The 57,049-nt window shown below is 71.5% G+C and carries 52 protein-coding genes (2 of these 52 cut by a window edge); 32 read left to right on the top strand and 20 right to left on the bottom strand.

The window, feature by feature from the left end; genetic code table 11:
- Together ACU6WY_RS05550 and lpdA are read left to right on the top strand one after the other, a co-directional pair.
- Positions 1-547, top strand: partial view of a copper resistance CopC family protein gene (locus ACU6WY_RS05550; protein ID WP_483821457.1) — the 3' portion only. Its footprint begins 107 nt before the window's first position; only the last 547 of its 654 coding nucleotides appear in the window; its start codon lies beyond the left edge, outside the window; its stop codon occupies positions 545-547.
- Positions 548-556: 9 nt separating this feature from the next.
- Entirely contained in the window at positions 557-1,954 is a 1,398-nt protein-coding gene (gene lpdA / locus ACU6WY_RS05545) for a dihydrolipoyl dehydrogenase (protein WP_483821456.1), read from the top strand.
- Positions 1,955-2,025: 71 nt separating this feature from the next.
- Here lpdA and ACU6WY_RS05540 read toward each other — a convergent pair whose 3' ends face one another.
- Together ACU6WY_RS05540 and ACU6WY_RS05535 are read right to left on the bottom strand one after the other, a co-directional pair.
- Positions 2,026-2,667 carry a CYTH domain-containing protein gene (locus ACU6WY_RS05540; RefSeq protein ID WP_483821455.1) on the bottom strand — a complete coding sequence of 214 codons (642 nt, stop codon included), beginning with the start codon at positions 2,665-2,667 and terminating at the stop codon, positions 2,026-2,028.
- Positions 2,664-2,891, bottom strand: coding sequence for a response regulator (locus tag ACU6WY_RS05535; RefSeq protein WP_483821454.1), 228 nt, complete (start codon positions 2,889-2,891; stop codon positions 2,664-2,666). Before ACU6WY_RS05535 ends, ACU6WY_RS05540 begins: the two co-directional genes overlap by 4 nt.
- Before the next feature lie 68 nt (positions 2,892-2,959).
- Between ACU6WY_RS05535 and ACU6WY_RS05530 the strand changes: the two genes are divergently transcribed.
- A complete protein-coding gene (locus ACU6WY_RS05530) occupies positions 2,960-3,715 on the top strand; it encodes a glutamine amidotransferase (protein ID WP_483821453.1) in 756 nt (251 codons plus the stop codon).
- Here the strand turns inward: ACU6WY_RS05530 and ACU6WY_RS05525 are convergent.
- From ACU6WY_RS05525 to ACU6WY_RS05510, 4 genes are all read right to left on the bottom strand, one after another.
- Entirely contained in the window at positions 3,703-4,410 is a 708-nt protein-coding gene (locus ACU6WY_RS05525; protein WP_483821452.1) for an NAD(P)H-hydrate epimerase, read from the bottom strand. The genes ACU6WY_RS05530 and ACU6WY_RS05525 overlap by 13 nt on opposite strands.
- 29 nt (positions 4,411-4,439) lie before the next feature.
- Entirely contained in the window at positions 4,440-5,462 is a 1,023-nt protein-coding gene (locus ACU6WY_RS05520; RefSeq protein WP_483821451.1) for a YihY/virulence factor BrkB family protein, read from the bottom strand.
- A 94-nt stretch (positions 5,463-5,556) separates the two neighbouring features.
- Positions 5,557-6,009: a prepilin peptidase gene (locus tag ACU6WY_RS05515; RefSeq protein WP_483821450.1), complete on the bottom strand. Its 453-nt coding sequence runs from the start codon at positions 6,007-6,009 to the stop codon at positions 5,557-5,559.
- Positions 6,010-6,016: 7 nt separating this feature from the next.
- The gene (locus tag ACU6WY_RS05510) at positions 6,017-6,313 is read right to left on the bottom strand and encodes a DUF1905 domain-containing protein (protein ID WP_483821449.1); all 297 of its coding nucleotides are present in this window, start codon (positions 6,311-6,313) and stop codon (positions 6,017-6,019) included.
- A 138-nt stretch (positions 6,314-6,451) separates the two neighbouring features.
- Here ACU6WY_RS05510 and ACU6WY_RS05505 point away from each other — a divergent pair, with 138 nt between their 5' ends.
- Positions 6,452-7,249, top strand: coding sequence for an alpha/beta fold hydrolase (locus ACU6WY_RS05505; RefSeq protein ID WP_483821448.1), 798 nt, complete (start codon positions 6,452-6,454; stop codon positions 7,247-7,249).
- Between the two features lie 24 nt (positions 7,250-7,273).
- Here the strand turns inward: ACU6WY_RS05505 and ACU6WY_RS05500 are convergent, their stop codons facing one another.
- Both ACU6WY_RS05500 and ACU6WY_RS05495 read right to left on the bottom strand, forming a co-directional pair.
- Positions 7,274-8,902 (bottom strand): cellulase family glycosylhydrolase, encoded by a 1,629-nt coding sequence (locus ACU6WY_RS05500; protein ID WP_483821447.1) that lies wholly within the window; start codon positions 8,900-8,902, stop codon positions 7,274-7,276.
- 21 nt (positions 8,903-8,923) lie between these two features.
- Positions 8,924-10,561 carry a PucR family transcriptional regulator gene (locus ACU6WY_RS05495; protein WP_483821446.1) on the bottom strand — a complete coding sequence of 546 codons (1,638 nt, stop codon included), beginning with the start codon at positions 10,559-10,561 and terminating at the stop codon, positions 8,924-8,926.
- 151 nt (positions 10,562-10,712) lie between these two features.
- On the opposite strand from ACU6WY_RS05495, the gene ACU6WY_RS05490 reads away from it, so the two are divergent.
- Genes ACU6WY_RS05490 through ACU6WY_RS05480 form a run of 3 tightly spaced genes read left to right on the top strand, consistent with a single transcriptional unit; the run spans position 10,713 to position 15,002 of the window.
- Entirely contained in the window at positions 10,713-12,200 is a 1,488-nt protein-coding gene (locus ACU6WY_RS05490; protein WP_483821445.1) for a CoA-acylating methylmalonate-semialdehyde dehydrogenase, read from the top strand.
- Positions 12,201-12,225: 25 nt separating this feature from the next.
- Entirely contained in the window at positions 12,226-13,581 is a 1,356-nt protein-coding gene (locus ACU6WY_RS05485) for an aminotransferase class III-fold pyridoxal phosphate-dependent enzyme (RefSeq protein WP_483821444.1), read from the top strand.
- Positions 13,578-15,002, top strand: coding sequence for a gamma-aminobutyraldehyde dehydrogenase (locus ACU6WY_RS05480; protein WP_483821443.1), 1,425 nt, complete (start codon positions 13,578-13,580; stop codon positions 15,000-15,002). Before ACU6WY_RS05485 ends, ACU6WY_RS05480 begins: the two co-directional genes overlap by 4 nt.
- A 6-nt stretch (positions 15,003-15,008) precedes the next feature.
- Here ACU6WY_RS05480 and ACU6WY_RS05475 read toward each other — a convergent pair whose 3' ends face one another.
- The gene (locus ACU6WY_RS05475; RefSeq protein ID WP_483821442.1) at positions 15,009-15,710 is read right to left on the bottom strand and encodes a HEAT repeat domain-containing protein; all 702 of its coding nucleotides are present in this window, start codon (positions 15,708-15,710) and stop codon (positions 15,009-15,011) included.
- Positions 15,711-15,902: 192 nt separating this feature from the next.
- On the opposite strand from ACU6WY_RS05475, the gene ACU6WY_RS05470 reads away from it, so the two are divergent.
- From ACU6WY_RS05470 to ACU6WY_RS05435, 8 genes are all read left to right on the top strand, one after another.
- Positions 15,903-16,373 carry an Lrp/AsnC family transcriptional regulator gene (locus ACU6WY_RS05470; RefSeq protein ID WP_483821441.1) on the top strand — a complete coding sequence of 157 codons (471 nt, stop codon included), beginning with the start codon at positions 15,903-15,905 and terminating at the stop codon, positions 16,371-16,373.
- The gene (locus ACU6WY_RS05465) at positions 16,370-17,764 is read left to right on the top strand and encodes an aspartate aminotransferase family protein (RefSeq protein WP_483821440.1); all 1,395 of its coding nucleotides are present in this window, start codon (positions 16,370-16,372) and stop codon (positions 17,762-17,764) included. Before ACU6WY_RS05470 ends, ACU6WY_RS05465 begins: the two co-directional genes overlap by 4 nt.
- Before the next feature lie 253 nt (positions 17,765-18,017).
- Entirely contained in the window at positions 18,018-19,340 is a 1,323-nt protein-coding gene (locus ACU6WY_RS05460) for an APC family permease (protein ID WP_483821439.1), read from the top strand.
- A gap of 243 nt (positions 19,341-19,583) precedes the next feature.
- Positions 19,584-21,059 (top strand): DUF3375 domain-containing protein, encoded by a 1,476-nt coding sequence (locus ACU6WY_RS05455; protein WP_483821438.1) that lies wholly within the window; start codon positions 19,584-19,586, stop codon positions 21,057-21,059.
- Positions 21,052-21,747 carry a DUF4194 domain-containing protein gene (locus ACU6WY_RS05450; RefSeq protein WP_483821437.1) on the top strand — a complete coding sequence of 232 codons (696 nt, stop codon included), beginning with the start codon at positions 21,052-21,054 and terminating at the stop codon, positions 21,745-21,747. The genes ACU6WY_RS05455 and ACU6WY_RS05450 overlap by 8 nt, the downstream gene beginning before the upstream one ends.
- Positions 21,744-25,091: an ATP-binding protein gene (locus ACU6WY_RS05445; RefSeq protein WP_483821436.1), complete on the top strand. Its 3,348-nt coding sequence runs from the start codon at positions 21,744-21,746 to the stop codon at positions 25,089-25,091. The genes ACU6WY_RS05450 and ACU6WY_RS05445 overlap by 4 nt, the downstream gene beginning before the upstream one ends.
- Positions 25,092-25,307: 216 nt before the next feature.
- Positions 25,308-25,550 (top strand): hypothetical protein, encoded by a 243-nt coding sequence (locus tag ACU6WY_RS05440; protein WP_483821435.1) that lies wholly within the window; start codon positions 25,308-25,310, stop codon positions 25,548-25,550.
- Between the two features lie 209 nt (positions 25,551-25,759).
- Entirely contained in the window at positions 25,760-27,508 is a 1,749-nt protein-coding gene (locus ACU6WY_RS05435; RefSeq protein ID WP_483821434.1) for a Na+/H+ antiporter, read from the top strand.
- Positions 27,509-27,526: 18 nt separating this feature from the next.
- Here the strand turns inward: ACU6WY_RS05435 and ACU6WY_RS05430 are convergent, their stop codons facing one another.
- Both ACU6WY_RS05430 and ACU6WY_RS05425 read right to left on the bottom strand, forming a co-directional pair.
- Entirely contained in the window at positions 27,527-28,192 is a 666-nt protein-coding gene (locus ACU6WY_RS05430) for a response regulator (protein ID WP_483821433.1), read from the bottom strand.
- The gene (locus ACU6WY_RS05425) at positions 28,189-29,394 is read right to left on the bottom strand and encodes a sensor histidine kinase (protein WP_483821432.1); all 1,206 of its coding nucleotides are present in this window, start codon (positions 29,392-29,394) and stop codon (positions 28,189-28,191) included. Before ACU6WY_RS05425 ends, ACU6WY_RS05430 begins: the two co-directional genes overlap by 4 nt.
- A 131-nt stretch (positions 29,395-29,525) precedes the next feature.
- Between ACU6WY_RS05425 and ACU6WY_RS05420 the strand changes: the two genes are divergently transcribed.
- The 3 genes from ACU6WY_RS05420 to ACU6WY_RS05410 are packed head-to-tail and all read left to right on the top strand — an operon-like array spanning position 29,526 to position 32,045.
- On the top strand, positions 29,526-30,233 hold the full coding sequence (locus ACU6WY_RS05420) for an ABC transporter ATP-binding protein (RefSeq protein WP_483821431.1): 708 nt from the start codon (positions 29,526-29,528) through the stop codon (positions 30,231-30,233).
- Entirely contained in the window at positions 30,230-31,534 is a 1,305-nt protein-coding gene (locus tag ACU6WY_RS05415) for an ABC transporter permease (protein ID WP_483821430.1), read from the top strand. Before ACU6WY_RS05420 ends, ACU6WY_RS05415 begins: the two co-directional genes overlap by 4 nt.
- Positions 31,535-31,586: 52 nt before the next feature.
- Positions 31,587-32,045: an acyl-CoA thioesterase gene (locus tag ACU6WY_RS05410; protein WP_138175688.1), complete on the top strand. Its 459-nt coding sequence runs from the start codon at positions 31,587-31,589 to the stop codon at positions 32,043-32,045.
- A 26-nt stretch (positions 32,046-32,071) separates the two neighbouring features.
- Here ACU6WY_RS05410 and ACU6WY_RS05405 read toward each other — a convergent pair whose 3' ends face one another.
- A complete protein-coding gene (locus tag ACU6WY_RS05405) occupies positions 32,072-32,884 on the bottom strand; it encodes a shikimate 5-dehydrogenase (protein ID WP_483821429.1) in 813 nt (270 codons plus the stop codon).
- 135 nt (positions 32,885-33,019) lie between these two features.
- Between ACU6WY_RS05405 and ACU6WY_RS05400 the strand changes: the two genes are divergently transcribed.
- Both ACU6WY_RS05400 and ACU6WY_RS05395 read left to right on the top strand, forming a co-directional pair.
- Positions 33,020-33,325: a hypothetical protein gene (locus ACU6WY_RS05400; RefSeq protein WP_483821428.1), complete on the top strand. Its 306-nt coding sequence runs from the start codon at positions 33,020-33,022 to the stop codon at positions 33,323-33,325.
- 175 nt (positions 33,326-33,500) lie between these two features.
- Complete coding sequence (locus ACU6WY_RS05395; protein ID WP_483821427.1) at positions 33,501-33,824, top strand: hypothetical protein; 324 nt, start codon at positions 33,501-33,503, stop codon at positions 33,822-33,824.
- 35 nt (positions 33,825-33,859) lie between these two features.
- On the opposite strand, the gene ACU6WY_RS05390 is transcribed toward ACU6WY_RS05395, so the two are convergent.
- From ACU6WY_RS05390 to ACU6WY_RS05365, 6 genes are all read right to left on the bottom strand, one after another.
- Positions 33,860-34,057, bottom strand: coding sequence for a helix-turn-helix domain-containing protein (locus tag ACU6WY_RS05390; protein ID WP_483821426.1), 198 nt, complete (start codon positions 34,055-34,057; stop codon positions 33,860-33,862).
- A 563-nt stretch (positions 34,058-34,620) separates the two neighbouring features.
- Positions 34,621-35,601 carry a branched-chain amino acid ABC transporter permease gene (locus ACU6WY_RS05385; RefSeq protein WP_483821425.1) on the bottom strand — a complete coding sequence of 327 codons (981 nt, stop codon included), beginning with the start codon at positions 35,599-35,601 and terminating at the stop codon, positions 34,621-34,623.
- Positions 35,598-36,452, bottom strand: a complete 855-nt coding sequence (locus ACU6WY_RS05380) for a branched-chain amino acid ABC transporter permease (RefSeq protein WP_483821424.1) — start codon at positions 36,450-36,452, stop codon at positions 35,598-35,600. The genes ACU6WY_RS05385 and ACU6WY_RS05380 overlap by 4 nt, the downstream gene beginning before the upstream one ends.
- Positions 36,449-37,126: an ABC transporter ATP-binding protein gene (locus ACU6WY_RS05375; RefSeq protein ID WP_483821423.1), complete on the bottom strand. Its 678-nt coding sequence runs from the start codon at positions 37,124-37,126 to the stop codon at positions 36,449-36,451. The genes ACU6WY_RS05380 and ACU6WY_RS05375 overlap by 4 nt, the downstream gene beginning before the upstream one ends.
- On the bottom strand, positions 37,123-37,908 hold the full coding sequence (locus ACU6WY_RS05370) for an ABC transporter ATP-binding protein (RefSeq protein WP_483821422.1): 786 nt from the start codon (positions 37,906-37,908) through the stop codon (positions 37,123-37,125). Before ACU6WY_RS05370 ends, ACU6WY_RS05375 begins: the two co-directional genes overlap by 4 nt.
- Positions 37,905-39,101: an ABC transporter substrate-binding protein gene (locus tag ACU6WY_RS05365; protein WP_483821421.1), complete on the bottom strand. Its 1,197-nt coding sequence runs from the start codon at positions 39,099-39,101 to the stop codon at positions 37,905-37,907. The genes ACU6WY_RS05370 and ACU6WY_RS05365 overlap by 4 nt, the downstream gene beginning before the upstream one ends.
- Positions 39,102-39,273: 172 nt before the next feature.
- Between ACU6WY_RS05365 and ACU6WY_RS05360 the strand changes: the two genes are divergently transcribed.
- The 4 genes from ACU6WY_RS05360 (at position 39,274) to ACU6WY_RS05345 (ending at position 44,873) form a co-directional block, all read left to right on the top strand.
- Positions 39,274-41,508: an ATP-binding protein gene (locus tag ACU6WY_RS05360; RefSeq protein WP_483821420.1), complete on the top strand. Its 2,235-nt coding sequence runs from the start codon at positions 39,274-39,276 to the stop codon at positions 41,506-41,508.
- A gap of 82 nt (positions 41,509-41,590) precedes the next feature.
- Positions 41,591-42,307, top strand: coding sequence for an alpha/beta hydrolase (locus tag ACU6WY_RS05355; RefSeq protein WP_483821419.1), 717 nt, complete (start codon positions 41,591-41,593; stop codon positions 42,305-42,307).
- Positions 42,304-43,776: an aldehyde dehydrogenase family protein gene (locus tag ACU6WY_RS05350; RefSeq protein WP_483821418.1), complete on the top strand. Its 1,473-nt coding sequence runs from the start codon at positions 42,304-42,306 to the stop codon at positions 43,774-43,776. Before ACU6WY_RS05355 ends, ACU6WY_RS05350 begins: the two co-directional genes overlap by 4 nt.
- Entirely contained in the window at positions 43,773-44,873 is a 1,101-nt protein-coding gene (locus tag ACU6WY_RS05345; protein ID WP_483821417.1) for an NAD(P)-dependent alcohol dehydrogenase, read from the top strand. The genes ACU6WY_RS05350 and ACU6WY_RS05345 overlap by 4 nt, the downstream gene beginning before the upstream one ends.
- Positions 44,874-45,216: 343 nt before the next feature.
- Here the strand turns inward: ACU6WY_RS05345 and ACU6WY_RS05340 are convergent, their stop codons facing one another.
- Positions 45,217-46,668 (bottom strand): HNH endonuclease, encoded by a 1,452-nt coding sequence (locus ACU6WY_RS05340; RefSeq protein WP_483821416.1) that lies wholly within the window; start codon positions 46,666-46,668, stop codon positions 45,217-45,219.
- A gap of 306 nt (positions 46,669-46,974) precedes the next feature.
- Between ACU6WY_RS05340 and ACU6WY_RS05335 the strand changes: the two genes are divergently transcribed.
- The 6 genes from ACU6WY_RS05335 to ACU6WY_RS05310 all read left to right on the top strand — a co-directional run bounded on the left by ACU6WY_RS05335 (position 46,975) and on the right by ACU6WY_RS05310 (position 53,438).
- Positions 46,975-47,427: a hypothetical protein gene (locus ACU6WY_RS05335; protein WP_483821415.1), complete on the top strand. Its 453-nt coding sequence runs from the start codon at positions 46,975-46,977 to the stop codon at positions 47,425-47,427.
- A 140-nt stretch (positions 47,428-47,567) separates the two neighbouring features.
- A complete protein-coding gene (locus ACU6WY_RS05330; RefSeq protein WP_483821414.1) occupies positions 47,568-48,275 on the top strand; it encodes a response regulator transcription factor in 708 nt (235 codons plus the stop codon).
- Positions 48,272-49,663, top strand: coding sequence for a sensor histidine kinase (locus ACU6WY_RS05325; protein ID WP_483821413.1), 1,392 nt, complete (start codon positions 48,272-48,274; stop codon positions 49,661-49,663). Before ACU6WY_RS05330 ends, ACU6WY_RS05325 begins: the two co-directional genes overlap by 4 nt.
- Before the next feature lie 62 nt (positions 49,664-49,725).
- A complete protein-coding gene (locus ACU6WY_RS05320; RefSeq protein ID WP_483821412.1) occupies positions 49,726-50,376 on the top strand; it encodes a hypothetical protein in 651 nt (216 codons plus the stop codon).
- A complete protein-coding gene (locus ACU6WY_RS05315) occupies positions 50,373-52,529 on the top strand; it encodes an MMPL family transporter (RefSeq protein WP_483821411.1) in 2,157 nt (718 codons plus the stop codon). Before ACU6WY_RS05320 ends, ACU6WY_RS05315 begins: the two co-directional genes overlap by 4 nt.
- A gap of 72 nt (positions 52,530-52,601) precedes the next feature.
- A complete protein-coding gene (locus ACU6WY_RS05310) occupies positions 52,602-53,438 on the top strand; it encodes a CPBP family intramembrane glutamic endopeptidase (protein ID WP_483821410.1) in 837 nt (278 codons plus the stop codon).
- Positions 53,439-53,491: 53 nt separating this feature from the next.
- Here ACU6WY_RS05310 and ACU6WY_RS05305 read toward each other — a convergent pair whose 3' ends face one another.
- Positions 53,492-55,591 (bottom strand): FAD-binding oxidoreductase, encoded by a 2,100-nt coding sequence (locus ACU6WY_RS05305; RefSeq protein WP_483821409.1) that lies wholly within the window; start codon positions 55,589-55,591, stop codon positions 53,492-53,494.
- Between the two features lie 128 nt (positions 55,592-55,719).
- On the opposite strand from ACU6WY_RS05305, the gene ACU6WY_RS05300 reads away from it, so the two are divergent.
- Both ACU6WY_RS05300 and ACU6WY_RS05295 read left to right on the top strand, forming a co-directional pair.
- Entirely contained in the window at positions 55,720-56,643 is a 924-nt protein-coding gene (locus ACU6WY_RS05300; protein WP_483821408.1) for a LysR family transcriptional regulator, read from the top strand.
- 152 nt (positions 56,644-56,795) lie between these two features.
- A protein-coding gene (locus tag ACU6WY_RS05295; RefSeq protein WP_483821407.1) for a hypothetical protein crosses the window boundary here: on the top strand, positions 56,796-57,049 show its start. It continues 466 nt past the right edge of the window; 254 of the gene's 720 nt are visible here — the first part of the coding sequence; the start codon lies at positions 56,796-56,798; its stop codon lies off the right edge, out of view.

The following is a 57,049-nucleotide window of genomic DNA, read 5'->3' as shown; positions in this document are numbered from 1 at the left end:
GGCGTTCGCGCACGACGAGTTGGTGTCCACCGACCCCTCCGCCGACGCGGTGCTCGATGCTCTTCCCGGGCAGATCACGCTGACCTTCAGCGCCGACATCCTGGATGCCGAGGGCTCGACGGTCGTGCAGGTCACCGACGCCTCGGGAGCCTCGCTCACCGACGGCGCCCCGACCGTCTCGGGCATCGACGTGACGCAGGCGCTGGCGGGCCCGGCATCCGGAGCCGTCACCGTGGTCTGGCGCGTGGTTTCCAGCGACGGCCACCCCATCGACGGAACGTTCTCCTTCACCGTTCCGGCGGCCCCGAGCCCCACGGCGACCCCCACGCCCACCTCGACCCCGACGGCCGTCCCCTCCCCCGAGCCGACGGTGACCGTCACGGCCACGCCGACCCCCGCCGAGACCGCCGCCCCGGCCTCTCCCCTGCCGTGGATCCTGCTCGCGATTGCCCTCCTCCTCGTCGTCGGCGCGCTGGTCTGGCTGTTCGTCGCTCGAGGCCGTCGCGGCTCGTCCGACAACGGTTCCGCGGGCACCGCCGGACGCTAGGCTGAAACCATGCCTCATTACGATCTGGTCATTCTTGGTGCGGGTCCCGGCGGGTACGTCGCGGCCGTTCGCGGCGCGCAGCTGGGGCTGTCGGTCGCGGTCGTCGAAGAGAAGTACTGGGGTGGTGTGTGCCTGAACGTGGGGTGCATCCCCTCCAAGGCGCTGCTGCGCAACGCCGACCTCGCGCACACGTTCCACGCCAAGGCCGACCTGTTCGGCATCTCGGGCGACGTGCACTTCGACTTCGGTAAGGCCTTCGACCGCTCGCGCTCCGTCGCGGCCGGTCACGTCAAGGGCATCCACTACCTGATGAAGAAGAACAAGGTCACCGAGTACGAGGGCCGCGGCCACTTCGTCGACGACCACACGCTCGACGTCGCCATGGCCGACGGCTCGAAGGAGCAGGTCACCTTCGACAACGTCATCGTCGCCACCGGTTCCACCGTGCGACTCCTCCCCGGAGTGACCCTGTCCGAGAACGTCGTCACGTACGAAGAGCAGATCCTCACCCGCGAACTCCCCGAGTCGATCGTCATCGTCGGCGCCGGCGCCATCGGCATGGAGTTCGCCTACGTCATGACGAACTACGGCGTGAAGGTCACGATCATCGAGTTCCTCGACCGCGCGCTCCCCAATGAAGACGCCGAGGTCTCGAAAGAGATCCAGAAGCAGTACAAGGGGTACGGCGTCGACATCCTCACCTCGACCAAGGTCGACTCGGTCACCGACCACGGCGACAAGGTCACCGTCGCCTACACCGCCAAAGACGGTTCGACCGGCTCGATCGACGCGGGCCGCGTGCTCATGTCGATCGGCTTCGCACCCAAGGTCGATGGCTTCGGCCTCGAGAACACCGGTGTGAAGCTCACCGAGCGCGGGGCCATCGACATCGACGACCACATGCGCACGAACGTCCCGCACATCTACGCGATCGGCGACGTCACCGCCAAGCTCCAGCTCGCGCACGTCGCCGAGGCCCAGGGTGTCGTGGCGGCCGAGACGATCGGCAACGCCGAGACCCAGACGCTCGGCGACTACCGCAACATGCCCCGCGCCACCTTCTGCAACCCGCAGGTCGCCTCGTTCGGCCTCACCGAGCAGCAGGCCCGCGACGCCGGTCACGACATCAAGGTCGCCAAGTTCCCCTTCTCGGCCAACGGCAAGGCGAACGGCCTGGGCGAGCCCGTCGGCTTCGTCAAGCTCGTCGCCGACGCCGAGACGCTGGAGCTCATCGGTGGACACCTCATCGGCCCCGACGTCTCCGAACTGCTCCCCGAGCTGACGCTCGCGCAGAAGTGGGACCTCACCGCCCTCGAGGCCGCCCGCAACGTGCACACCCACCCGACGCTGTCGGAGGGTCTGCAGGAAGCCTTCCACGGCCTCACGGGGCACATGATCAACCTCTGATCAGGCCACGCACGACGGCCCCCGTCCCGCTCTTCGGAGCGGGGTCGGGGGCCGTCGTCGTGTCGGAAGCCTCAGCGACCGAGGGCGCGAGCCAGTTTCGACCCGGATGCCGCCGGGCGGCCTCCCGCGGCGAACACCGCCGCATCGACCGCCGCGAACAGCGCGGCGCGTCCGGCGTCGTCGGCCGGGCCCGCGGGGCCGAGCTCGACCTCCCACTCGCGCCACTCCGACTCCACGCCGCGACGCTCGTCGCGGGCGCGCACGCGGTCGTCGACGAACTCGGCGACCAGGTCGCCGTCGGCATCGAGCAGGGCGTAGGCGGTGCGGTGGTTACGCACGCGCGCGAGCGGCAGGAACGGGCCGCGCGCCCAGTGCGCAACGGCATCCTGAATCTCGTCGGGGACCACGGGGTCGGCCTCGGGGTCGCCGATGTCGCCGAGCGGCCACTGCGTCTCGGAGCGTCCGCCGACCGCGGGCGCCTTCACGTGCCACCCCTCGTCGGGGCCGCCCTGCCGACGTCGCACCGCCACACCGGCCCGCGCGAGGTCGGCGTCGGCGGTGTCGACGTACCGGGCGTCGAGGTCTCGCGCCTCGGCGTCACCGACGCGCGCGACCCCCGGAATACCCGACCAGTCGGGAAGAAGTGTCTCGGTCTCGACGTCGTACTTCGACTCGACCTCGACCGACGACTCCCCCGGTGCGGCTGCGCTCAATCGTCGCGCTCGTTCGCGTCGGGGTTGATGTCTTCGGTCTCTTCGACGAAGACGAAGACCGCCTGCGTGGGGCCGTCGGCGTCACCGGTGTTCTCGAGACCGCCCTCGCGACGGTAGACGAGCTGACCCTCGCTGTAGGGCATGATCAGCGTTTCATCGGACTCGTTCTCGAGCGGGAGCGCCTGCCCGTCGAGCGGGCCTCCGGTCAGTCGTGCGATAGCCATGGGCCCAGCGTAGACCGGGGCACCGACACCGGCCCGCTCCTTGACAGCGCTCACCTAGACTCGCTCGGGTGACGAGGACGGATCTGCCGGGCGATCTCCCCTTCGTGCTCCTCGCGACGCGCGCCCAGGACGAACCGGCCGACGAGGAGTACGCCCTCTTCCTCCGCTTCACGGGACTGCCGCCCGAGAGACTCCGTCGAATACGGCTCGAGCGAGATCCGATGCCCGAGCTCGATCTGGATGCCGTGTCCGGCATCCTCGTGGGCGGGAGCCCCTTCAACGCGTCGGACCCCTGGGAGAAGAAGTCGTCCGTGCAACGGCGGGTCGAGGCGGAGATGGCCCAGCTCGTCGACGAGGTCGTCGCGCGCGACATCCCCTTTCTCGGCGCCTGCTACGGCGTCGGCACCCTCGGCACGCACCTGCGCGCACCCATCGACGGCACCTACGCCGAACCGATCGGCGTCGTGGACGTCACCGTGTCGAACGCCGGCCGCACCGACCCGCTGCTGGCGAGATTGCCCGAGACCTTCGCCGCCTTCGTCGGGCACAAAGAGGCGATCACCGTCCTCCCCGAAACGGCGACGCTGCTGGCATCCTCCCCCACCTGCCCCGTGCAGATGTTCCGGGTGGGCGAGAACGTCTACGCCACGCAGTTCCACCCCGAGCTCGACCTGGACGGCATCGTCACGCGCATCCACGCGTACGCGTCCTTCGGCTACTTCGGCGCCGACGAGCTCGACCTCACGCTGGCGGCGGCGCGCCGCGCCCCCGTCACCGCGACCGGTGGCATCCTGCGCGCGTTCGTCGAGCGCTACGCCCGCTGAGGGGGCTGCCGTCGCACGATCGGCACCGTGGCCGTCATCGCCGGCTGCACCCGTCGCAGGTGCGGCTCGAGACCGAGGTCGACCAGCACGAGGCGCCCGGAAAGCTCCGGCCCCCGCCCGCGCAGCAGACCGGCCTTCACCGCCCCGAAGGTGACCGTGACGTCGGCGGGAAGCACGGCCGCATCGGCGGCGCCGTCATCGGGATGGAGCCCGCTGGGGACATCGACCGCGACCACCCGCAGACGTCGATCGAGCACGGCCGGGAGCAACGACTCGACGACCGCCCGAGCGGTGCCGCGGAGGCCCGAATCCGTCGATGCGCCGATGCCCAGGATGCCGTCGAGCACGAGGACATCGTCCCGCGCGGACGCGCAGATCTCCGAGGCATCCCGGAGCCGCGCTCCCGCGCCGACCGCCGCATCCAAAGCCTCCCGATGCACGCGATCGTGGGTCAGGACGATGTCGACGCGGGACGCGGTCGCGGCGAAGCCCGCCACGGCATAAAGGGCGTCCCCGCCGTTGTCGCCGGCGCCGACGAGCACGAGGACCGCTCCCGGGGTCTGGGCGAGCTCCTCCTCCACGACGACGGCGAGAGCGGCGGCGGCTTGCCGCATGAGCGGTCGCCCCGCGGCGAGCAGCGGGCCCTCGGCCGCACGCACCGCGGCGGCGGTGTAGGCGATGGCGCGATCGGTCATGCGGCGATCCTCCACCGGCGCACGCGCGCTCAGTCCTGGGCGGTGCTCTTGGCCACCGCCGCGCGTTCCTCGGCCTCGGCCTCGCGGGCGGCGTCGAGCTCACCGACAGCGGACTGCACCGCGACCTCCGCGCGGCGCACGCGGAACTGTGTCAGGGAGGCGGCACCGAATTTCGCGTGCACGCGATCCTCGTCTTCCTCGTGGCCCATGGTGATCCAGGCCCCGGCGATGAGGATCACCTGGCTCGAGAAGTTCAGCCACAGCAGCAGGGCGATGAGCGACGCGAAGACGCCGAGGAGCGGGTTGCTGGACGCCCCGCTGACGAACAGGCCCGACAGCTGCTGGAGCACCACGAGACCGATGCCACCGAGCAGCGCTCCGCGCAGGAGCGTGGACCGACGGACGCGGACGCCCGACAGCAGGGCGTAGGCGGCGGCGATGACCGCGGTATCGACCGCGAGCACGACGAGGGTGGAGATCGCCCACGTGAGGATGGCGGTGAGCCACGAGTCGGCGGAGAGTCCCAGCCACTCGCGGACGAAGGTCAGCCCCGCCGTGGCGAAGACGGTCACGCCGGCGGCCGCGGCCAGGGCCGCGCCGATGCCGATGGCCAGCACGAGGTTTCGGAGGAGCACCCACACGATGAACATGTCTTCGGTGGTCACGCCGGCGATCTGGCGCAGCGCCGAGCGCAGGGATCCGATCGCGCCGATCGCGGCCCCGACCAGACCGAGCGAACCCAGGACGCCCGCGATCGTGAAGCCCGCGGGCGCATCGATCTCGGCCACGTCGATGAGACCGTCCGGACCGACCAGGCCCGGGATGACACCGTCGACCGCCCGGACCAGGGCGTTCAGCCCCTCGGGATTCCCGGAGAGCCACAGGGCCGCGAACGAGAAGCCGATCAGCACGCCCGCGAAGACGCTGAACAGGGTGCGATACGTGACGCTGTCGGCGAGCATCGGCCCCCGCGCCCGGGAGTAGACCAAGTACGCGCGCACGATTCGTCGTCGCAGTGCCCACGCAATGGCGCGACGGAGGAGACCAGCCATGTTCCCAGGTTATGCGGCGCGCGGAATATGGAGGTGAGGGGTTGACCGCGCGCGCACCATCACCGAGCACGATCCGGATGCCACGCCCCAACACTCACGCGACCTCGCCGAGCAGCACCCACCACGTGCCGACCAGCAGCGGCGGCCCGAAGGCGAATGTGGCGCGGCGGGCCCCGGACAGCAGGACCCCGGCCGCGGCGGCCCCGCCGCACGCGAAACCGATGACGAGCCCCGAGACGACGGCATCCGGGCCGAACCACCCGAGGTGCGCGCCGACGAGAGCGGCGAGCGTGACGTCACCTCCCCCGAAGGCCGCGGGCCGGGCGAGATGCAGCGCCAGACAGACGACGAACGCGGATGCCGCCCCGCCCCACACCCCTGCGATGCGCGACGCCTCGTCGACGGCGAGCGCCGCCGCGGTCAACAACGCGAGCGCGACGGCCAAGGCCGGCAGAACGAGGGCGTGCGGAAGCCGGTGGTGCCGCGCGTCGATGACGGCGAGCACGACGCTGACCGCGGCGAACACGGTCAGGGCGACGCCGAACACGCGGGTCTCAGGCGTCGAGGATGGAGAGACGGGCGAGGACCACTGCATCGGGGAGAATGCCCTCGCGCTCGCGCACCGCGCGCTTGAGCGCCAGGATGTACACGCCGCCGGCCTGCGGGAAGATCGACGTGCGCCACGTCGACGACCCGATCGTGGCCTCGACCCGCACGCCCCCGAAGCCGCGGCGGTGGGTCTGCGTTTCTCGGATGTCGTCGCTGAGCTCGGGAGGAAGCGCGACGAAGTACCAGCTGCTGTCGAGCCGAGCGTCCCACCGGAAGACCTCTCCCTCGAATTCCACGATCATGGCGTCTCCCTTCGACGGCGCCACCCTACTCGGACGCGGAGGGCGACGGTGGGTGCTCTCCCCCTGGGGAGGAGCCGTCGGCGCACCGCGAGGTCAACGCCGACCGCGCCCGCGCGGGACTGTGCCAGGATCGGCGGAATGGATGCCGTCCCCGCCCTCACCGAGGTCCCCGATCCGCAGTTCGTCATCGTGGGCGACAACGTCCGCCTCGCCACCTACTCGTGGGGGGATCCCGAAGCCGCGACCGTGCTGTGCGTGCACGGCTTCGGCTCGAGCACGCGCGACAACTGGGTGAACACGGGCTGGGTGCGCGACCTGCTGCGAGCCGGCTTCCGTGTGCTCGCGGTCGATCAGCGCGGCCACGGCGCGAGCGACAAGCCGCACGACGCCGCCGCCTACGAAATGTCGGCGCTCGTGTCCGACCTCGTCGCCGTCCTCGACACGTACCTGCTCGACCAGGTGCACTATCTCGGATACTCGCTCGGCGGCCGCGTCGGCTGGCAGCTCGCCGTCGACGCCCCCGAGCACGTCGATCGCGCGGTGCTCGGTGGCATCCCGGATGGCCGACCGCTGGCACGCCTGCGGGTCGATCAAGCGCGCGCGTTCCTCGACCGCGGGGAGCCGGTTCAGGATGCCACGACCCAGCGCTACGTGTCGCTGGCCGAGCGCGTCGCGGGCAACGACCTGCGCGCGCTCGTCGCGATCGCGGAGGGGATGCGGCTGGGCGAGAGCGATCCCGACCCAGAGGCGCCGCCGCAGCAGCCGGTGCTGATCGCCACCGGCACCGAGGATCCCATCCACGATCAGTCCGCGCACCTCGCCGGGCTGCTCCCGCACGGCGAGTTCGTCGACATTCCCGGGCGCCACCACGTCAACGCTCCCGGGGCCCGCGCGTTCCGCGAGGCCGGCATCGCGTTCCTGTCGCGCGAGGTCTGACCGCCCCGACCGGCGCGAACGCGCTCAGGAGGCGCGGACGCTCAGCTGCGGCGCGGCCGGGGCGCTCGTGGCGGCCATCTGCACCCCGACGCGGACGCTCTGGCCCGCCGCCAGCGACGAGGCCCAGCCGGATCCGCGACACGTCACGGTCGACGACTGGATGCCACACGTCATGCCCCAGGCGTTGGTCACCGCGGTGGCGCCCGGCGATTCCCACGACACCGTCCACGCGGTGACCGACCCGGTCGCGCGGAGCACGATCTCTCCCACGTAGCCCTCGCCCCACGCGCTCTGCGGAACCCAGGTGGCGGTCAGCGCGGTCGCGGGCGGTTTCGGGGTCGCGGTCGGCTTCGGTGTGGCGGTCGGCTTCGGCGTCACCGAGGGCTTCGGCGTCGCGGTCGGCTTCGGCGTCGCGCTCGGCTTCGGCGTCACCGAGGGCTTCGGCGTCACGCTCGGCTTCGGCGTCGCGCTCGGCTTCGGCGTCACCGACGGCCGGGGGGCGGGCGTGAGGATCGGTCGGAGGGCGGCCAGCTTCCCGGCCTGCGGCGTACGCCAATCGTCGGCGACGAGCCCGCCGGTGTCTCCGCTGTTGGGGTTGAACGACCAGTAGGCGTAGCTGATGCGGTGCTCCGCGAGGTAGGCGACGATCTCGCTCAGCCATGCCCTGTCGCTCGGGGATTCCGCCTTCGTGCCGAACTCCCCCAGGAGCACCGGAGCGATGTTCTCCTTCACGAGGTATCCCCAGTGGGCATCCCAGACGGCTCGGAGATTCGCGGGGTATCGGGGGTCGGAGAACCACGGCTGCGGGTACACCGAGGCGGGGTAGTCGTGGGGCGAGTAGACGACGCGGTTCTTCACGCTCAGTGTCACGGGCGCGCTGCGCACGTCTTTCAGACCGCCGCCCCACCAGGTGTTCGAGCCGTCGTTCTGGCGCTCGACGCCCTCGACGACGATGAGGAGCTTCGGGTTGACCTTCAGGATGGCGTTGCCCGCGCGCGTGGCGGCAGCGCGCCAGTCCCGCGCCGGGTCGGCGCAGTTCCAGCACGCCGGCCCGTGCGGCTCGTTGTGCAGGTCGACGCCGATGACCGTGGGGTCGTTCTTGTAGCGGGCGGCGAGCATCGTCCAGTCGTCGATCCACCGCTTCTCGGGGTACTGCGCGGTGTACCAGAGCTCGCTCTGCGAGCCCGAGTCGGGACGATGGCGGTCGAGGATCACCGACAGACCGTGCGCCTTGGCCCGCGCGATCACCGTATCCAGGAGCTGCAGCGGCGTGAGCGCCGCGAGCCCCGGGTTGGCGTGGGCGTTGATCGAGGTCGTCTGCGTGGCCGCGAGGCACTCGTTCGAGAACGGCAGGCGGAGGGAGGTGAACCCCATCGACGCGATGGTCGCGAGCCCCTCGTCGAGCGAGATCGTCCACAGCCCGTGGGGCGCGCAGTTCGAGGTCTCCATGCCGAACCAGGCGGCGGCCGTGATCGTGTACGGCGTTCCCGTGGAGGTCACGATGGTCGACCCGCGCGTCGACAGCCACCCGGGCAGTCCCGCGGCCGAGGCCGGTGGAGCGGCGATCGCGCCGGCGAGCAGGAGCCCGGCGGCCGCCGCGATGCCGGCCAGGCGCGTCCACGCGCGTCGCCGACCTGGCCGCCGCTCACCCATGCACGCCCCCGCTCGTCCCGGTCATCGTAGCGGTCGGCGCTCTCCCGGCAAGGGCAGCACGGTGTCCGCTCCCGCGCGCGTGGCGCGGTGCGCCCGGTGCACCACGAGCGCGAGGTGCAGCGCCGCCAGCACCTCACCGTCGTCGAGGTCGACACCCAGCACCCGTTCGGCGAGATCGAGCCTCTGATAGAACACCGACCGCGACACGTGCGCCGCCGCGGCGGCCGCCGTGCGATTGCCGGGGTGGGCGACGATCGCCGAGAGCGCCGCCAGCAGGTCGCGCCGACGCGCGGCCGGCGCGGCCAGGACGGGGGCGAGCAGGTTCTCGCCGTGCTCGAGGAGACGGTGGTCGCCGCGCAGCGCCGACACGAACCGCACGAGAGGATGCCGCACCACCCAGTGCACGGCGCCCTCGGGCAGGTCGCCCACCTCCGCCAGATCGAGGGCCTGTTCGAGGGACGCGAGCACTCGCGCGACGGACTCCGCATCCCCGCCGTCCACGCGCGGGCCGACCGAGAGCCGGGGCGGGGGCCCGGCACCGTGCAGACGCGCGAGGAAGCGGTCGGCGACCCCGCCCGCGAGCGTCGTTCCCGAGGGCACGGCCAGGAGTACCGGCATCCATCCGCCCGCGCGATCGTCCGCGTCGCGCGGGCTTCCGCACAGCGCCCGTCCGCCGAGGTCGCCCGCCGCGGTCTCCACGGCGGCGGCGTCTGCCCCGTCGACGGCCAGGCCGAACAGCGTCGCGGTCGGCACGTCCACGCGCGCGGCTCCGAGGCGGGCGACGACCTCGGCCGCCGAGCCGTAGCGTCCCCCCAGCAGCGCGTCCATGAGCCGGCGGCGTCCGAGCCTCGCCCAGTCGTCGCCGTCGGGATCGGCCAACCGCGCCAGAGCGAGCGCCGTCGCGCCCTGTTCCAGCACCGCGCGGCGCCCGGCGGGGTGGGCGGGTCCGTCGAGCGCGACGAGGGTCGCCCACCGGATGCCGCGGGCCTCGACCGGCACGACCGATCGGCCATCCGCGGCGTCGGTGCCGGCCCGCCGCGAGCGCTCCTGCCAGTCGTGGAGCACCGTGTGATCGGCATCCGCCAGCTCGGCCACGATCACCTCGTGCGCGAGCGACTCGAGCACGACCGGCGCGCGCAGGGTGTGGGCGAGCCGTTCGACGACGTAGTCGGCCGGCGCACCCCGGAGGGCGAGCGAGGTGAAGAGCGTGCGCACGTCGTCGCGGGCGCGCAGGGCCGCGGTCTGCTCGTCGATGATCCGGCGGTGCACCTCCTCGGTCACGGCGACGAACTTGATCTCGCGGTGCAGGGCAATGAGCCCCAGTCCGGCGCGGCGCGCCGCCGCAATCACGACCGTCGGGACGTAGCGGTAGTGCGCGCCCAGCTCGATCACGATCCCCACCAGCCCCGCCTCGACGAACTGCGCGACGAGCGCGCGAAGATCCGCGGGGTCCTCCGGCCAGGCCGAGGCGGTCGTCAGCAGCAGTTCCCCGCCCTCGAGCAGGCGCGCCACCCCCGGGCTGTCCGAGACGTGCACCCACCGCACGCGTGCCTGCAGTGCGGTTCCGCCCACGAGCACCTCCGGCGCTCCGGCGGCGAGCGCGGAGGTCTCGACCACCTCGGCGAGCGTCGGCAGTCCGCGGTCGTGCGCGGGGGTCATGGCATCCGGACGATCTGTCCGAACAACCGGTTCTTCGGGACGATCAGCCACCCGCGCTCCCTCTCGTCATGCCGCACAATCGGCAGGAGACACCCTATGACGCCGCCGGTCGATCTGTCCGGTACCGCCGCAGCACCCCAGGAGGATCCGCATGACCGTCATCCACCACCACATCGACGGCACCGCCCGCGGCACCGCGGAGCGCACCGGCGACGTCTTCGATCCCGCGACGGGCGAGGTGCAGGCGCGGGTCGCCTTCGCCTCGACCGCCGAGGTCGACGAGGCGATCGCCGCCGCGAAGGCCGCGCTGCCCGCCTGGCGCGCGACGAGCCTCATCAAGCGCGCCGACGTCTTCTTCCGGCTGCGCCACCTCCTGGTCGAGCGCACCGACGAACTCGCCGCGATCATCACCGCCGAGCACGGCAAGGTGCTCTCGGATGCCAAGGGCGAGATCAGCCGCGGGATCGAGAACGTCGAGTTCGCCGCGGGTCTGGTGCACCTGCTGAAGGGCGAGCACGCCGAGCAGGTCAGCCGCGGGGTGGACGTACACTCGGTCAAGCAGCCCGTCGGTGTCGTCGCGGCGATCACGCCGTTCAACTTCCCCGTCATGGTGCCGCTGTGGATGACGGCCTCGGCGATCGCGTGCGGGAACACCGTCGTCCTGAAGCCCAGCGAGAAAGACCCCTCGGCCGCGATCTTCCTGGCGAAGCTATATGAGGAGGCGGGGCTCCTGGCCGGTGTCCTCAACGTCGTGCACGGCGACAAGGTCGCCGTCGACGCTCTGCTCGACTCCCCCGACGTGCGCGCGGTGAGCTTCGTCGGCTCCACCCCGATCGCGAAATCCATCTACGCCCGCGCCGCCGAGAACGGCAAGCGCGTGCAGGCCCTCGGCGGGGCGAAGAACCACATGGTCGTGATGCCCGACGCCGACCTCGACTCCGCCGCCGACGCCGCCGTCTCGGCGGCGTACGGCTCGGCCGGCGAGCGCTGCATGGCCGTCTCGGTGCTCGTGGCGGTGGGCGATGACGTCGCCGACGCGCTCGTGGAGAAGGTCGCGAGCCGCATCGCGGGTCTGAAGATCGGTCCCGGAACGGATGCCACGAGCGAAATGGGCCCGCTCATCACGCGCGAGCACCGCGACAAGGTGGCGTCCTACGTCACGGGCGCCACCGCCGAAGGCGCCGAGGTCGTCGTCGACGGCACGACGCAGGAGTTCGACGGCGACGGCTTCTTCATCGGCGTCTCGCTCGTGGACCGCGTCGCCCCCGGCATGAAGGTGTACGACGACGAGATCTTCGGCCCCGTGCTCTCGGTCGTCCGCGTGAAGAGCTACGACGAGGCCGTCGCCCTCATCAATTCCAGCCCCTTCGCCAACGGCACCGCCGTCTTCACCCGCGACGGCGGCACCGCCCGCCAGTTCGAGTTCGACATCGAGGTCGGGATGGTCGGCGTCAACGTCCCGATCCCCGTCCCCGTGGGCGCGTTCTCGTTCGGCGGCTGGCGCAACTCGCTCTTCGGCGACTCGCACATCTATGGCCCCGAGTCGATCCACTTCTACACGCGCAGCAAGGTCGTCACGACCCGCTGGCCCGACCCGAGCGAGAGCCAGATCAGCCTCGGCTTCCCCAGCAACCACTGACCCCGCGGCATCCGAAGGAGACACCATGAGCATCACCGATCCCGCCGCCGAGGCGCAGGTGCGCGCCGACGACCGCGCGCACGTCTTTCACTCGTGGAGCGCCCAGGCGCTCATCGACCCGCTCCCGGTCGCCGGCGGCGAGGGCGCGACCTTCTGGGACTACGCCGGCAACCGCTACCTCGACTTCGCGTCACAGCTGGTGAACCTCAACCTCGGCCACCAGCACCCCGACCTGATCGCCGCGATCCAGCGGCAGGCCGGCGACCTCGCCACGATCCAGCCGGCGATGGCCAACGGTACGCGGGGCGAACTGGCCCGGCTCATCTCCGAGGTTGCTCCCGCCGGCATGTCCAAGGTGTTCTTCACCAACGGCGGGGCGGATGCCAACGAGAACGCGGTCCGCATGGCGCGCCTGGTCACGGGCAAGCGCAAGGTGCTGGCGATGTACCGCAGCTACCACGGCAACACGTCCACCGCGATCACCCTCACCGGCGACCCGCGGCGCTGGGCGAACGAGCCCGCCGACGCCTCGGTGGTGCACTTCTTCGGCCCCTACGCCTACCGCTCGGCGTTCCACGCGGCCACGCCCGAGGAAGAGACGGCGCGCGCGCTCGAGCACCTCGAGCAGACGATCATCCTCGAGGGGGCGTCGACGATCGGGGCGATCATCCTCGAGACCGTCGTCGGCACCAACGGAGTGCTCGTGCCGCCGCCCGGCTACCTCCCCGGCGTGCGGGCGCTCTGCGACAAATACGGCATCCTCTACATCGCCGACGAGGTCATGGTGGGGTTCGGCCGCATCGGCGAGTGGTTCGCGGTCGACGCGTTCGACGTCGCGCCCGACCTCCTCACCTTCGCCAAGGGCGTCAACTCCGGCTACGTGCCACTGGGCGGCGTGGTGATCTCGGATGCCATCGCCAGCCACTTCGACACCGTCCCCTTCCCCGGCGGCCTCACCTACTCCGGCCACCCGCTGGCGTGCGCGCCGGGCATCGCCACGTTCGAGGTGTTCCGCCGCGACGGGATCCTCGAACGCGTGCGCGACCTCGGCGAGCGCGTCGTCGGGCCGCGCCTGCGCCAGATGGCCGAGACGCACCCCTCGATCGGCGAAGTGCGCGGGCAGGGCCTGTTCTGGGCGATCGAGCTCGTGCGCGACCGCGAGACCCGCGAGCCGCTCGTGCCCTTCAACGCCGCGGGTCCGGCCGCAGCCCCCATGACGGCGTTCGCCGCGGCGTGCAAGAAGGCGGGCCTGTGGCCCTTCACGCACTTCAACCGCGTGCACGTCGCTCCCCCGCTCGTCATCTCGGAAGACGACCTCGTGCGCGGCCTCGACATCATCGACGAGGCGCTGAGCATCGCCGACGAGGCGGCCGCGTCGTGAAGCTGCTGCAGAACGTCGTCGACGGAGTCTCCACGCCCTCGACCGGACGCCTGCTCGACCTGGTCAGCCCCGTCACCGGCGAGGTGTACGGCCAGGCGCCGTGCTCGACCGACGGCGAGGTGGATGCCGCTTTCGCCGCGGCATCCCGGGCCTTCGTGTCGTGGCGCCTCACGACTCCGGCGGCACGACAGCTCGCGCTGTTCCGGCTCGCCGACGCGCTCGCCGCGCACGCCGAGGAGTTCGCCGACCTCGAGTCGGAGGACACCGGCAAGCCCAGGGCGACCCTCGTCGCCGACGAGATCGAGCAGTCGATCGACCAGCTGCGGTTCTTCGCCGGGGCCGCGCGCGACCTGGACGGGCGGGCCGCCGCCGAGTACACCGAGGGCTTCACGTCGTACGTGCGTCGCGAACCCATCGGGGTCGTCGCGCAAGTGACGCCCTGGAACTACCCGCTCAACATGGCGGTGTGGAAGATCGCCCCCGCGCTCGCGGCGGGCAACACCGTGGTGCTGAAGCCCAGCGAGACCACACCCCAGACGACGGTGCGCCTCGCGCAGCTCGCCGCCGAGATCCTGCCGCCGGGGGTGTTCAACGTCGTGCTCGGCGACCGCGAGACCGGCCGCGCGCTCGTCGAGCACCCGACGCCCCAGCTCGTGGCGATCACCGGTTCCGTGCGCGCGGGCATGCAAGTTGCCGAGTCCGCCGCGCGCCAGATCAAGCGCGTGCACCTCGAACTCGGCGGCAAGGCGCCCGCGATCGTGTTCCCGGATGCCGACCTCGACGCGGCCGCGGCCGGGATCGCCGAGGCGGCGTTCTTCAACGCCGGCCAGGACTGCACCGCCGCGACCCGCCTGCTCGTGCACTCCTCGCTGCACGATGCTCTCGTGGAGCGGCTCGTCGCCCACGTCCGGGCGCGAGTGCGCGTGGGCGCCCCCGACGACCCGGAGGCGTTCTTCGGCCCGGTCAACAATCCCGATCAGCTCGCGCGCGTGCAGGGCTTCGTCGACCGGTTGCCCGCGCACGCGCGGGTCGTCACGGGAGGGGAACGCGTCGGCGACACCGGCTGCTTCTTCGCCCCGACGATCGTCACCGGGCTGCGGCAGGACGACGAGCTCGTACAGGAGGAGGTGTTCGGCCCGGTCCTGGCCGTGCAGTCGTTCGACGACGACGCCGAGGCGCTGGCCCTGGCCAACGGCGTGCCGTACGCCCTCGCGGCATCCGTCTGGACCCGCGAGCACGCCCGGGCGATGCGCTTCAGCCGCGACCTGGACTTCGGGTGCGTCTGGATCAACGCGCACCTCCCGTTCGTCTCGGACATGCCGCACGGCGGCTTCAAGCACTCCGGGTACGGCAAAGACCTCTCGGTCTACGGCTTCGAGGACTACACGCGCCTCAAGCACGTGATGTCGAGCCTGGCCTGACGCGCCTCAGGCGTCCGGGGCGTCGGGCGCGTGCGGGGTCTCCGGCGCGTCCGGGGCCTGCGGCGCGTTGCGGACGGCGGCGACGCGGCGCGCCGCGTCGAGGGCGCCCTCGAAGCCGGCGTCCGGGTCGTCGAGCAGCGCGCGCGTTGCGAGCGCGTGCACGCGCACGGCCTCGTCGTCTGACGCGGTCGCACGGTCGATCGCCGGGCGAGCGTCCTCCCCGACCATCACGAGGGCGCGGCTGAGGCTGCGGCGCGTCTCGATGTCGCCCCGTCCGAGATGCACCGCGAGGTCGGCGGCGAGATCGGCGCGCTGCGCATCGGGCACGAGACCCGCGGCGGCCCGCCAGGCGGCCCGAGCCACGGCGGACTCCTCGTCGTGCAGGAGCGCGGGGGTGATCGCGGACCACGTCGTGGGGTCGCCGATCTTCGAGAGGGTATGGAGGCCCTGACTCCGGGCCTGTGGGAAGGGCGACTCCAGCTCCGGCCGCAGGGCGGCGATCACGCGTGCGGGATCGTGGCGGGTCAGTGCCCACGTCAGCATGTCGCGGACGAAGAAGTCGGGCTCGATCGCGCACCGGGACACGAGCACGTCGACGAAGGCGTCGTGGGGGCGCGTCCCCGCGTCCATGGCCGCGCGCAGGCGCTCCGAGGCATCGGCCTGTTCCAGGGCAGCGCGCAGACCCGCCGCGATGTCACCGTCGCTCATGGGGGCTCCTTCCCTTCGTCGCCCGGACAGCTTGCCATCACGCCCCCGGTGCGTCGACCTCCTCGACCGGCGAGCGGCGGGCCATTCGGCATCCATCACCGCCTCCACGACGGTTTCCGCGTTGTTACAGCCTGGTGAAAGGCAATTCCGTCATTGAACGCGCAGGTAAACGACTGATACCGTCGCGGCAACATGAGCATCTCATCGGAACGCCGGCCTGCCCTCGACGACGTGTCGAAGGCGATCATCGAACAGCTCCAGGAAGACGGCCGCCGGTCCTACGCCGAGATCGGCAAAGCCGTCGGCCTCAGCGAGACCGCGACACGCCAGCGCGTGCAGAAGATGCAGGACGCCGGGGTTCTGCAAATCGTCGCGGTCACCGATCCGCTCCAGCTCGGCTTCGCCCGCCAGGCGATGATCGGGGTCCGGGTGTCCGGCGACACGCGCATCATCGCCGGCCAGATGGCGGAGCTTCCGGGCGTGACCTACGTGGTCTCGACCGCGGGCTCCTTCGACCTCCTCGTCGAGGTCGTGTGCGAGAGCGACGACGACCTCATTGACCTGCTCAACGACCGCATCCGGTCGTTGCCCGAGGTCGTGGCCACCGAGACGTTCGTGTATCTGAAACTCCACCGTCAGCTCTACAACTGGGGAACACGATGACCCGCTACGACACCGACCAGCAGAACGATCTCCAGTCCCAGGCCCGCGACCACCTGTGGATGCACTTCGCCCGTCAGTCGGTGATGACTGACGGTCCCGGTGTGCCGATCATCGTCAAGGGCGAGGGACACCACATCTGGGATGCCGCCGGCAAGCGGTACATCGACGGGCTCGCCGGGCTCTTCGTGGTCAACGCGGGCCACGGGCGGCGGCGTATCGCGCAGGCCGCCGCGAAGCAGGCCGAGGAGCTGGCGTTCTTCCCCCTGTGGTCGTACGCCCACCCCGCCGCGATCGAGCTGGCCGACCGCCTCGCGCACCTCGCCCCCGGCGACCTCAACCACGTGTTCTTCTCGACCGGGGGCGGCGAGGCCGTCGAGACGGCCTTCAAGCTCGCCAAGCAGTACTGGAAGACCCAGGGCAAGCCCACCAAGCACAAGGTGATCTCGCGCGCGATCGCCTACCACGGCACGACGCAGGGCGCCCTGGCCATCACCGGGCTGCCCGTGATGAAGCACATGTTCGAGCCCGTCACCCCCGGTGGATTCCGCGTGCCGAACACGAACTACTACCGCGCCGAGGAGTCCGGCTTCGGCGGCGGTACGCCCGAGGAGTTCGGCCTGTGGGCCGCCGACCGCATCGAGCAGATGATCCAGTTCGAGGGACCCGAGACGGTCGCCGCCGTCTTCCTCGAGCCCGTGCAGAACGCCGGCGGCTGCTTCCCGGCCCCCGCGGGATACTTCCAGCGCGTTCGCGAGATCTGCGACCGGTACGACGTGCTGCTCGTCAGCGACGAGGTCATCTGCGCCTTCGGGCGCCTCGGGCACTACTTCGGCGCCACCGCGTACGACTACCAGCCCGACATGATCACGTTCGCCAAGGCCGTCACCAGCGGCTACTCGCCCCTGGGCGGCACGATCATCAGCGACCGCGTGTACGAGCCCTTCGCCCACGGCGACGCGTCGTTCCCCCACGGCTACACGTTCGGCGGGCACCCCGTCTCGGCGGCCGTGGCGATGGAGAACCTCGACGTGTTCGAAGAGGAAGGGCTGCTCGAGAACGTCCGCACGAACTCCCCGCTGTTCCGCTCGACGCTGGAGAAACTCCTCGACCTGCCGATCGTCGGCGACGTGCGCGGCGACGGCTACTTCTTCGGCATCGAGCTGGTGAAAGACAAGACCACGAAGGAGACGTTCGACGACGACGAGTCCGAACGGCTCCTGCGGGGATTCCTCTCCAAGGCGCTCTACGACGCGGGCCTCTACTGCCGTGCCGACGACCGGGGCGACCCCGTCATCCAGCTCGCGCCGCCGCTGACCCTCGGCCCGTCCGAGTTCGACGAGATCGAGCAGATCCTCCGCTCGGTCCTGACCGAGGCCTGGACCCGCCTCTGACGGCGCGGGAGCGGATGCCGCCGACACCCCGGCGGCATCCACTCCCCCGCTCCCCGCTCCCACCCCGAGCGGTGCTTTCGATGCTGTACCCGACACCATCCGTCCGGCCGCGATCAGGGATCCCGGCCCGCACCCTCTAGGAGGAGCCACGAACGAGAACACCCGTGCCGCTGCGGCGGCACCCTCGTCATCGGGCGCAAAGCTCGCTCGCACCCTCGGCCTGTGGTCGATTGTGGGTCTCGGCCTCGGCTACATGACCCCCACCGTCGTGTTCGACACCTTCGGCCTCGTCGCCGAGGGGACCAACAACGTCGTGCCCGCCGCCTACGCGGTCGCGCTCATCGTGCTGATCTTCACCGCCATCAGCTACGGCAAGATGGTCCGCGCCATCCCGAGTGCCGGGTCGGCCTACACCTACGCCCGCGAGTCGATTCACCCGAGCGTCGGCTTCGTCGTCGGCTGGACCGCCCTCATCGACTACATGCTCCTGCCGATGGTGAACGCCCTCATCCTGCGCAGTTACATGGAGGCGCTCTTCCCCGATGTTCCCGGCTGGATCTGGGTCGTCGTCTTCACCGCCGGCGTCACCGGCGTCATCTACCTGACGATGCGCGGAACCTCGAACGTCAACATGATCCTGCTCGTCTTCTCGATTCTCGTGATGACGGTGTTCGTCGTGATGGTCGTCGTGCAGCTCGTCGGCGGCGCCGGCGCCGGGACGGCCGTGTCCCTCGCGCCCTTCGCCCACAGCGAGGTGCAGTTCGGCGCGGTCCTGGCCGGCGCCACCATCGTGTGCTTCTCGTTCATCGGTTTCGACGCGGTGTCGATGTACTCCGAAGAGGCGAAGACCCCGAAGATCATGCCCCGCGCGATCCTGCTCACGCTCATCGCCGGCGGTGTGATCTTCCTCGTCGCCTCGTACGTGACGCAGTTGCGCTTCCCCGACTCGAGCGTCTTCCCGCCCGAGGCGATCGAAGACAGCACGCTGCCCGAGATCGGCCTCCAGGTCGGCGGTCCGGTGCTGCAGGCCGTCCTGACCGCGGCGGGCTTCGCCGCGACCCTGGCGTCGTGGCTCGCCTCGCACGCCTCGGTGTCGCGCATGCTCATGGTGATGGGGCGCAACAACGTGCTCCCCCGCCGGATCTTCGGGTTCATCAACCCCAAGACGCACACCCCGACGATCTCGATCATCGTCGTGGGGCTCGTGAGCCTGCTGGCGATCTCGTTCACGCTCGAGCAGATCGCGGCGTACATCAACTACGGCGCCCTCATCGCGTTCACGTTCGTGAACATCTCGGTGATCGCCTGGTTCGCGATCCGCCAGGGTCTGCGCAAGACGCCGGGCGACATCTTCCGCTACATCGTGATGCCCGGCATCGGCATGCTGCTCACGGGGCTGCTGTGGGTGAACCTCGACGGGCACGCCCTCGTCGGCGGTCTCATCTGGACCGGCCTCGGGGTGGTGTACCTCGTGATCCTCACCCGCGGGTTCCGCCGCCCGGTCGCGTCGTTCGACGAGAACCAGCCCGTCACCGGCGTCAACAAGACCGTCCCGGGCCCGCGCTCGGAGGTCTGACCCGCACGCCACGGCCGCGGCATCCCTCGCCCGTTCGGGAGGGATGCCGCGGTCGCGGCGTGTCCGTGCCGCGGCGTGCCGTGTGCCGGACTCCTGAGTTTCCGAGGGTTCGCCGCGCGTTGGCCCGCCGAATCCGCGTGTGCACCGGATTTCTCCGGAGCCCGGCACGCGACACCGGCCGGAGCTACGGCCCCGCGCGGCCCGGATCGGTGTCCCCCCTGACCCGCCGGTAGACTTCAGCCAGTGACCAGCACCCGAGCCGAAGCCGCGTATCTGCGCTCGGTGACCGCGTTCACGAACCCGACCCTCGACCTGCTGCACGGGCGGTTCGCGCCGTTCGTGGTGGCCGTGCTCTCGATCGTGTTCACGCCCGATCGCCCCGCCGTCGCCGTGGCCGACGCGCACGTCGAGGTCGCCGAGGCGATCGACGAGCTCCGCGCCGCCGGACACGACACCGACGACGACCGCCGCATCCCCGCCGGGTCGGCGCGCGACATCTGCCGCGGCTGGGTGCGGGTCGGCTGGCTCAGCCTGCAGATCGAGGACGACGTCGAGGTGTACCGCCTGTCGGCCCACGCGGTCGGCGCCCTCGAGATCGCCGGACGCGCGGGCGGCGGCCGTGCGCGCGTCTCGCGCTCGCGGGTGCGCACCCTGCTCGACGCGGTGGAGCGACTCTCGCGCGACGCCGAGACCGACCCCGAACGACGCCGCGAAGCCCTGCTGGCCGAACGGGCGGCCCTGGATGCCGAGATCGCGGCGCTCGATGAGGGCCTGGTCGAGCCGCACGACGACGAGGTGCTGCTCGAGGAGGCCGAGAACGTCATCCACCTCGCCCGCGAGCTCCCCGCGGACTTCTCACGCGTGGCCGAATCGATCACCGCGATGCAACGCGACGTCGTGGCCGAGCTCCGCCGCGACGCGCGCCCCACCGGCGACGTGCTGCGCGAGTACCTCGAGCGCGGGCGCCACGTCATGCAGTCCACGCCCGAGGGGCGCGCGTTCCAGGGGGCGCTGCGCCTCATCGGCGATCCCGAACGCATCGACGATCTCACCGACCGCCTCCACGCGGTGCTCACCCAGCCGTTCTCCCGCCTCATGACGCCCGAGCAGCGCGGCGAGCTGGATGCCATCGCGCGCCGGGTCGAGGCGGGGGTGCAGGAGGTGCTCACCGCGCAGCGGCGGGCGTCGCACGTCATCACCGTGCAGGTGCGCACGCACGACCCGATCCGCGACCGCCAGGTCGACGACCTGCTGCGCGCGGTGATGGCGGGGCTGCACCGCTGGAGCCAGACCAAGGCGCCCGGCCGCGTCGACCCCGTGCGCACGCTGGCGCTCGCCGACATCGGACACCTGCGGCGCTCGCTCAGCGACGTCCGCCCACCCGGGGCCCCCGACCCGCTCTCCACCGATGAGGGCGACGTCGAATTCGTCGACGCCGACACGCGCGCCTGGGGCGGGCCGCACTACGCCGAGCTCGAGCGCTACGTCGCGACCCTCGGCGACCGCTACGACCTCGCCGAGGCGTTCACCGGCGCCGACGCCGAGACGCGTCGCCCCGTCGACCTCGTGGGCCTGCTCGAGATCGCTCACCGCGGCGGGATCACCGACGGCGAGGGCATCTCGATCGTCGAGGCCGTCCGCCCCGACGGCACCACGCGACGCTTCGCCTTCACGGCCGTCACCGCCGCCCGCACGACAGAAACGGATGCCGATGACTGACGCAGACGCCACCGTACCCGAGGCCGCCACCGCCCCCGCGTCCGTCGACGAGCAGACGCCGGCGTTCATCGCCCCCGTCGCGATGGAGAACGACCCCGACGCGCTGTTCCCCGGGGATCGCGGCATCCTGGACGCCGACGTGCGGCGCGTGCTCGTGCGCATCCTGCAGCGACGGTTCCTGCTGGCCGAGAACTCCCCCGCCGAGTGGAAGCTGTTGCTCGAGCACCAGCAGATGATCGAGTCGCGCCTGAACGACCTGTTCGTGCGCCTGGTCGTCGACCACGCCCGCGGCGTCGCCTACAAGGAGCAAGTGCGCAGCGAGGAGGTCGACGTGCCGATCCTGCTGAAAGACGAGGCGTACTCGCGCGCCGAGACGCTCGTGCTGGTCTACCTGCGCACCGTGTTCCAGCGCGAGACGACCGCGGGGGCGCCCTCGGCCCGCGTCGACGTCGAAGAGGTCGAGCAGACCGTGCTCACCTACTTCGCCGAGACCGACGGCACGCGCGCGAGCCAGCAGCGGGCGGTCCGCACCGCCATCGCGCGTCTGGACCGCGAGGGCATCATCGAAGAAGAGTCCGAGGGGCGGTACCGCATCGGTCCGCTCATCGAGATCGTCCTCAGCGCCGAGACACTGCGCGAGTTGCAGCACTGGCTCGAGGAACAGACCCTGGACGGAGAGCCCGCATGACGATGCTCGAGACCCTGTTCGGACTGGTGCCGGCCGCCTCGCGCGGGCAGCAGTGGGTGGCCGAGGAGCTCCAGCTGATCAACTGGGGCGGGTACGACGGCGAGCACCGCGTACGCTTCGCCCCGACCGCGACGTTGCTGTGCGGCGGGTCCGGTTCGGGCAAGTCGACCCTCATGGACGCGTACGTCGCCCTGATGATGCCGCACACGACGCCCTTCAACGGCGCCTCCAACGGTGCGGTCGTCGGGCGTCCACGTGGGCAGGAGCAGCGCAACATCCTCTCGTACGGCCGCGGCAAGATCGACGAGTCGCGCACCGACGAGGGCACGAAGGTGCGGGTCCTCCGCGGCGACGGCAGCGACACGTGGACGGCGATCGCCATGACCTGGGTCGACCACGACGAGGCGCGGTTCACGGCCGTGCGGGCCTGGTACATCCCGGCGTCGGCGCGCGTGCTCGACGACGCGGTGAAGGTGCGCGGCACGATCCACGGGGCGTTCGACCTGCGCGACCTCGACCGGGCGGCGCAGCAGCACCTCTCCGACGCGGCGGTCCGGGCTACCGGGCTCGACACCCTCGCCACCGACCGGGAGTTCTCGGCGCGACTGCACGCCGTGCTCGGGATCGGCGCCGCGGGCGCGGGCACCAAGGCGATGAGCCTGCTGGCCCGCATTCAGGCCGGGCAGCAGATCACCACCGTCGATGACCTCTACAAGCGCATGGTGCTCGAGGAGCCCGAGACCCTCGCCACCGCCGAGGCGGTCGTCGCCCACTTCGACGGGCTCGAGAGCACGCGGACCCGCATGATCGAGGCGCGTCAGCAGGTGCGCGCGCTCCTCCCGATCCGCACGATGAAGACCCGCATCGACGAGGCCGCCGACCGCGTGCGGCTCATCGACGCCGTCGGCCGGTTCAGCGACCCGGCCTCGCGCGCGTCGCTCTGGCGCGCGCAGCGCCGCGTCGACCTCCTCGGCGCCGTCGAAGACGAACTGCGCGAACGCACCCACACCACCGACGCCCTCGTGCGCGAACGTCAGGCGCTCGCCGACGCGGCCGAGGCCGAGCGCGAGGGCCTCGGCGACGTGCTGCGCTCCGCCGGCGGCGACCGTCTGGATGCCGCCCAGCGCGAGCTGCGCGGCCTCGAACGCCGCCGCGCCGGCATGCAGCGCGATCGCGAACGCTTCGACGCCGCCCTGTCGGTGCTGGAGACCGAGGTCACCACGGCGAAGCAGTTCGCTGCCCTCGCCGACGACGCCCGCCGCACCCTGGGCGACACGGATGCCAAGAGCGCCGTGCGCGACGCCTTCGTCGCCGCCAGCAGCCGGCACACCGATCTGCGCCAGCAGCTCGCCGCCCTCGAGGCCGAGCACCGGCGCACCCAGACCCGCGACGACAACATCCCCCCGCGGTTGCACGAGGCACGCGCCGCAATTGCCGAAGCCGCCGGCCTCACCGCCGCCGAGCTCCCCTTCGTCGCCGAGCTGATCGACGTCCGCACCGAGTTCGAGCCGTGGCGCGGGGCGTTCACGCTGGCGCTCGGCGGCTTCGCGACGACGCTCCTCGTCGACGCCGGGCACCTGGCATCCTTCCGCTCGGCGATCGACGGCGTGCGCCTGTCGGAGCGTCTGCGCTTCGAGGGTGTTCCCACCGACCTGCCCGAGCGCGGGGGCCTCGACCCGGCGACCCTCCCGGGGCGACTGGACTTCCGCCGCTCCCCCTTCACCGGCTGGCTGCAGGACCGCCTGGAGCAGCAGTTCGCCTTCGTGTGCGTGGATGCCGCGAGCGAGCTGTCGCAGCACCGTATGACCCTCACCATCTCGGGGCAGACCAGCCAGGGTGCGCGCGGCGCGCACGGCGGATCGGCGCGCACCAGCGTCCTCGGCTTCTCCGCGCGCGCGCGGCTCGGCGAACTCGGCGACGAGATCGCCCGCGTGCGGCGCGACCTCGACGCCGCGAAGGCCGCCGTCGACGAGGCGGCGACCGCGCTCGACGCGTTCGACGACCGCCGCAGCGCCCTCGAGAAGATCGCGGATCTGTCGTGGGAGCAGGTCGACGTGGCATCCGTGGATCGCGAACTCGAGCGCTGGAACGAGACGCTCACCGAGATCACGGCGGGAAACCCGCGCATCGCGGAGCTCCAGGAGCAGATCTCGGGCACGCGTGCCCGCGCGGCGCGCCTGCGTGAGGAGATCGGCGGGGCCAAGACCGAGCAGCAGCGGCTCGCGGCGCGCTGGGCCGAGGTCACCGACGAGGTCGACGCCGCCCACGTGCTCCTCGACGACGCCGAAGACGCCGGTCTCACCCTCACCGACGACGAGGTTGCGTACCTCGACGCCCTGTTCGTGGCGCCCACCGGCGACGACCAGACGCCCTCGCAGCGGTTGGCGCGGTTCGACGCGGCGCTCGAGTCGGCGTCGAAGCGCCTGCTCGAAGAGCAGCGCACGGCCCAGGAGGTCTGGAGCGATCAGCGCGAGAGCCTGCGCCGCACCCTCACGGCGTTCATCGACCGGTGGCCGAGCCCGAACCTCCTCGCCGACCCCGACGAATCGCTCGGCGACTTCGAGCGGATCCTCGCCGACCTCGAAGCCAGCGGCCTGCACGAGCTGGAGGCCGAGTGGCGCGACAGCCTGCTGCGCCTGTCGGGCAACGACCTCACCAACCTCGACTCGTCGCTCACGCGGGCGCTGCGCGAGATCCGCGAGCGCATCGCCCCGATCAACGACATCATGCGCGACCTGCCGTTCTACGACGACGACCACCGCCTGCAGATCGTGCCGCGCGAGAGCCAGTCCGAGGTGCGTCGCCGGTTCCGGCGCGAGTTGCGCGACGTCCGCGCCCTCATCGACAGCGCCGGAAGCGACGAGGAGCGCGAGGCGGTGTATGCCCGGATGGCGCGGCTGATCGGCCGGATCCGTCCGAGCGCCCCCGACTACGCCGACCTCGTCGACGTGCGCAACCACGTGCGCGTGAGCGCCGAGCGCTTCCGCGCCGACACCGGAGAGCACGTCGCGCTGTACGACCACATCGGCGAGAAGTCCGGCGGCGAGTCGCAGGAGCTCATCGCCTTCATCGTCGGCGCTGCTCTGCGCTATCAGCTCGGGGATGCCGGCGCCGAGCGCCCGCGCTACGCCCCGGTGTTCCTCGACGAGGCGCTGATCAAGGCCGACGCGCACTTCACCAAGCGCGCGATCGGCGCGTGGCGGGGCCTCGGATTCCAGCTGGTCATCGGTGCGCCCAACGACAAGTACAGCGCGATCGAACCGCACGTCGACGTGGAGTACGACATCCTCAAAGACACCCGCGGTCGCTCGTGGGCGAAGGCGAAGGTGGCGCTGCCCGCGTAAGCCGGGGCACCGCCTCAGTGGTGCGCACAACCTCAGCGATGCGCACAACCTCAGCCGGTTTCGCCGCGCGAGAGCTGAGGTTGTGCGCGTTGCTGATCCGGTGACGGTGACGTGCGGGATGCCGATCCCCCGCGCCCTGGCAGTCTCAGTCCGGGATCGGTGAGGAGGTGCCATCGGCCCCGCTTCCTACGCGGTGACCAGGGGCGCCAGCGCGAGGTGGAAAGAGTCCACAGCCCCGAGTTCACGATTGCGCGGGGTGGCGGACAGCTCGTCGAGACGCAGATCCCGCAGAGCCGGCTCTGCCGCCACGCGCGCGACGATCGACCGGACGAGCACGATCGTCGAGCCAGCCCGGTCAGCGTCGGCCCCGAGTGCCCGCTCGACGGTACTCAGCAGACCGTGCAGTCGATCGTCGTGGCAGCGGGCGTCGTCGGCACCGATCCAGTCAAGGAGTTCTGAAACAGTCCACTTTGGCTCTATTGGACTCGCATAATCCCGTTCAAACGGTTGTGATGGACTCATTTGCCCACCCTCGCGCATCCACATCGATCATCGCGAGTACCACTTGGCCACCGGTGGACCCTACACGCCCGTAGCGAACACCCCCTCGGGAATTCCCCGCCCCCTCTCTACGCTGTGTGCTGAGGGCGCGGTGAGAGGTGGTCGGGATGCAAGGACTCGAGGTCACGGTTCTGCTGGGGCTCGCGATGCTGGTGGGGACGGTGCTCGCCCCCCGCCTGCGTGTGGCGACGCCCCTCGTGCTGCTCGTCATCGGCCTGGCGCTCGGGTTCGTCCCGGAGCTGCGCCAGATCGAGCTGCCGCCCGAGACCGTCCTGCTGCTGTTCCTCCCGGTGATGCTCTTCCGCGAGGCGTGGACCACGTCGCTGCGGTCGGTGCGCCGGTCGCTGCGGTACATCGTGCCGATGAGCACGCTGCTGGTCGTGGCATCCGCGTTCGCCGTCGCCGGGGTCGCGACCTGGATGGGAGTGCCGTGGGAGGCCGCCCTCGTGCTGGGCGCGGCCGTCGCCCCGCCGGATGCCACCGCGGTCGCCGCCCTCGGCCGGCTGCTGCCCGAGAAGACGTTCATGAAGCTCAAGGCCGAGAGCCTCACGAACGATGGCACGGCCCTCGTGCTGTACTCCATCGCCGTGTCGCTCCTCATCGGTGACCAGGTCACGCCGTGGCAGATCACCGGGATGGTGCTGGTGTCGTACCTCGGGGGCGCTGCCGCGGGCATCGCTGTCGCCGCGCTGGCGTTCCTGGCGCTCCGCCGCATGGAGTCGACCCTCACGATCAACCTCACGCTCCTGCTGGTGCCGTTCGCCTCGTTCCTCGTGGCCGAGATCGCCCACGCGTCGGGGGTCCTCGCGGTCGTGTTCGCCGGACTCATCGTGGCGTGGGTCTCTCCGCGGATCACCACGGCGATGTCTCGACGGTCGGCGGATGCCACGTGGCCCTTCGGCGTGTATCTCCTCAACGGCGCCCTCTTCGTGCTCATCGGGATCGAGGTGCAGCTGGTGCTGCACGAGATCTCGCCGTCCGAGATCGGCATCCTGCTGCTGATCACGGTCGCGGCGTGGCTCGTGCTCGCCGCGGTCCGGTACCTGTTCCAGTGGGTGTTCTCGCCGTTCTCGCGCCCCTCGACGTCGATGTCGGTGTCGGCGTCGACGCGCCACCGCTCGCGGGTGGTCAGCACCGTCGCGGGTTTCCGCGGCGCCGTGTCGCTCGCGATCGCCCTGTCGGTCCCGCTCACCACGCCTGACGGCTCTCCCGTGCCGGGACGCGAAGCGATCGTCTTCGTCACCGCCGGCGTGATCGTGCTGACCCTGCTCGTTCAGGGGCCGCTCCTGCCGGCCGCGATCCGGTGGGCGAAACTCCCCACCGATGATGCCGCCGTGGAGGAGTTCGAGCTGGCCCAGCGAGCGATTTCCGGCGCCGCGCTCGCGGCGCTCGATGAGCTGGCCGCCGAGCACGGGGTGAGCGACGTCGTGAAGGACCGGGCACGACGCGAGGGCTACGAACGTCTGGAACTGGCCAACGCCCGCGCCGTGGCCCGTCTCCGCGCCGCCGAAGAGCGCGACCGCGACGATGAGATGGACGCCGCGGGCGACGATGCCGCCTCGCAGATGGGCCCGGTGCCCCCGGGAGCGGGCGACGAAGGCGACGACGGACGACGCCCCGCGCGCCAGCTCGAGATGATCGCCGTGAGCGACGACATCGATCTCACGCAGCGGTCACCGCTGCTCCGGCATCGCGAGGCCACGCGCCTGCGCCTGGCGATCCTCGACCGCAAACGCGAAGTGCTCCTGCGCCTGCGTCGCGACGGCACGATCGACGACCTGGTGGCCCGTCACATCCTCGCCGACCTCGACATCGAGGAGATCCGCGCCCGAGGCCTGGACCGCGACGGAGACTGACGCGGAACACGCCCGCCGTCACCGCCCCGGCTGGATCAGTCCGCTCTCGTACGCGGCGATGACTAACTGCGCGCGGTCGTGCGCGCCGAGCTTGATCATCGTGTTCTTCACGTGCGTCTTCGCGGTGTGCGGGGAGATGAACAGCTCCGCGGCGATCTCGTCGTTGGAGCGGCCGCGCCCCACGTGCCGCAGTACTTCGCGCTCCCGCTCGGTGAGGAGGTCGAGCGCGGGCGACGCGACGGGCGCATCGGATGCCGCGTGCCGGACGTACTTCTCGATCATGGCGCGCGTGGCCGCCGGTGAGAGCAGCGCGCCACCCTCGTCGACGGCGAGAACGGCGTGCACGATCTCCTCGGGTTCCGCGCCCTTGCCGATGAACCCGCTCGCGCCGGCGCGCAGGGCCGCGACGACGTAGTCGTCCTCCTCGAACGTCGTGAGGATGAGGACGCGGGTGTCGGCCAGGCGCGGGTCGGCGCAGATCCGGCGCGTGGCCTCGATCCCGTCCATCCGTGGCATCCGGATGTCACACACGACCACGTCGGGGCGCAGGCGGCCGGCCAGTTCCACGGCCGCCTCCCCGTCGGCGGCCTCGCCTACGACGTCGATGGCGGGGGCCGAGTCCAGGAGGTCGCGGACGGCGGAGCGGATCAGGGCCTGGTCGTCGACGACGAGCACGGTGGTCACGAGAGCCCTCCGGGGGTGGTCCCTGCGTGCGCGGCCAGGGGAAGTCGAGCGGCGAGACGGAACCCGCCGGGAGCCGGCCCCGCCTCGAGCGCGCCGCCGACCGAGTCGACGCGTTCGCGGAGCCCCACGAGTCCGAAACCGGAGGGCGGCAGGTCGTGCGGTTCGGTCGCGCGCTCCCACGGATTGGTGACGACGATCTCGAGATCGTCACCGTCGCGCCGCAGCAGCACGTGTGCGCGCCGGGCGGAGCCGTGCTTCAGGGCGTTCGTCAGCCCCTCCTGCACGACGCGGTAGGCGACGATGTCGACACCCAGCGGGACGACCGCCGAGTCGAGGCCGATCTCATCGCGCACGACCACGTCCCAGCCGGCCACGCGCACCGACTCGATGACGTCCGGCAGTCGCGCGAGGCCCGGTTGTTCACGAATGCCGGTCTCATCCGGCGTCCGCAGCACCGTCAGCATCGACCCGATCTCGCCGAGCACCTCGCGCGACGCCGTGCGGATGGTCGCGAGGGCCTCCCGCGCGCGCTCCGGGCGCGTCTCCAGGGCCGACGAGGCAACGCCCGCGTTCAGGCTGATGACCGAGATCTGGTGCGCCACGGCGTCGTGCAGGTCGCGCGCGATGCGCAGGCGCTCCTCGGTCACGCGACGGCGAGCCTCGGCCTCGCGCGTCTGCTCGGCGCGGCGGGCGCGTTCGACGACGGCCTCGACGTACGCGCGGCGCGAGCGGGCGGCATCCCCCAGCGCCCCGGCGAGCGCGACCGTGAGCCCGACCTGGAGGAACCGGGTGTCCATGCCGGTCGTGAGCGTGACGACGATGCTCGCCGCGATCAAGCCCGCGACGGCCGCGATGCCCACCGGCGCCGCGGCGCGACGGGTCACCCGGTCGGCCACGCCGTAGGCGGCGATGGCGATCGCGAGCGCCGCGCCCGGCGAGAGCGTGCCGAGGGCGAGCGCGGCGACGTACAGCGCGATGCAGACGGCGAGCACCGTGCGCGGCCACCGCCGGCGGAAGGGCAGCACCACCGCGGGGAGGAGGATCAGCGCGTGCACGAGCGGACTGGAGGGCCGCAGCTCGGGGAACGGAACGGGGGCGAACGCGGGCACGATCACGAGCACGGCCACCACGATGTCCTGCGCCCACCGTGGCACCGGCGGCACGAGCCGCGGTGCCGTGTCGGTCGTCGCGTCGAGGGGCATCGTCCTAGTCTGGCGGCCCGCGGGCCGCGCGACCATCGCCGTCTCGGGGCAGACGCAGATCCCCCCGTGGGGGTAGGCATCCACCCCGCCGGAGCGACGCGCGCGGGCATGGCTCCGGCGAGGGTGGGACCATGACACCCGACACCCCTCCCCCACTCTTCTCGGTCACTGACCTGCACAAGTCCTACGGGCGCGGATCCGCCCGCTTCGATGCCCTGCGCGGGGTGAGTCTCGACATCCGCCGCGGCGAGAGCCTCGCGATCGTCGGCAAGAGCGGCTCCGGGAAGTCCACGCTCATGCACCTGCTGGCGCTGATGGACGCCCCCTCGAGCGGAACCGTCGCCCTGGACGGAACGGATGCCGGCACCCTCCGCGGCCGCCGCCTCAACCGCACCCGCAACGAGACGTTCGGCTTCGTGTTCCAGCAGTTCTTCCTCACCCCCAACGCCTCGGTGCTCGACAACGTCGTGCTGCCGTTGAAGATCGCCGGGGTCGGCAGAGCCGAGCGCAAGCGCCGGGGAATGGCGGCGCTGGCCGAACTCGACATGCAGGACAAGGCGAAGAACAAGGCGACCGCGCTCTCCGGCGGCCAGAAGCAGCGCGCGGTCATCGCCCGCGCGCTCGTCAACGACCCGCAGGTGATCTTCGCCGACGAACCGACCGGCAACCTCGACACCGCCACGGGCGCGGTCGTCGAAGACATCCTGTTTCGCCTCAACCGCGAGCACGGGATCACCCTGATCGTCGTGACCCACGACGACGATCTCGCGGCGCGCTGCGACCGCCGCATCCAGATCCGCGATGGCGTGATCGTGTCGCAGGAAGGACGAGCGGCATGAAGACCACCGACCTCGTCGCGAGCGCCTTCGCCAACACCTTCCGATCCAAGACGCGGACGATCCTGACGGTGCTGGCGATCTTCGTCGGCGCCTTCACCCTCACCCTGACGAACGGTCTCGGCACGGGCATCAACCGCTTCATCGACGACACGGTCGCGTCGATGGGCGCCTCGGACGTGCTGACCGTGTCGAAGGCCTCCGCCGACGGCGCGGCATCCACCGGGCCCCAGAAGTACGATCCGGATGCCATTGCCACAGCGCAGACGAGCCCGGGCCGGCCGGGAGCGACGAGCGCCGTCTCCGCCCTGACCGACGACGACATCACCACGATCGAGAGCATCGCCGGAATCGAGCAGGTCACGCCCGCCCGGGCCGTGTCGATCGACTACGTGCAGTACGACGGCGGCGATCGCTACGTCGCCTCAGCCGGGGGGCTCATCGGAGGCCAAACGCCGCAGCTGTCGGCGGGCAGCGCACCGGACGACGGCGCCGCCGCACCGGAGGTGGCCCTGCCGGCCTCGCTCGTCGAACCCCTGGGCTTCGCCGACGCGGTCGACGCCACGGGCAAGACGGTGACGATCGCGGTGACCGACCCCGTCCGCACGCAGCATCTCGTCGAGGCCACGGTGACCGGCGTCACCGACGAGGCCTTCGCCGCGACGACGGCGGTGACGACCAACACCGCGCTGCAGGACGCACTGTTCTCGCTGCAGAACACCGGCGTCCCCGAGGATCAGCTCGACCGGTACGCCAGCGCGAGCGCCCGGGTGTCGTCGACGGCGACGCCGGAGGAGGTCGACGCGGTGAAGACCGCTCTCACAGACGCCGGCTACACGGGCCGGACCGTCGCCGACCAGCTGGGCACGTTCACGGCCGTCATCGACGGGATCGTGCTGGTGCTCAACGCGTTCGCGATCATCGCCCTGCTCGCGGCGAGCTTCGGCATCGTCAACACGCTGCTGATGTCGGTGCAGGAACGCACGCGCGAGATCGGTCTGATGAAGGCGATGGGGATGGGCAGCGGCCGCGTCTTCTCGCTGTTCAGTCTCGAGGCGATCCTCCTGGGTCTCCTCGGCAGCGCGATCGGGGCGGTGGTCGCCATTGCGGTCGGGACCGCGGTGAGCGCCCAACTCGGCGAAACCCTGTTCAGCGATCTGCCGGGCCTCCAGCTCATCGCCTTCGACCCGCTGTCGATCCTGGTGACGACGCTGGCGATCATGGGCATCGCGTTCCTGGCCGGCAGCCTGCCCGCCGCGCGAGCCGCCCGGGCCGACCCCGTGGAGTCGCTGCGCTACGAGTAGTCCCGACGGGGCACGGAGGCGACGCCTTCGCGCCCCGAGTAGCGTGGTCGGTGTGACGAAATCGCAGTGGCATCCCTCGGAAGACGGCATCAATTTCCACACCCGCAAGTGGGTCAAGCCTGAGGATCTGAACGCCAACGGCACGCTCTTCGGCGGCAGTCTGCTGCGCTGGATCGATGAGGAAGCGGCGATCTATGCGATCATCCAGCTCGGCAACTATCGGGTCGTCACGAAGTTGATCTCGGAGATCAACTTCGAGGCCTCGGCGCTGCAGGGCGATCTCATCGAGATGGGGCTGACCGCGACGCACTTCGGACGCACGTCGCTGACAATGCGCGCCGTGGTGCGCAACATGATCACGCGCAAACGCATCCTCACCATCGAGCGGCTCGTGTTCGTGAGCGTCGACGAGAACGGGCAGCCGACGCCACACGGCTACACCGACATCACCTACGACCGCGACCGGATGCCGCGCGAGCACTCCGCGACCGGGAGCATCCGCATCGAGTAGGCGCTGACGCCGGAGGAGCGTGCGGGTCAGGCGCGCGAATGCGCCGACGCCCGGGCGACCTGCTCCGCCGTCGGCGTCACACCGGTGTAGCGCGCGAACTGGCCGGCGGCCTGCAGCGCGATGACCTCCGCGCCGGTGATCACGTCCGTCCCCGCCGCGCGCGCGGCGCGGATGAGCGGCGTCTCGGCCGGGAAGGCGACGACGTCAAAGACGGTGTGCGCCGCGGCGATGTGCGCGGGCGAGAACGCCAGGGCCTCGGCATCCGCCCCGTTCATCCCGAGCGGCGTGACGTTGACGATGATTGCGGCGCCCGGTTCGGGGTCGTCGGCGATCCAGCGGAAGCCGTACGCTTCGGCGAGCGCGGGACCCGCCTCGGCGTTGCGCGCCAGCACGGTGACGTCGGCGAACCCGGCGCCGTGGAACGCCGCGACCACGGCCTTGGCCATGCCGCCCGATCCCCGGACGAGTACGGATGCCGCCGGGTCGAGGCGGTGGCTGTCGATGAGGCTCGCGATGGCTTCGTAGTCGGTGTTCGAGGCCGTGAGCACTCCCCCGTCGTTGACGATCGTGTTGATCGACCCGATTGCCGCGGCCGAGGGTTCGATGTGATCCACGAGCGGAATCACCGCCTCTTTGAAGGGCATCGACACCGAGCACCCCCGGATGCCGAGTGCCCGGACCCCGCCGATGGCGGCGGCGATGTCGGTCGTGGTGAACGCCTTGTAGACGAAGTCGAGATCGAGTTCGGCGTACAGGAAGTTGTGAAATCGGGTGCCGATGTTCGAGGGACGGCCCGCCAGAGAGATGCAGAGGACGGTGTCTTTGCTGAGTTCGGGCATGGCAGTCTCCGGGGTATACGGGTGGATTCCTCGATCGTACGAGACCGGAAATCTCTCCGCGGGTGCGGCCGTGGCCGATCCGCCACCGCACACAATTGTTGCGGCGAGCTGTCCACCGATGAATACCATGTCTGCATGGTAAAGAATGCGGCGAGTCCGCCGCCCGCGGTCATCGCGGACGAGATCGACACCGCACTCCAGAAAGCGATCGGGCGCACCCTCAACGCGTGGGGGCGACGACGCGGACTCCCCCCTTTGCGATGGACCGTCGAACACTGGGATGGCTACGTCACGCTCGTCGGCCGGCCTTCTCGACGAGCGGCGAAGAAGACGTTCCGTACATTGCGGTGGACATCCCGCCTCGACCTGGAGATGGTCGACGACCGGCAACGACTCTGGAACGTGACCACCGATGGTTGGCACGTCCAGATACAGGGATAAACGGATCACCTTCGTCCTTCATTCGCTGCCACTCACCATGTATGCGTGGTATTGTCGCGACGGACGCCGGGGGGCCCGAGACGGGGACGCAATCTGTAGCACGGACCTGCCCGGCAACCCGAAGCAGCACCGCACCGATGAGCGAGTGACCTGCCCCCTGTGAGATTGGTGTCACATGCACGCAGAACAGTGGCCTACCGACACCGCCTGCCCGCCGTGGTGCAACGGACTACACGATCACCTCGAAGCCCACGACGCCTCTCATCGGAGTGACCCGCGGGCCGTCCCGGCGGTCGAGCGACGACATGGGGCAGACGGGCTGGCGTTTGATCGCGTCGCCTCGGGAGACCTCACCGTCGGAGTCGAATCGCGATGGGGCGACACCTGGGTCTGGATCTCACCCGAAGACAACGTTCGCCGCGGCCTCGTCCTCAGTAAGGAAAGCGCTCACCGCCTCGCAAGAATCCTGTCGAGCGTCCTGGAGGAGCTGCTCATCTAGAGCCCTCGAGCCGCCACGCCTCTCGGCGCCACGCCTCAGGGGCTGGGCGGGAGAAGGTCCGCGGTGGGTACCGGCAAGAGATCGGCGACATCAATCTCCAGGACGAGGGACAGCGAAATGAGCGTCTGCAGGCGAGGATTCGCCGCCGTGCCCGGGTTGGACTCTCCTTTTTCCAGCTTCTGATAGGTGAAGGTGGACAACCCTGCGGCGTGGGCGACGCGTTCTTGAGTCATCCCCGCGCCGAGGCGCGCGCGCTGAAGATTTGCCCCGAGGCGCCGCGAATAGTCCCCCCAGGGGTCATGCGCGCCACTTGCTACCACAGGACAAGGTTGCCGAAGAGCCACGTAAACATTGCACGCCAGTGTGGCACGTTAGCGGTTCGTTATGGCGCACTCTCGCTCATCGCTTGCGCCCGCGTGCCCGCGGGAATGCCTGAGCGATCGCAATGCCCGCGGGAGAATGTACCCCGCGAACTCACTGCTCAGTTGGGTCACGACACTTCGCGGCAGTTCCGCACGCGCGGACGCCTCCGTCAGAGACAGGTCTCCCGACATGTAACGGAGAACGCACACGATGGTCATGTGGACCTCAGAGCGCATCGCGTCGGCGCGCAAACCCTCGGCGCCCGAACTCGATCGATTCGCACGATTGTGCATTTGGACCCCTCCCCTCACCCCGATCCATGTATACCACGTATACATGGTCCGGATTGAGAGGGATCCGAATGGTCCTCGGCCGGGGCACCACGCTCGGCTCCGGAGCGGGCCGAGTGCGCGCAAAGCCCCGGCCGACGCCCCTACGAGACCCTCGCCGCCGCGGCCTGTGGCACCGGGCGGGCTCGGGACCGCCACCCCGCAACGGTGGGGACGATCCCGCGGGGGACGAACAGCAGAAACACCACCAGCACGACCCCATAGCCCGCGTACTGCAGGATCGGCCCCGCCGCGGCCGGCATCCCCGGAGCGGCGCTCAGGGCACTGAGCACCTGCAGCCACAGGCTCAGCGCCACCGTTCCCACGACACCGCCCCACACGGAGCCGAGTCCGCCCACGACGGCCATGACGACATACCCGAACGAGACGAACGGCGGGAAGGTGTCCTGGCTGACGTACGGCGTGAAGAAGGCGCCCAGAGCCCCGGCGAATCCGGCGAATCCACCCGCGACGGCGAACACGGTGAGCTTGCTACGGAGCACCGGCACGCCGCTGGAGGCCGCCGCCGACTCGCTCCCGGCGAGCGCGCGGATGCCCCGCCCGAACCGCGACCGCACGAGGTTGTGGCACACCAGGATCGCCACGGCGAGCCCGGCGAGCGCCAGGTAGGAGTAGACCCTCTGGTCGGTCACGACGAGAGCCCCGAGCGACAGCGGCGGGATGCCGAAGATCCCCACGCCCGCCCCGAACAACGGCAGCGTGGCCATCACGGTCTGGATGATCAGCAGCACGGCGAGCGACCCGAACGCGAGGTAGTGCCCGCGCAACCGCAGGAGAGGCCAGCCGACGAGGGCGGCGGCCCCGGCGGAGAGCAGCGGCGCGACCACGAGAGCAACCACCGGCGGGACCCCGAAAGTGACGGTGCCCACCGCGACGGTGAGGCCACCCACCGCGACGAAGGCGCCCTGTCCGAGCGAGGCCTGCCCGGCGTACCCCATGAACAGCGACAAACCGGTGACGACGATCGCGGCCAACGCGGTCTGCACCAGGAACGTCTGGTCGGAGACCAGCAGCGGGGCCAGGGCAGCCGCGACGGCGGCTGCCACGATGACGATGCGGGTCATTTCGCCTCCTCGACGGTGAACGAGCGTGACCGGGCGATCATGAGGACGAGCATCATGATGAGCGCGATCTGGGTTTGGTAAGAGCCGCTGGCGTAGCCGGCGACGAGCTGCCCGGTGACTCCGAGCACGACGGCGCCGACGAAGGTCATCCAGGGGCTGCGGAGCCCGCCGAAGACCGCGGCCGCCAGCGCGCTGAGCACGAACGGCAGGTCGGAGGTCACCGAGACGGCGGTGGTCGGTGCGATCAGCACCCCGGCGAGTCCGCCCAAGACGCCCGCGATCGTGAAGGACAGCAGCCCCATGATCCGGGTGTCGATGCCCACGAGACGTGCGGCACGGGGATTGGATGCCGCCGCGGTGAGCGCGCGACCGATGTCGGTGCGGGTGAACAGCACGCTCATCAGCGCCAACGTCACGACGGCGACGCCGAGCACCAGCAGCCGCTGGACCTCGACCTCGGCGCCGAACACACGGACGGTTCCGGTGAGGCCCGGCGGGGACACGGGGTTCTGGCCCCACACCGCGATGATCACGGCGGCGGACACGAGAGACATGCCGAGGGTGATCAGCAGCGACGTCATCGGATGCGTGCCGGGTTTTCCGATCGCGACGGCGCCGACCACGAACCCGATGAGCCCGACCACGATCACCGCCGACAGCTCCGCCAGGCCCGGGGGCACACCGAGCTGATGGAAGGTCTGCGAGAGGAACGCGCCGAACACCACGAAGGAGCCCTGGGCGAAGTTCAGCACGTGGGTCACGCGGTACACCACGACGATGCCGCTGCCGACGAGGGCGAACGACCCGGCGAGGGTGAGTCCGCTCAGTAGGTAGGTGGCGAGATCGCTCACGAGAGGTTCTCCTGTCCGTCGAAGCCGCCGAGGTACGCCGCGCGCAGTTCCGGCGCGGCGGCCAGCTGCGCGGTCGGTCCCTCCGCGACGATGCGGCCGGCGTCGAGCACGTACGCCCGCGAGCACAGCTCGAAGGCGAGTCCGACCTCCTGCTCGATGAGCAGCACGGCCGTCCCCCGGTCGGCGTTCAGTCGGGCGAGGTGCCGCACGAGGTCGGCGGCGATGAGCGGGGCAAGACCCAGGGAGAGCTCGTCGATGACGAGCAGGTCGGGCTCGGCCATGAGGGCCCGGCCGACCGCCACCATCTGCTGTTGCCCACCCGAGAGGGTGTCCGCCCGCTGGCGCCGTACCCGGCGGAGGTCGGGGAGCAGGTCGTACACGGCGTCGGTGTCGCGGTGGCGTCTCCGCCACGCCCCGAGTCGTAGGTTGTCGTCGACACTCAGGTCGCCGAACATCTGCCGCCCCTCGGGGACTTGCGCGACGGTGCCGTCGACCCGCACGGTGCCCGACGCGGGGCGCACGAGCCCGCTGACGGCATCCACGAGCGACGTCTTGCCCGCGCCGTTGGGACCCACGAGTGCGACCAGTTCGCCGGCGCCGACGTGCAGCGACACCCCGTCCAGGGCGGTCGCCGCTCCGTAGCGGACGACCAGATCGGTCACCTCCAGCATCATGCGGCCGTCTCGCTTCCCAGGTACGCGGCGATCACCGCGGGGTCGCGACGGACCTCATCCGGTGTCCCGTCCGCGATCAGACGGCCGAGGTCGAGCACCGCGATGCGGTCGGCCAGAGCCGTCACCATGGCCACGTCATGCTCGACGAGCAGAATCGTGATGCCGTCGGCGTGGAGCTCGCGCAGGAGCGCACGCAGGTCCTCGCGCTCGTCAGCCCGCAACCCCGACGCCGGTTCGTCCAACAGCAGTACCCTCGGCCGGGCCGTCAGGGCCCGCGCCACCTGCAGGCGGCGCTGCTGCCCGAGCGGAAGCTGCTCGGCACCGCGGTCGGCCCAATCTGCAAGACCGACGCGCTCGAGGGCGGCGCGGGCATCGGCCATGATCTCGGTCTCCTCCCGCCGGTGACGCGGGAGGCGGAGGGCGGCCTCCACCGCCCCCGCCCCGGTGCGCGCGTGCGCGCCGACGGCAACGTTCTCGCACACGGTCATGCTGGGGAACAGCCGCGCCCCCTGAAAGACGATCGCGATTCCCCGGCGTGCCCGGCGGTGCGCGGGAAGGCGATCGATGCGCTCGCCGTCGAGACGGATCGCGCCCTCCTGCGGACGGAGGTGACCGCTGATCAGGCCGAACAGCGTGGACTTGCCCGCCCCGTTCGGCCCGATCACCCCCCGCAGCTCGCCGGGGGCGACGGAGAAGGAGATGTCGCGATTCGCGTAGACGCCGCCGAAGCGGCGGGACAGACCCGACACTTCCAGCCCTGCGGACGGTGCGGTCGTGTTCACTGGGGCAGCTCGGTCGCGAACTTCTTCGTCGCGTACTCGGTCGGAACCCACGCGCCGTCGGCCACCTGGAAGATCGCCAGGGACGTGGCATCCAGGCCCATGTGATCAGTGGGGCTGTAGGAGTAGTGCCCGTTCGAGGTCAGCAGGTCGGTCTGCTCGAGCGCGTCACGGACCTTCTGGCGGTCGGTGGAGTCCGCGCGGTCGATCGCCGAGGCCAGCAGCTCGATACCGGAGGCGCCGCCGAAGGCGAACTCCGGAGGGTACGCGCCGGCGTTGGCCTCCATCCACGGCTGGGCGACCGCCATGACCTTGGTCTTGTACGCGCCGTCGGGGAGCGCCTCCCCGGCCATCGCCACGGTCGCCGCGGCGAGGACGCCCTCGGCGGCGTCACCCGCGGGCTGGAGGTAGAGATCGGAGGCCTCGGCTCCGGTGAAGTACGTGTCGATGCCCTTGCCGGCGATCTGCTTGGTGATGATCACCGGCGCCGGACCCGCGCCCCAGACGACGAACGCGTCGGGCTCCGCGGCGACGACCTTTGTGATCAGCGGGGTGAAGTCGGTGGCCGTCTGGTCGTACGCCTCGTCCAGGACGACCTGGATGCCGGCTTCCTCGGCGAACTGCACGGTCGCCTTGTCGCCGTTCCCGCCGTACAGGTCGCCGCCGGTGTAGCCGATCGCCAGGGTCTTCACGCCCTGCGCGACCCAGTAGTCCACGAGTGCACGGGCGTAGACGGCGGGAACGGGCGGCGAGGTGAAGGCGTACGGGTTGCTGCCGTCGGCGAACGCGTCGACCGGGCTGAGCGCGATCGTGGGGATCTTCGCCGACTGCGCCGTACTGCCGACCGCGGTCGCCGCCGACACGAAGCTGCTGGCGAGCATCGCCGAGTACGACGGGTCGGAGGCGAGCTGGTTGAACTGTTTCACCGACTCGGTAACGTCGGCCTTGTCGTCGACGACGGTGAGCTGCACCTGACGCCCGTCGATGCCGCCGGAGGCGTTGATGTCGGCGACGACGCGCTCGGCCGCCTCCTTATCGCCCTGCCCCAGGGCCGAGAGGAAACCGGTCAGGGGGACGACCATGCCGATCTTCACCGGGCCCGCCGCGGAGTCGGGGGCGGGGGCGGCGCCGCCCGAGCAGGCGCTGAGGGTGAGGGCGAGGGCGGCCGTGGCGACCACGGGGACGGTTCTGCGCATGGACTTCTCCTGGTTCGTCGTTGAACACTGACCCATTGGGTCCGGCGGCCATTGTCGAGGGGCGGAGAACGGTCCCGTCTATCCGTGAAATGACGTAATCGGTGGCCGAACCTCGCCGCGTCCGACGTGTCCCGCACATAATGAAAGCCACCGAGAGCAAGGACGCATCGCCGTGATCAGAGAGCCGCGCAGCGAGTTCGTGGGGCGTCGACGCGAGCTCGAGTCCCTGGCCGAGGAGCTCGCCCACGCCCGGCTCGTGACGCTCACCGGCGTCGGAGGCGTGGGGAAGACGCGGCTGGCCGTGCGGGCGGCGAACGCGCACGCGTTGCGCACATCCACGAGCGTGTTCTTCGTCGGCCTCGACGCGGTGAGCGATCCACGCCGGGTCGCCGAGGCCATCGCGCACGCCCTGCCGTACGGCGAGCTCTCGGCCCGCGGACCGCTGGAGTTCATCGTCGATGTCCTCAGCGGCGAGACCGCGCTGATCGTGCTCGACAACTGCGAGCACCTCATCGACGCGGTCGCCTCCGTCGTCGACGATCTCCTCGACGCGCTCCCCCGGGTGACGATCGTGGCCACGAGCCGACGCCGACTCGACGTCGACGGAGAGCAGGTGTTCGCCGTTCCGCCGCTGACCACCGATGCCGCGGGCGATGAGCCGGCTGACGCGGTGGCCCTGCTGGTGGCGCGCGCCCGCGCGGGGGATTCCGGATTCGCCCTCACCCCCGCGGAGGTGGCGGCGGCGGCGCAGCTGTGCCGAGCCCTGGACGGGCTCCCCCTCGCGATCGAACTGGCCGCCGCGCGTCTGCGCACGCTGTCGGTCGTCGAGCTCGGACGCCGCGTGTCGCAGAGATTCACGCTGCTGCGCGCCGGGACACGCGCGCCGGTCTCCCGACAGCGGACGCTGCGCGCGGTGGTCGACTGGAGCTATGAGCTGTGCACCCCGGCGGAGCGTGGACTGTGGGCGGCGCTGAGCATGTTCTCCGGGCCGTTCGATCTGAAGGCCGCCGCCGCCGTCGCCGGCGGAGACGAAGCAGCCACCGTCGACACCCTCGATCAGCTGATCGAGCAGTCGGTCGTCGAGGCCGACCGCGACTCGGGGCGCTTCCACCTGCTCGAGACGATCCGCAGCTACGGTCGCGACCGCGCGGAGGAGGCCGGCGACCAGCCGCGCCTGGTCCGGCGGCACCTGGAGCATTACGCCGGGCTCGCGCGACTGGCCCGCACGCACTGGTACGGCCCCGCGCAACGCAAGATCCTCGCCGGTCAGCGGGCGGACCGGGCGGAGTTGGATGCCGCGCTGCGCACGGCCGTAACGCTGGACACCGACCGCGCCCTGGAGCTCTTCTCCGATCTGCGCTATCACTGGGGCGTCGGTGGCTTCCTCACGGAGGGACGGCGGTGGGCGCGCCGGATCCTCGCCCTGCCCGGGGGCTCCCCCGCCACCCGGGTGCCGGCGCTGCTGGTCTCCGCATGGCTGTGCGTGCTCCAGGGGGCGCTTGAGGAGACGCGGGCGCACCTCGACGATGCACAAGCACTCCTCCCGCTCGTCCCGGAGGATCACGCCGGTCTGTACGAGGTCGAGCTGCGGCGGTGGAACGGCAGCTGGGCGCTGTTCGCGGGTGAGGGCGAGCGCGCCCGCGATGAACTGCTGCGCTCGATCGCTCTCGCGCGGGCGCTCGGGCACCCCGAAGAGGCGCTCGTCGCCCAGTTCCAGCTCACCGTGACGCGCACCCAGCTCGGTCTCGCGGACGCCGCCGCGCCCGCGCGCGAGGCCTTGCGATACGCCGAGTCGATCGATGAGCGGTGGGTGCGCTCGCTGGCGATGTGGGCGATCGCCCTGGCACTGTACGCCGACGGCGACCTCGATGAGGCGGAGCGCCATGCGCGCGACGCGCTGGCGTTCGAGGAGGGCATCGACGACCCCGTCGGAGACTGCCTGGTCCTGGAGCTGCTGGGCTGGATCGATGCCGCCCGCTCGCCCACCGAACGCACCGCGGTCCTCCTGGGCGCGGCGCTCAGCTGGTGGCGGCGTATCGACTCGGGCATCGCGGTGCACGGTCCGCACATGGTCGCGCAGCACGATCGGTGCGTGGCGATCGTCCGGCAACGGCTCGGCGACGAGGCGTTCCAACGCCTGTCGGCGATCGGTGAGCGCCTGTCACCCGCCGAGGCGGCCGCGTTCGCCGGAGCACCGGGCCGTCCCGCCGCGGGGCTGAGCGCTCGCGAGAGCGAGGTGGCCGCCGGCATCCACGAGGGCCTCAGCAACCGCGAGATCGCCGAGCGTCTGGTGCTGTCGGTGCGCACGGTCGACACGCACGTGCAGCGCATCCTGGCCAAGCTCGGGTTCACCTCCCGGGCGCAGATCGCGGCCTGGTACCAGTCGACGTTGAGCGCTGTTCGGTAGTCCTACGGATACCGTGCCTCCACGGCGCGACGGAGACTGGGCCCGACGACGCCGAGGTCGTCCCCGTCCGAGGAGCGCACGCATGACCCTTTCCCCTCCCCGCATCCTTCTCGTCCACGGGGCCTGGGCCGGCCCCTGGGTGTTCGATCGACTCGCCGACGAGCTGCGCGGGCGCGGTTTCCTCGTCGCCACCGTCGCTCTGCCCACGATCGGCAGCACCCTGGATATGTACGCCGACGCCGCGGCGATCACCGAGAAATTGGATGCCGCTGACGGACCGGTGACCCTGATCGCCCACTCCTACGGCGGCATTCCCACCACGCAGGCGGGCGACCACCCGGCGGTGGAGCGGATCGTCTACGTCGCGGCGTTCGCCCTCGACGCCGGGGAGACCCTCCAGCAGGCCGTGGGCGGCGGGTTTCCCGAGTTCTGGGGCGTCGCCGACGGCATGGTCTCGATGGGCCGGTCCCGTACGGAGCGGATCGCCATGGTGGCCGCCGATCTGCCGTCGGACGCGCCCGCCGATCTCGCGGCGCAGATCGCCGATACGTTCCGGCCGCAGTCCCTCGCGGCGTTCACGACACCGGTGACCCGCGTCGCCTGGCGTGCGAAGCCGACGACGTACGTGCTCACCGAGCGCGACGCGCTCGTGCCCACGCCCTTCCAGGAGCACCTTGTCGCCCGCATGGGCGCTGACGTGGTGCGGGTGCCCACGGGGCACACGCCGTTCGAGGACGACCCGGTGTGGTTCGCCGGCGTGCTCGCGGATGCCCTCGAGACCGCCGAGACGACCCGATGAGCGCTCTCACCGCCCCGGCGATCGCGCCCGGTCGCCTGTTCATCGGCGGGCAGTGGCGGGATGCCGCGGACGGCGGCCGCATGGACGTCCTCGCCCCGTCGACGGGCGAGAAGATCACCGACGTCGCCCGGGCGACGGTGGCCGACGTCGACGCGGCCGTCGCCGCCGCCCGCGCCGCCTTCGACGACGGGCCCTGGCCGCGGATGTCCAGCCGGGAGCGGGCCCGCATCGTGCAGCGGGCCTACGCGCTCATGCGCGAAAGAGCCGAGGAGCTCGCCCAGGCCGAGAGCCTCGACGTCGGCAAGCCGATCACCTTCGCCCGTCTCGTCGACGTCAACAACGCGGCCGAACTGTACGAGTACTACGCCGCGCTCGGGCACCGGCTCGACGGGGACGTGCGCGAGATCACCGCCGACGTGCACGCATACGTCCGGCGCGAGCCCCTCGGGGTGGTCGCCGCGATCACCCCGTTCAACTTCCCGCTGATCCTCTCCAGCACGAAGATCGCCCCGGCCCTGGTCGCCGGCAACACCGTGGTGCACAAGCCCGCGAGCGACACTCCGCTCACGGCCCTGCTCATGGCTGATCTGCTGCGCGAGGCGGGCGTGCCCGACGGAGTGTTCAACGTCGTGACCGGACCCGGCGCCGCCCTCGGCGACCACCTGGTCGCTCACCCGGACGTCGACAAGGTCGCGTTCACCGGGTCCACCGAGATCGGGGCCCACGCGGCGGCGCTGGCGGGGCGCAGCCTGAAGCCGTTCACCGCCGAGCTCGGCGGCAATGCCGCGAACATCCTGTTCGCGGACGCCGATCTCGACCGCGCCATCCACACCGTGATCTCGGCTTTCGTCTTCAACGCCGGGCAATTCTGCATGGCGGGACCGCGGCTGCTCGTGGAGCGCTCGGTCTACGGTGTCGTGCTCGGCATCCTGAAGGACGCCGTGCCGCAGGTGCCGTTCGGCGACATCGCCGACCCGGCCACCGTCGTCGGACCGCTCGCGAGCCGCGTGCAGCTCGAGAAGGTCGCGAGCATGGTGGAGCGGGCCCGGGCGGCCGGTGCGCGGGTCGTGACCGGTGGTCACGCCGTGGAACGGGGCGGCGGCTTCTTCTACGCCCCCACGGTCCTCGCCGATCTCGATCCGGCCGCCGAGATCGTCGTCGACGAGGTGTTCGGGCCCGTCCTGACGGTGCAGCCCTTCGACACCGAGGACGAAGCGATCGCGCTCGCCAACGGCACGCGGTACGGCCTGGCCAGCGGCATCCAGACCTCCGACCTCGCCCGGGCGCACCGCGTCGCCGCGCGCCTGCGCGCCGGGATCACGTGGGTCAACGGCTGGGCCATGCTCGACCCCGCGGTGCCGTTCGGCGGGGTGAAAGCGTCGGGGTGGGGCCGCGAAGGCGGTCCCGAGGCGCTGGAGTCGTACCAGAAGGCGCATTCGATCGTGTTCGACCTCGGTGGTCGGGCATGACCGCCGGGCGCGCCGCCATCGTCGAGGCGCCGTCTCGGATCGCCGTCGCCGACGTCGAGTACGCCGATCCCGGGCCCGGGGAAGTGCTTGTCCGGCTCACCGCGACGGGTCTCTGCCACACCGATCTCGGGGTGCTCGCCGGCGGCATTCCGTTCCCCACCCCGGGGATCATCGGGCACGAGGGGGCCGGACGCGTCGAGAAGGTCGGGCCCGGCGTCACCGCGGTCGCGCCCGGGGATGCCGTGCTCTTGAGCTTCACCTCGTGCGGCGCGTGCGACTCCTGCGTCAGCGCCCACCCCGCGTACTGCGACACGTGGCTCCCCCGGAACCTCCTCGGCGGCATCCGTCCGGAGGGGACGGCGGGGATCACCCGCGACGGCGAGCCGGTGGCGGCGCACTTCTTCGGGCAGTCGTCGTTCGGGACGTACGCGATCGCCGACGAACGCTGCCTGATACCCGTCGCTGACGACGCCGACCTCACCGTTCTCGCCCCGCTCGGATGCGGCGTGCTCACCGGCTTCGGGTCGATGTGGAACGTGCTCGATCCGGGGCCCGCCGACGTGGTGGCCGTGTACGGGGCCGGGGCCGTCGGCCTGTCGGCGATCATGGCGGCGGCGATTCGGGAGCCAGCCAGGATCATCGCGATCGATCGCGTTGCCGCGCGGCTCGATCTCGCGCGCGAGCTCGGGGCGACCGACACCGTCGACGCGTCGAGCGAGGACGTCGCCGCACGGCTGGCTACTCTCACCGGGGGGCGCGGCGTCACTCTGGCGTTCGACACCACGGGTCACCCCGGGGTCGCGCGCACCGCGCTGGATGCCGCCGCCGTCCGGGGAACCGTCCTGGTGTGCGGCGCTCCGCCGCCGGGCACCGAGATCGCCGTCGACATCCAGGGCATCCTCACCGGCAAGGTCCTGCGCGGCGTGACGATGGGCGACACGGAGCCCCGCGATCTCATCCCCCGGCTCGTCGCGCTCCAGGCCGACGGGCGCCTGCCGCTGGAGAAGCTCGAGAAGCGCTACGCCCTCGACGACATCGCGAGCGCCATCGATGACATGCACAGCGGCAGAACCGTCAAGCCGGTGATCGTGTACTGAGAGCACCGCGCCCGTGCGGCAGGCGCGACCGGTCCACGCCGCAAGCGCACCCGCCCCACATCGCACGCACGCCGCCACGCCGCAGGCGCACCTGCCCCACGGCGCAAGCGCACCCGCCCCACGCCGCAGGCACCCCGGACGCACGACCGGCCCACGGCGCAAGCGCGACCGACCCACACCGCAGGCACCCCGGACGCACGCACGCCGCCACGCCGCAGGCGCACCTGCCCCACGGCGCAGGCGCCCGGACGCACGACCGGCCCACGGCGCAAGCGCCCCCGCCCCACGCCGCAGGCACCCCGGACGCACGACCGGCCCACGGCGCAGGCGCGACCGATCCCCGTCAGAACGGGGCGGGTTCCGCGACGGGCGGGGGCGGCGGATCGGGGACGAACCGGACCGCCGGGGAGTACGGGAGGGGTTCATCGATATAGACCCTCCCCGTCGGGGACGTCCACTCGAGCACTCCCCCGGCGAGCTGTCTCACCTGCCAGCGGGTGAACTGTTTCTGCGTGTGGTGCCTCTGGCAGAGATGGCAGAGGTTACAGACCTCGGTCTTGCCGCCGAGCGCCGCATCGTGCGTGTGATCGACCTCGCATCGCACGGCAGGGGCGATGCACCCGGGCCACCGGCAGTGCCGGTCGCGGGCGCGGAGGTAGCGGTCGATCGCGGCGGTGCGCTGATAGGTGTCGACGTGCAACACGGCGCCGGTGATCGGGTGCGTGATCACGCGGTCCCACGGCACCGACGTCGCCTCGGCGATCGCACGGGCCGTTTCTGCGTCGATGGGGCCGTGCCCGACGAGCGCAGCGGGGTCGAGGTTCTCGCTGCCGGGCTGGAGCATCGTCAGCGCGGGAACCACGACCTGCACCTTCGCGCGGATCGCCCCGAGCGTGCCGGGGCCGTCGTCGACGCGGGTCGGGTCGGCGTCGGGCGCCGCGGTCAGCAGGAGGTCGGCGAGGATGTCGGCGCGCACCTGATCGACCGTGCGGATGTCGGCGTCGACCGAGGCCGTACCCGGCGCGGGCAGAACGCCGCCGTCCAGGGCGGCCCCGCCGTCAAGGGCGGCCCCGCCGAACGCAGGCAGGACCTCACCCTCGGCCTCGACGGGCTCCGCACCGGACGCGGACGCGACGCCGGGACGCGCGTCGATGAGCGCGCGGCCCTGCTGGGTCAGCCGGTCGTAGATTCCCACCGCCAGCACGGTCGGCAAGGTGGCGATCAGATCGGACATTCCGTTCTCGCCGGGCACGACTCTCACGTTTCGCGTCGCGCGCCCGGCACGATGCCGTTCGGTGATCGTCGTCGGCTGCAGCCGTTCGGCGAGAGCCATGAGCCGGGTCTTCAACCGCCCGGGGCTCATCCCCTCGGCGGTGGCGACCGCGAGCACATCGAACTCGCCGCGCCGCTCGGCGGGCACCGGGTGCCCCGCATCGACGATCGCCCACACGTGGGCTCGCGACAACGCCCCCGCCTCCCACGCGGCGAGCGTGACGGGGTAGTCGTCGACGAGCTCCACCGCACGACCGATCTGCGCCTGCAGCGATCGATCCGAGAGGTGTTCGGCCGCGGCGATCTCGGATGCCACCTCGCGCAACGCCATTTCTGCGGCCCTCGACGACGCGCGCTGGGCGGCCATGGCGTCGAACGCGAGGTGCCCGGCGCGAGCGAGCGCCCGGACCCGTCGGGCCTCGGCGGCGGCCAACTCGGCGTCGGCCTCGAGCACCTCGCTCAGCACCGACGACAGGTCGTCGTGCCCGCCGTGGGGCGCTGGTTCGGGGTGCGGGGAGTGCATGCCTGCATGCTAACGAGGGCCTCCGACATCTCGCCGCGTCCGGGGAGGCAAATGGGGACAACCTCCGAGATTCCCTGCCTGGGGAGGAAGGGCCACGACCCCCGCCGCATCCAGGGCATCACCTCCGTACCCGCGCCTCGCCTCGCCTCGCCTCGCCTCGCCTCGCCTCGGCACCGTGCCCACGCCCCGCCCGCACCGAACCCGCCCCGCACCGCACCCGCCGCGCACAGCACCCGCCGCACCCCGCCCCGGCACGGCGCCCTCCGACCTCACTTCCACGACTGAGTCACCCGCTACCCTCGGGCTGTGGGATTCTCGCCGTGGGGGCTGGCGATCGCGCTGGCGGTCCTGGCCCCGAGCCTTCTGCTCCTCGTTCTGCCGCCGCGGCCTCCGCTGCCCACCGTGCGGGTCTCCCCGGTGCTGTCGACGCTCGAACGCGGCGGTCAGGCGGCGTGCCTGGTGATCCCCGTCATCGTGCTGCCGGCGCCGCTCGCCTGGGCGTGGGCGGTGCCGATGGCCGTGTGTCTCGCCGCTTACGTGGCGCTGTGGATCCGCTACGTGCGCCGGCGGGATGCGGGCACGCTCTATCGCCCGTGGGGCCCGGTGCCCGTACCGATGGCGGTGCTGCCGGTCGCGGTCTTCGCGACCGCGGGCGCCTGGCTCGGCGTGATCTGGCTCGTCCTCGCCGCGGGAGTGCTGGCCGCGGGCCACATCCCCACGTCGCTGGCCGTCGCCCGGGCGCTCCGCACACGGGGCTGAGGCGCACACGACCCGCGCAGCCGTGCACCCACCCGGCACCCACCGCGCCCCGGCCCACGCAGCCGTGCACCCACCCGGCACCCACCGCGCCCCGGCGCACGCACCACACCCCCACACCGCGCACGCTTACGCTGGGGGCCATGGAGGTGCAGCGGACCCCGGAGGCGCCGACGCGCGTGCTCGTCGTCGACGACGACGAGGGCATCTGCCTGCTGCTGGAGTCGCTGCTCGCCGCACCGCGCTACCAGACGGTGAGCGTGGGCACCGCGGCCGACGCGTTGCGCATCGCCCGCGCCGATGACTTCGACGCCGTTCTGCTCGACCGGTTCCTCCCCGAGACCGACGCCGTTCACATCGTCGCGCCGCTCCGGGCCGCGCTCCCCGCGGCCGCGATCGTGATGTTCAGCGCGGTCGACGACGTCGAGGGACGCGTTCTGGGCCTCCGCGCCGGCGCCGACGACTTCCTGACGAAGCCGTTCCACGTGTCCGAGGTCGTCGCGCGCATCGAGGCCGTCCACCGCCGCGGCGGCGCCGCGCCGACCGACCCCCACGTGCTGCGCTACGCCGATCTCGAGATGGACACCGCGGGCTACCGCGTGTGGCGCGACGGCACTCCCCTCACGCTGACGCCGACGGAGTTCCGGCTGCTGCAGTTCCTTGCCGAGAATGCCGACCGGGTGCTGTCGCGCGGACAGATCCTCGACCGGGTGTGGGGGTACGACTTCGGCGGCGGCGAGGTCGTCGAGAAGGCGGTCTCGACGCTGCGCCGCAAGGTCGACGCGGGGCGGGAGCCGCTCATCCAGACCGTCCGCGGGTTCGGGTATTGCCTCCGCGCGGAGACCACGTGAGCGCGCCGGCCAGCCGACGGTCGATGGTGCGGACGCTGCGCCAGCGCGTCCTCCTCGTCGTGGCGGTGGCGGTGGTCCTGCTCGGCGTGGCGAGCGTGTGGGGGCTCCGCATCGTCACCGACCGCAACGCCGAACGCCAGGTGCAGATCGCCGCGCAGGCCGTGACGACCTGGGGCGCCGACGTCGAGGGAGGCGTGCGGGTCATCGACAGCGGGCATCTCGCGGCGGTGGACGCGGCATCCACGGTCGTCGCCCTCCTCACCGACGACGGCCGCGTGATCGTCGCCAGCTCCCGGCTTCCGGTGACCGTCTCGATGCTCGAACAGATCTCGGGGTCGCTCGAACCCGGCGAGACGGAGCGGGCGGATGCCAACTCCCAGACGATCCTCTTCACCGAGATCCCGCTGCCCGGTGACGTGCTGTACGACGACGGAACGCGCACGCCCGTCGACCGCGCGCTGGTGGGCATCGGCGTCGAGGGATCCGATCGGCTCGTGACGGCCCTCGCCGTGGCCGCCGCGGTTCTCGTCGCCCTGGTGCTGGCCCTCGTCGCGGTCGTGGTGACGATCGTGGTCTCGCGCACCACCCGCTCGCTCACCGATCTCTCCGACCGGGTCGAGCGCGGTGCCCTCGACGGCCTCGCCGAGTCTCCGGCGGCCGAGTTCGCCGAGACCGGGGCGATCGCCGGCGCCATCGCGCGCCTGGATCAGCGACGGGATGCCACCGAACGACAGCTGCGGGACTTCGTCGCCGACGCGTCGCACGAGCTTCGCACCCCACTCACGAAGATCCAGGGCTGGTCGGAGCTGCATTTCCAACGCCCGACGGATGCCGAGATGACCGACCGCGCCTTCCAGAGCGTCGTCGAGGAGTCCGAGCGCATGCGCCTGCTGGTCGACAAGCTCGCTCAGCTCGCCCGCGCCGAGGGCGACGACCAGGTGCACGAGCCGGTCGAGCTGTCGGCGATCTGCCGCCGGTGCGTCGAGGATGCAGCGCTCCTCGAGTCCGGAGCGACGGTGCGGTGGCTCCCCTCCCCGACCGCGTCGGTGCTCGGAGATCCCGTCGCCCTGACCCAGGTCGTGCGCAATCTCCTCGGCAACGCCCTCCTCCACGCCGGGCCCGACGTCACCGTGACGGTCTCGGTGACACGTGAGGAAAATCGGGTCGAGATGGTCGTCGCAGACGACGGTCGCGGCATCCCTCCCGCCCTCCGCGACCGGGTGTTCGACCGGTTCGTCACGGGAGATCGCCGCACCGGAACCGGGCTCGGCCTCGCGATCGTGCGGGCGATCGTGCTCTCGCACGGGGGGACGGTGGAGCTCACGTCGGAGCCGGGAGCGGGGACCCGCGTGACGGTGCGCCTGCCGGCCGCACCTCCCTCGGCCTGATCGTCAGCTTTTCGTCAGGATCGCGTCCGGATCCCGGGAGGACGCCGCGTTGAGGTGGGGGCATGACCCCACGCAGGAAGAAAGCGATCGTGGCGGGGGCGATCGGCCTCGCGGCGATCGCCGCCGTCGCGGCCATCGGTGAACTCGTCGCGCGCACCGAACTCGAGAATCGCGCCGCGGCGTTCGCGGGCACACTGCCGGGGGTGACGACCGCTCTGGCGGGCGGCCCCGCTCTCGGGCAGTTGGCCGGCGGGCGGATCGACATCGAGCTCTCGGTCTCGGATGCCGCTCTGACCTCGGTCGCGGCCTGCCGCACCGAGCACGACCTTGCTCTTCACGCGACCGCGGGCGCTCTGATCGCCACGGCCGAGCGGACCGTGCGCGGCATGACCCTTCCGGTGGAGGTGAGGCTGATCCCGCAGCGCGACGACGATGGATGGTCGCTCGTCGCGGACTCGGTGAGCGCCGGCGGCATCTCGCTCCCGGCCGCCCGCGCGGCGAAGCTGCTCGCGGGACGCGACGGCGGGACGCGCCTGCTGGAGGGTATCCGCCTCCCCCAGGACGAACGGTTCGCCCTGACCTCGGTGAGCTTCCGCGACGGCGCGGCCGTCGTGACCGCGAGCGCGGCGGTCGGCCCGGCGAACGGTGGCGACAGCGGCGGCGGTCTCTCCGATCTGCGCTCGTGCCTGGCATCCGGGGAGGACGACCGATGAAGCGCATCGTGGCCGCCCTCGCCCGGTTCTGCGCCCGACACCGGTGGCTCACCCTCACCGCCTGGGCACTGGTCGTCGGGGTGATCTTCGGCGCCGGCTTCGTGATCGGACCGAACCTGCAAGACGAGGTGGAGGTGGGCGGCAGCGACAGCCAGGCCGCGGCCCAGCTGCTCGAGGAGAGGCCCGGGGCCGAGGGGGAGCCCGGGACCGAGGGGGAGCCCGGGACCGAGGGGGAGCCCGTCGTGTCGAGCCGGATCGTCCTCGCCGGCGACGACATCGCCGGGCAGACCGAGGTCATCTCCGAGGTGGTCGACGGGCTGAGCCAGGCGACGGGCGAGACGATCGCGAACCCCCTCGACGACCCGGTGGATGCCACGCGGGCCGGCACGCTCGCACCCGACGGTGATGCGCTGACGCTCACCGTTCCGGGCGACCCCAAGGAGGAGGGCTCGAACTGGCGGACCGCGGTCGACGACGCCCTCGACCCGGCGCGGGAGGCGGGGCTGGAGGTCGCGATCGGAGCCCCGCTCGGCACGCAGCTGGATCGCGCGGGCACGATCAACAGCGAACTCGTCGGCGTCGTCGCCGCCCTGATCGTGCTGTTCCTCGCGCTGGGGTCGGCGACCGCCGCGGGAATCCCGGTCGCGACGGGCATCGTCGCGGTCGCCGGGGGCGTCGGCACCGTGTGGCTGCTCAGCCACGGGTTCCCGATTCCCGAGAGCGCCGTGACCCTGGCGGTGATGGTCGGCCTCGGGGTCGGGATCGACTACGCCCTGTTCCTGCTGTCGCGCTTCCGCGAGGCGCTGCGCGGCGGCACCGAGGTCGTCGACGCCGTCGAAGAGACCGCGCGCAGCGCCGGCGAGGCCGCGATGGTCGCCGGGCTCACCGTCGCCGTCTGCGCCACCGGCCTGGCGATCTCGGGCGTGGAGTTCGTCGCGTGGTTGGGCTTCGCCACCGCCATCGTGGTCGTGTTCGCCGTGGCATCCACTCTCACGCTCACTCCGGCCGTGCTCGCCCTCGTCGGGCGCCGCGCCCTGTCGCGCCGCGACCGCCGCGCGGCCTCGCTCGATGCCACCCCCGCCGGGCGCCGCCCGTGGGAGCGGATCGCCCCGCGCCTGACGCGGCACCCGATCCTGGCCGGGGTCGTGTCGCTGGTGCTGCTCGTGGCGATCTCGCTGCCGACGCTGGCCCTGCAGCTCGGGCAGTCCAGTGCCGGCAACGCCGAACCCGACTCGAATCAGCGTCGGTCGTTCGACCTCGTCGCCGAGCACTGGGGAGCCGGGCAGAACGCACCCCTGCTGCTCGTCGGCGAGGGAGAGGATGCCGCCGTCTGGGCACCGTTGCGCGAGCAGATCTCTGCCCTGGAGGGGGTGAGCGCCGTGTCGCCTCCCGTCGCGAACGACGGCGTGACCACGATGCAAGTGATCCCCGACACCGGCCCGAGCGACCCGGCCACCGCCGATCTCGTGCACGCGCTGCGCGCCGAGACGATCCCCGCGAGCGAGGTCGACGCGCACGTCGGCGGCGCGGTCGCCACCCGCATCGACCTCAGCGATCGCATCGCCGAGCGCCTGCCCTGGCTCATCGGCATCGTCATCGCTGCCGCGATGGTGCTCGTGGCCTTCACGTTCCGTTCGGTGCTGCTGCCGGTGAAGGCGGCGCTCTGCAACGCGCTGTCGATCACGGCCGCGTTCGGCGTGCTGGTGTGGGTGTTCCAAGAGGGGCACGGCGTGGAGCTGTTCGGACTCGACGGACCGATGCCACTCGACCCCTACGTTCCGATGATGCTGTTCGCGGTGCTCTTCGGCCTCTCGATGGATTACGAGGTGTTCCTCCTCACCGCCGTGCGCCAGGCCTGGCTGCGCGGCGCGACACCGAAAGACGCGGTCACGCGGGGGCTGGCCGACACCGGCGGCGTTATCTCGGCCGCCGCGATCATCATGATCGCCGTGTTCCTCAGCTTCACGTTCAGCCCCAACCCGGTGATCAAGGTCTTCGGCGTCGGGCTGGCCGTGGCGGTGTTCGTGGATGCCACGGTGATCCGGCTGCTGCTCGTTCCGGCGATCATGACGCTGCTGGGAAGGAGCGCGTGGTGGTGGCCGGGCCGCGGCCGTCGTCGCCGAGGCACCGCGGATCTCCCCGCCCTCGACTGACCACCGGCGAGGGGCGAAAGTCCCCTCGCCGCGACGCGGCGGATGGCACTCTTGCCTCGAAAGGAGCCCGACATGACCACCGTCCCGCAGCGAGAAGACCGCCCCGGCGGCCTCCTGGTCTTCCTCGTCGTCACCTTCGCCGTCACGTGGGCGATCTGGATGCCGATCCTCTTTCAGGCCCAGGGGCCGGGGCTCGACGCGATGCCGTGGACGTTCTTCCTCGCCTCCGTCGGTCCGCTCTGCGGCGCGGTGGCGGCGTCGCTCTGGGAGGGCGGAGCGCGCGGACTCGGGGCCTGGGCGCGCCGCGCCTTCTCGGTGAGGTTCCGCCCCGTCTGGTGGATCGCGGCGATCGGCATGCCCGTGGCGTACTTCTTGATCGCCTGGATCACCGTCGCCCTCGTCGCCGGCGCCTGGCCCGACCCGGCGCTCTTCGGCGTTACCGACAAGCTTCCCGGGCTGTCGTGGCCGCTGGTCGCCCTGGTGTGGGTGATCACGTTCGGTCTCGGCGAGGAGTCCGGGTGGCGCGGGTGGCTGCTCCCCGCGCTGACGCGGCGGATGTCCGCCTTCTGGGCCGCGCTGGTCGTGGCCGGCGTGTGGATCTTCTGGCATCTGCCGGCGTTCTTCTTCAACCCCACCTACACGCAAATGGGGGCCGGCGTCATCGGGTGGATGCTGGCCCTCGTGTGCGGTTCGTTCCTGCTGGCGTGGATGACCGTGGGCGCCGGAGGGAGCATCGTGCCCGTGCTGATCTGGCACGCCGGCTTCGACCTCCTCACCGCGGCCGATCAGTCCGCCGGCGTCATCGCCTCCACCGTGAGCGGAATCGTGATGACGCAGGGGGTGCTGTGCGCGTGGCTGCTCTGGCGCAGACGCACGGTCGCCCGCACGCCCGCGCTCGTCACCGCGTGAGCGCGACGGGAGGCGAGGGATGCCACTCCCCCGCCTCCCGTATCGGTCACCGGTCAGACGAGCCCCGAGTGCGCTCCCGGGGAGACGTCGACGCGGAACAGGCCCTCGGCATCCACGCGGGCGCGGACCGCATCGACGGCGGCGATGTCGCCCTCGGGGAACGACCGGGCCGGACGGTGCCGTTCCGCCGCCAGCGTCGGCGCGGTGTACCCGGTCTGCCAGCGGCGGACCTGCTCCCACTGCGCGTCGATCGCCGCCTCGGCGACCTCGCGCCCGGGCTTGCCGTGCAGAGCGAGATTCAGCCACCCGAACGCACCGCGGTAGTGGCCCACGACGCCGGCCCCCTCGGGGCGCTCCGCGAGGGCGCCACCCAGCTGACGCAGTTCCGAAATGAGCACCGCGGAGTCGGCGGTTGCGCGCAGGAAGTCGGCGACGATCCCGTGCGCCTGATCCGCGTCGGTCGGTGCCGCCGCTCCCACGAGGGCGTGGGCCGAGGAGTGCGCCGGCGCGAACGGGGCATCCATGTGGGTGTGCGCGACCTCGGCCGGGTCGGCGACGCGCCACGTGTCCAGGCGCGGGGCCGCGGCCGACCGGAGACGAGCGAGCAGCGTGCCCGCCGCGTCTCGCGCGGTCACGTCGCCGTTCACGGCGGTGCCGTCGACGACGAGCACCGGCCGGCGCGAGAGCGCGAACGGCATCCCGGGCAGCGGAGGGATGCTGAGCACACGAAGCGAGGTCGTGATCGCCGACGGAGCCTCGGCCGACCACCGGGCCCACTCGTGGGCGACCGCCTCGGCATCGGAGAGCTCCCAGACCGTCGTGCCGGTCACGATCTCGCCGGGCGCGAAGGCGCGCACCGTGACCGCCGTGATGACCCCGAATCCGCCACCGCCGCCGCGCAGCGCCCAGAACAGCTGGGGATCGTTCTCGCGGTCGACCCGGCGGTGCTCGCCGTCGGCGGTCACGATCTCGATCGACTCGATCGCGTTCGCGGCCACGCCCGTGTGCCGCCCATAGGCCGACAGCCCACCCCGAGAGAGGTAGCCCACGACGCCGACGAGGGCGGAAGACCCGTGGGGCACCGAGAGTCCGTGCGCCGCCACGACGGGGACGACCTCGCCCCACGCGCGCCCCGCCGGAATGCGCACGGTGCGGCGGGCGGCATCCACCGTGATGGGCTCGTCGATGGCGACCTTCAGCAGGGCGCTGCCGCTCAGGTCGGCCAGACCCGCGGCAGCGTGTCCTGTGCTGTGCATGGCCACGCCGAGGCCGCGCGCGCGGGCGGTGTCGATCGCCTGGCGCACGTCGTCGACCGAGCGGACGGTGGTGGCCGCCGCCGGACGCAGGGCCACCGTCGCATCGAACACCGCGGATGCCGCCTGGTAGGCACGCCCGCTCGAGGTCAGCGGCGCCGACGCGATCGTGCGGCGGCCCACGGCGCGTCCGATTCCCGCGGATGCCGCCAGCACCGCGAGCACGACGAGGAGGGCGGGGACTCCCCCGCTGCGCCACGCGAAGCTCGCGACCAGGGCCGCCAGCATGAGCGCGGCCACGGGGTGCTCCGACAGGCGCGGCGGCGCGGGGAGAACGAACACGGGCGTGCGCGGACCCGACACGGTGTCGACGCTGATCGCGGCGACCGCGGCGGCAACGAGAAGGGCGAAGGTGGCGACCAGCACGGGCGCGACGACGACGGAGGCCGCCGCGAGGATCGCCAGCGCAGACGCGGCGGCCGCGAACGTCGGGAGCCCCGCGTCTGCGAGCCATCCGGTCGCGGCCATGACGGCGATGACCGCCCCGAGGCCGAGCAGGAGCCCGGCGAGGAAGGGAATCGCCGCGGCGTGCGCGAGGGTGGCCGCACCGAGAAGGACGAGTCCGACGAGCACGAACCGACGGCGCCCCCGGCGGGCGGAGACGTTCGCCCCCTGGACGAGGGCGAGGGCGCTCCCGAGCGCGGCGCCGACCGCGTCGGCGATCGCGGCGCCCGCCGAGGGAGCGGCGGCCACGGAGCCGACCGCCACGCCGATCGCGCCGATCGTGAGGAGGGACGCGGCGACGCTCGAGACGCGCGCGGCGCGCCCCAGGGTCGGCGCGCTCGGCACAGCCGCAACCGCTTCGGCAGCACGCGAGGGGGCCGCAGCAGAGAGGGACATCGTTCTTCTTCCTTTCCGTCGATGACAGGGTCGACAGAAAGGATGCGGGGTTCCACCCATCGATGTACAACGACTAATTTCGTTCGCAGCGATCGATGTTTCCGATGGGAGTAAACGTGGACCCTCGCATGCTGATGGCCTTCATCGCCGTCGCCGAGGAGGGCGGCTTCACCCGAGCAGCGGAACGCCTGCACCTCGTGCAGTCATCGGTGTCGGCGTCGGTGAAGGCCCTCGAGAGTTCGACGGGCCTGCAACTCCTCCACCGTGGCACCCGCGCCGTCACGCTCACCCCCGAGGGCCGGTCGTTCCTTCCCGCGGCACGGGCCGCGGTGGCGGCGCTCGAAGAGGCGAAGGACTCCGCCGCGGCCCTCGCGGGCGGCGGGATCGGCGGCCACGTCGCCGTCGGCGTCCTCGCCACCCCCGACATCGTCTCGATCGCCACCGCCATCGCGACGCTTCACCAACGGCATCCGGATCTGCGTATCTCGGTGAAGTCCGCCCTCGGCGGGAGCGTCGCCCTGCAGAACGACATCCTCGCCAACGTGCTCGACGTGTGCTTCGTCGTGCTGCCGTTCGCATACTCGCCCGAGCTGACGGTCGAGCCTCTGCTCACCGGGAAGTTCGTGCTGGCCTGCGGAACCTCCCACCCCTGGGCGGAACGCTCCTCGCCGGTCGAGCCCGAAGAGCTGTCCGGGGCGGGCATGGTGGAGTTCCCCCGAGGGTTCACGCTGCGCGAGTCGACCGACCGCGAGCTCATGGCACGCGGTATCGCCCGTCGCACGATCGTGGAGGTGCCGCACCTCGACCTCGTCAGCGGCTACGTCGCCGCGGGCGTGGGCGTCGGCTTCCTCACCGAAGCGGTCGCGCGCGACCACCCGGGCCTCGTTACCCTGCAGACGCCCTGGATCGATATGCAGTGGACGGTGGCGGCGGCCTGGGCGAACACCCGGCGGCTTTCCCGCGCGGCCGAGACCTTCCTCGACACCGTGCGCGACAACTGCCGGCGCGCGATCGAGCGCGACGAGACGCTGTCTGCGCCGGATGCCGTCTGAGGTCAGCGCGAGAGCGCGCCGGACGGTTTCTCAGCATTCCTGCGCGCGAGTGACACAGCTCTCGCGATAGCGCAACCCGCGCGGAGATCGATGTGCCGCCGTATTACACCTGTCCAGCGACCAGAACCGGTCGCGCGAAGAGAGGACAGGCCATGTCAAGTGGATTTGACTCCAGTGGTAGCCAGATCGATGGGGCGGTGACGGGCCACCCGGGCACCGCGGAGAAGGCCACGTCCGAGGCCAGCGCGGTGAAGGACTCGGCGACCCACGCGGCGTCGGACGTGGCGCACACCGCCAAGGATGAGGCCGTCGCTGTCGCCGGCGCGGCGAAGTCGCAGATCAAGGATCTGTACGCCCAGAGCCGCACCGAACTCAGCGGCCAGGCCTCGCAGCAGCAGGAGCGTCT

The organism is Microbacterium sp. ZW3a (genome assembly GCF_057167165.1).
The sequence above is the reverse complement of the archived record's forward strand: the minus strand, read 5'-3'. Positions and strand labels throughout refer to the sequence as shown.

Coding starts and splice junctions, on each gene's coding strand:
- lpdA (WP_483821456.1), top strand. CDS start 557: ATGCCTCATTACGATCTGGTCATTCTTGGTGCGGGTCCCGGCGGGTAC.
- ACU6WY_RS05535 (WP_483821454.1), bottom strand. CDS start 2,891: ATGGCTATCGCACGACTGACCGGAGGCCCGCTCGACGGGCAGGCGCTC.
- ACU6WY_RS05525 (WP_483821452.1), bottom strand. CDS start 4,410: ATGACCGATCGCGCCATCGCCTACACCGCCGCCGCGGTGCGTGCGGCC.
- ACU6WY_RS05520 (WP_483821451.1), bottom strand. CDS start 5,462: ATGGCTGGTCTCCTCCGTCGCGCCATTGCGTGGGCACTGCGACGACGA.
- ACU6WY_RS05510 (WP_483821449.1), bottom strand. CDS start 6,313: ATGATCGTGGAATTCGAGGGAGAGGTCTTCCGGTGGGACGCTCGGCTC.
- ACU6WY_RS05505 (WP_483821448.1), top strand. CDS start 6,452: ATGGATGCCGTCCCCGCCCTCACCGAGGTCCCCGATCCGCAGTTCGTC.
- ACU6WY_RS05500 (WP_483821447.1), bottom strand. CDS start 8,902: ATGGGTGAGCGGCGGCCAGGTCGGCGACGCGCGTGGACGCGCCTGGCC.
- ACU6WY_RS05495 (WP_483821446.1), bottom strand. CDS start 10,561: ATGACCCCCGCGCACGACCGCGGACTGCCGACGCTCGCCGAGGTGGTC.
- ACU6WY_RS05490 (WP_483821445.1), top strand. CDS start 10,713: ATGACCGTCATCCACCACCACATCGACGGCACCGCCCGCGGCACCGCG.
- ACU6WY_RS05485 (WP_483821444.1), top strand. CDS start 12,226: ATGAGCATCACCGATCCCGCCGCCGAGGCGCAGGTGCGCGCCGACGAC.
- ACU6WY_RS05475 (WP_483821442.1), bottom strand. CDS start 15,710: ATGAGCGACGGTGACATCGCGGCGGGTCTGCGCGCTGCCCTGGAACAG.
- ACU6WY_RS05470 (WP_483821441.1), top strand. CDS start 15,903: ATGAGCATCTCATCGGAACGCCGGCCTGCCCTCGACGACGTGTCGAAG.
- ACU6WY_RS05465 (WP_483821440.1), top strand. CDS start 16,370: ATGACCCGCTACGACACCGACCAGCAGAACGATCTCCAGTCCCAGGCC.
- ACU6WY_RS05460 (WP_483821439.1), top strand. CDS start 18,018: ATGACCCCCACCGTCGTGTTCGACACCTTCGGCCTCGTCGCCGAGGGG.
- ACU6WY_RS05450 (WP_483821437.1), top strand. CDS start 21,052: ATGACTGACGCAGACGCCACCGTACCCGAGGCCGCCACCGCCCCCGCG.
- ACU6WY_RS05445 (WP_483821436.1), top strand. CDS start 21,744: ATGACGATGCTCGAGACCCTGTTCGGACTGGTGCCGGCCGCCTCGCGC.
- ACU6WY_RS05435 (WP_483821434.1), top strand. CDS start 25,760: ATGCAAGGACTCGAGGTCACGGTTCTGCTGGGGCTCGCGATGCTGGTG.
- ACU6WY_RS05425 (WP_483821432.1), bottom strand. CDS start 29,394: ATGCCCCTCGACGCGACGACCGACACGGCACCGCGGCTCGTGCCGCCG.
- ACU6WY_RS05420 (WP_483821431.1), top strand. CDS start 29,526: ATGACACCCGACACCCCTCCCCCACTCTTCTCGGTCACTGACCTGCAC.
- ACU6WY_RS05415 (WP_483821430.1), top strand. CDS start 30,230: ATGAAGACCACCGACCTCGTCGCGAGCGCCTTCGCCAACACCTTCCGA.
- ACU6WY_RS05405 (WP_483821429.1), bottom strand. CDS start 32,884: ATGCCCGAACTCAGCAAAGACACCGTCCTCTGCATCTCTCTGGCGGGC.
- ACU6WY_RS05400 (WP_483821428.1), top strand. CDS start 33,020: ATGGTAAAGAATGCGGCGAGTCCGCCGCCCGCGGTCATCGCGGACGAG.
- ACU6WY_RS05395 (WP_483821427.1), top strand. CDS start 33,501: ATGCACGCAGAACAGTGGCCTACCGACACCGCCTGCCCGCCGTGGTGC.
- ACU6WY_RS05390 (WP_483821426.1), bottom strand. CDS start 34,057: ATGACTCAAGAACGCGTCGCCCACGCCGCAGGGTTGTCCACCTTCACC.
- ACU6WY_RS05385 (WP_483821425.1), bottom strand. CDS start 35,601: ATGACCCGCATCGTCATCGTGGCAGCCGCCGTCGCGGCTGCCCTGGCC.
- ACU6WY_RS05375 (WP_483821423.1), bottom strand. CDS start 37,126: ATGATGCTGGAGGTGACCGATCTGGTCGTCCGCTACGGAGCGGCGACC.
- ACU6WY_RS05365 (WP_483821421.1), bottom strand. CDS start 39,101: ATGCGCAGAACCGTCCCCGTGGTCGCCACGGCCGCCCTCGCCCTCACC.
- ACU6WY_RS05355 (WP_483821419.1), top strand. CDS start 41,591: ATGACCCTTTCCCCTCCCCGCATCCTTCTCGTCCACGGGGCCTGGGCC.
- ACU6WY_RS05350 (WP_483821418.1), top strand. CDS start 42,304: ATGAGCGCTCTCACCGCCCCGGCGATCGCGCCCGGTCGCCTGTTCATC.
- ACU6WY_RS05345 (WP_483821417.1), top strand. CDS start 43,773: ATGACCGCCGGGCGCGCCGCCATCGTCGAGGCGCCGTCTCGGATCGCC.
- ACU6WY_RS05340 (WP_483821416.1), bottom strand. CDS start 46,668: ATGCACTCCCCGCACCCCGAACCAGCGCCCCACGGCGGGCACGACGAC.
- ACU6WY_RS05330 (WP_483821414.1), top strand. CDS start 47,568: ATGGAGGTGCAGCGGACCCCGGAGGCGCCGACGCGCGTGCTCGTCGTC.
- ACU6WY_RS05320 (WP_483821412.1), top strand. CDS start 49,726: ATGACCCCACGCAGGAAGAAAGCGATCGTGGCGGGGGCGATCGGCCTC.
- ACU6WY_RS05315 (WP_483821411.1), top strand. CDS start 50,373: ATGAAGCGCATCGTGGCCGCCCTCGCCCGGTTCTGCGCCCGACACCGG.
- ACU6WY_RS05310 (WP_483821410.1), top strand. CDS start 52,602: ATGACCACCGTCCCGCAGCGAGAAGACCGCCCCGGCGGCCTCCTGGTC.
- ACU6WY_RS05305 (WP_483821409.1), bottom strand. CDS start 55,591: ATGTCCCTCTCTGCTGCGGCCCCCTCGCGTGCTGCCGAAGCGGTTGCG.
- ACU6WY_RS05300 (WP_483821408.1), top strand. CDS start 55,720: ATGCTGATGGCCTTCATCGCCGTCGCCGAGGAGGGCGGCTTCACCCGA.